The sequence below is a fragment of the Flavobacterium sp. N1736 genome, assembly GCF_025947065.1.
In the GTDB taxonomy this organism is placed as follows: domain Bacteria; phylum Bacteroidota; class Bacteroidia; order Flavobacteriales; family Flavobacteriaceae; genus Flavobacterium.
In genome coordinates, this window is the sequence record NZ_CP109994.1 from 807,399 (window position 1) to 865,069 (window position 57,671).

The 57,671-nt window shown below is 33.4% G+C and carries 51 protein-coding genes (2 of these 51 cut by a window edge); 39 read left to right on the plus strand and 12 right to left on the minus strand.

What is annotated here, in order from left to right; translation table 11 throughout:
* On the plus strand, nt 1–50 hold the end of the coding sequence (locus tag OLM54_RS03440) for a VF530 family protein (RefSeq protein WP_264537202.1). 181 nt of this gene lie to the left of the window's left edge; the window shows 50 of its 231 coding nt (coding positions 182–231); its start codon lies beyond the left edge, outside the window; its stop codon occupies nt 48–50.
* On the opposite strand, the gene OLM54_RS03445 is transcribed toward OLM54_RS03440, so the two are convergent.
* From OLM54_RS03445 to OLM54_RS03455, 3 genes are all read right to left on the minus strand, one after another.
* Complete coding sequence (locus OLM54_RS03445; protein WP_264537203.1) at nt 51–605, minus strand: DUF3575 domain-containing protein; 555 nt, start codon at nt 603–605, stop codon at nt 51–53. It abuts the gene before it with no gap.
* Nucleotides 606–732: 127 nt separating this feature from the next.
* The gene (locus OLM54_RS03450; RefSeq protein ID WP_264537204.1) at nt 733–1,281 is read right to left on the minus strand and encodes a GNAT family N-acetyltransferase; all 549 of its coding nucleotides are present in this window, start codon (nt 1,279–1,281) and stop codon (nt 733–735) included.
* Nucleotides 1,282–1,290: 9 nt separating this feature from the next.
* Complete coding sequence (locus tag OLM54_RS03455) at nt 1,291–2,142, minus strand: aldose 1-epimerase family protein (protein WP_264537205.1); 852 nt, start codon at nt 2,140–2,142, stop codon at nt 1,291–1,293.
* Between the two features lie 187 nt (nt 2,143–2,329).
* Between OLM54_RS03455 and OLM54_RS03460 the strand changes: the two genes are divergently transcribed.
* From OLM54_RS03460 to argH, 12 genes are all read left to right on the plus strand, one after another.
* Nucleotides 2,330–4,597 (plus strand): M1 family metallopeptidase, encoded by a 2,268-nt coding sequence (locus OLM54_RS03460; RefSeq protein WP_264537206.1) that lies wholly within the window; start codon nt 2,330–2,332, stop codon nt 4,595–4,597.
* 590 nt (nt 4,598–5,187) lie between these two features.
* Entirely contained in the window at nt 5,188–5,829 is a 642-nt protein-coding gene (locus tag OLM54_RS03465; protein ID WP_264537207.1) for a GNAT family N-acetyltransferase, read from the plus strand.
* 64 nt (nt 5,830–5,893) lie between these two features.
* A complete protein-coding gene (locus OLM54_RS03470; protein WP_264537208.1) occupies nt 5,894–7,087 on the plus strand; it encodes an argininosuccinate synthase in 1,194 nt (397 codons plus the stop codon).
* Entirely contained in the window at nt 7,080–8,057 is a 978-nt protein-coding gene (gene argC / locus OLM54_RS03475; protein ID WP_264537209.1) for an N-acetyl-gamma-glutamyl-phosphate reductase, read from the plus strand. Before OLM54_RS03470 ends, argC begins: the two co-directional genes overlap by 8 nt.
* 155 nt (nt 8,058–8,212) lie before the next feature.
* On the plus strand, nt 8,213–9,346 hold the full coding sequence (locus OLM54_RS03480; protein ID WP_264537210.1) for an aspartate aminotransferase family protein: 1,134 nt from the start codon (nt 8,213–8,215) through the stop codon (nt 9,344–9,346).
* 89 nt (nt 9,347–9,435) lie between these two features.
* On the plus strand, nt 9,436–10,629 hold the full coding sequence (locus tag OLM54_RS03485) for a glutamate-5-semialdehyde dehydrogenase (RefSeq protein WP_264537211.1): 1,194 nt from the start codon (nt 9,436–9,438) through the stop codon (nt 10,627–10,629).
* Nucleotides 10,630–10,895: 266 nt separating this feature from the next.
* Complete coding sequence (gene proB / locus OLM54_RS03490; protein WP_264537212.1) at nt 10,896–11,657, plus strand: glutamate 5-kinase; 762 nt, start codon at nt 10,896–10,898, stop codon at nt 11,655–11,657.
* A gap of 107 nt (nt 11,658–11,764) precedes the next feature.
* Entirely contained in the window at nt 11,765–12,154 is a 390-nt protein-coding gene (locus tag OLM54_RS03495) for a GxxExxY protein (protein ID WP_264537213.1), read from the plus strand.
* A 100-nt stretch (nt 12,155–12,254) separates the two neighbouring features.
* Nucleotides 12,255–13,202: an N-acetylornithine carbamoyltransferase gene (locus tag OLM54_RS03500; RefSeq protein ID WP_264537214.1), complete on the plus strand. Its 948-nt coding sequence runs from the start codon at nt 12,255–12,257 to the stop codon at nt 13,200–13,202.
* 103 nt (nt 13,203–13,305) lie between these two features.
* On the plus strand, nt 13,306–14,079 hold the full coding sequence (gene argB, locus OLM54_RS03505; RefSeq protein ID WP_264537215.1) for an acetylglutamate kinase: 774 nt from the start codon (nt 13,306–13,308) through the stop codon (nt 14,077–14,079).
* Between the two features lie 206 nt (nt 14,080–14,285).
* A complete protein-coding gene (locus OLM54_RS03510; protein ID WP_264537216.1) occupies nt 14,286–15,356 on the plus strand; it encodes a M20 family metallo-hydrolase in 1,071 nt (356 codons plus the stop codon).
* Nucleotides 15,357–15,561: 205 nt separating this feature from the next.
* Nucleotides 15,562–16,842 carry an argininosuccinate lyase gene (gene argH / locus OLM54_RS03515; RefSeq protein WP_264537217.1) on the plus strand — a complete coding sequence of 427 codons (1,281 nt, stop codon included), beginning with the start codon at nt 15,562–15,564 and terminating at the stop codon, nt 16,840–16,842.
* 75 nt (nt 16,843–16,917) lie between these two features.
* Here argH and OLM54_RS03520 read toward each other — a convergent pair whose 3' ends face one another.
* Nucleotides 16,918–17,973 carry a polysaccharide lyase family 1 protein gene (locus OLM54_RS03520; RefSeq protein ID WP_264537218.1) on the minus strand — a complete coding sequence of 352 codons (1,056 nt, stop codon included), beginning with the start codon at nt 17,971–17,973 and terminating at the stop codon, nt 16,918–16,920.
* Between the two features lie 225 nt (nt 17,974–18,198).
* On the opposite strand from OLM54_RS03520, the gene OLM54_RS03525 reads away from it, so the two are divergent.
* Both OLM54_RS03525 and OLM54_RS03530 read left to right on the plus strand, forming a co-directional pair.
* A complete protein-coding gene (locus tag OLM54_RS03525) occupies nt 18,199–19,197 on the plus strand; it encodes a DUF2157 domain-containing protein (protein ID WP_264537219.1) in 999 nt (332 codons plus the stop codon).
* On the plus strand, nt 19,194–20,360 hold the full coding sequence (locus tag OLM54_RS03530) for a hypothetical protein (protein WP_264537220.1): 1,167 nt from the start codon (nt 19,194–19,196) through the stop codon (nt 20,358–20,360). The genes OLM54_RS03525 and OLM54_RS03530 overlap by 4 nt, the downstream gene beginning before the upstream one ends.
* A 168-nt stretch (nt 20,361–20,528) precedes the next feature.
* Here OLM54_RS03530 and ytxJ read toward each other — a convergent pair whose 3' ends face one another.
* The gene (gene ytxJ, locus OLM54_RS03535; protein WP_264537221.1) at nt 20,529–20,918 is read right to left on the minus strand and encodes a bacillithiol system redox-active protein YtxJ; all 390 of its coding nucleotides are present in this window, start codon (nt 20,916–20,918) and stop codon (nt 20,529–20,531) included.
* A gap of 208 nt (nt 20,919–21,126) precedes the next feature.
* Between ytxJ and clpB the strand changes: the two genes are divergently transcribed.
* The 7 genes from clpB to OLM54_RS03565 all read left to right on the plus strand — a co-directional run bounded on the left by clpB (nt 21,127) and on the right by OLM54_RS03565 (nt 27,303).
* Nucleotides 21,127–23,733, plus strand: coding sequence for an ATP-dependent chaperone ClpB (gene clpB / locus OLM54_RS03540; RefSeq protein ID WP_264537222.1), 2,607 nt, complete (start codon nt 21,127–21,129; stop codon nt 23,731–23,733).
* Nucleotides 23,734–23,888: 155 nt separating this feature from the next.
* Entirely contained in the window at nt 23,889–24,011 is a 123-nt protein-coding gene (locus OLM54_RS03545) for a hypothetical protein (protein ID WP_264537223.1), read from the plus strand.
* Nucleotides 24,012–24,092: 81 nt separating this feature from the next.
* On the plus strand, nt 24,093–24,983 hold the full coding sequence (locus tag OLM54_RS03550; RefSeq protein WP_264537224.1) for a DUF808 domain-containing protein: 891 nt from the start codon (nt 24,093–24,095) through the stop codon (nt 24,981–24,983).
* A gap of 124 nt (nt 24,984–25,107) precedes the next feature.
* The gene (locus OLM54_RS03555) at nt 25,108–25,521 is read left to right on the plus strand and encodes a hypothetical protein (protein WP_264537225.1); all 414 of its coding nucleotides are present in this window, start codon (nt 25,108–25,110) and stop codon (nt 25,519–25,521) included.
* 264 nt (nt 25,522–25,785) lie between these two features.
* Nucleotides 25,786–26,031, plus strand: coding sequence for a hypothetical protein (locus OLM54_RS03560; protein WP_264537226.1), 246 nt, complete (start codon nt 25,786–25,788; stop codon nt 26,029–26,031).
* Between the two features lie 54 nt (nt 26,032–26,085).
* A complete protein-coding gene (locus OLM54_RS21700; protein ID WP_413614472.1) occupies nt 26,086–26,319 on the plus strand; it encodes a type II toxin-antitoxin system RelE/ParE family toxin in 234 nt (77 codons plus the stop codon).
* A 96-nt stretch (nt 26,320–26,415) separates the two neighbouring features.
* On the plus strand, nt 26,416–27,303 hold the full coding sequence (locus OLM54_RS03565) for a carbon-nitrogen hydrolase (RefSeq protein ID WP_264537227.1): 888 nt from the start codon (nt 26,416–26,418) through the stop codon (nt 27,301–27,303).
* A gap of 75 nt (nt 27,304–27,378) precedes the next feature.
* Here the strand turns inward: OLM54_RS03565 and OLM54_RS03570 are convergent, their stop codons facing one another.
* Together OLM54_RS03570 and OLM54_RS03575 are read right to left on the minus strand one after the other, a co-directional pair.
* Nucleotides 27,379–28,644 (minus strand): OmpA family protein, encoded by a 1,266-nt coding sequence (locus OLM54_RS03570; RefSeq protein WP_264537228.1) that lies wholly within the window; start codon nt 28,642–28,644, stop codon nt 27,379–27,381.
* Nucleotides 28,645–28,866: 222 nt separating this feature from the next.
* The gene (locus OLM54_RS03575; protein ID WP_264537229.1) at nt 28,867–30,390 is read right to left on the minus strand and encodes a choice-of-anchor I family protein; all 1,524 of its coding nucleotides are present in this window, start codon (nt 30,388–30,390) and stop codon (nt 28,867–28,869) included.
* Between the two features lie 187 nt (nt 30,391–30,577).
* Between OLM54_RS03575 and OLM54_RS03580 the strand changes: the two genes are divergently transcribed.
* On the plus strand, nt 30,578–31,618 hold the full coding sequence (locus OLM54_RS03580; RefSeq protein WP_264537230.1) for an agmatine/peptidylarginine deiminase: 1,041 nt from the start codon (nt 30,578–30,580) through the stop codon (nt 31,616–31,618).
* A 190-nt stretch (nt 31,619–31,808) separates the two neighbouring features.
* Here OLM54_RS03580 and fahA read toward each other — a convergent pair whose 3' ends face one another.
* Nucleotides 31,809–33,092, minus strand: a complete 1,284-nt coding sequence (gene fahA / locus OLM54_RS03585) for a fumarylacetoacetase (protein ID WP_264537231.1) — start codon at nt 33,090–33,092, stop codon at nt 31,809–31,811.
* Between the two features lie 108 nt (nt 33,093–33,200).
* Here fahA and glyA point away from each other — a divergent pair, with 108 nt between their 5' ends.
* The 5 genes from glyA to OLM54_RS03610 all read left to right on the plus strand — a co-directional run bounded on the left by glyA (nt 33,201) and on the right by OLM54_RS03610 (nt 37,647).
* Entirely contained in the window at nt 33,201–34,475 is a 1,275-nt protein-coding gene (gene glyA / locus OLM54_RS03590; RefSeq protein WP_264538606.1) for a serine hydroxymethyltransferase, read from the plus strand.
* Between the two features lie 131 nt (nt 34,476–34,606).
* Nucleotides 34,607–35,200: a tRNA-(ms[2]io[6]A)-hydroxylase gene (locus tag OLM54_RS03595; protein ID WP_264537232.1), complete on the plus strand. Its 594-nt coding sequence runs from the start codon at nt 34,607–34,609 to the stop codon at nt 35,198–35,200.
* Between the two features lie 310 nt (nt 35,201–35,510).
* A complete protein-coding gene (locus tag OLM54_RS03600) occupies nt 35,511–36,551 on the plus strand; it encodes a GMP reductase (RefSeq protein WP_264537233.1) in 1,041 nt (346 codons plus the stop codon).
* Between the two features lie 21 nt (nt 36,552–36,572).
* Nucleotides 36,573–37,070, plus strand: a complete 498-nt coding sequence (locus OLM54_RS03605; RefSeq protein WP_264537234.1) for a GNAT family N-acetyltransferase — start codon at nt 36,573–36,575, stop codon at nt 37,068–37,070.
* A gap of 55 nt (nt 37,071–37,125) precedes the next feature.
* Entirely contained in the window at nt 37,126–37,647 is a 522-nt protein-coding gene (locus OLM54_RS03610) for a hypothetical protein (RefSeq protein ID WP_264537235.1), read from the plus strand.
* A 164-nt stretch (nt 37,648–37,811) separates the two neighbouring features.
* On the opposite strand, the gene OLM54_RS03615 is transcribed toward OLM54_RS03610, so the two are convergent.
* Nucleotides 37,812–38,390 carry a pentapeptide repeat-containing protein gene (locus OLM54_RS03615; protein WP_264537236.1) on the minus strand — a complete coding sequence of 193 codons (579 nt, stop codon included), beginning with the start codon at nt 38,388–38,390 and terminating at the stop codon, nt 37,812–37,814.
* Between the two features lie 196 nt (nt 38,391–38,586).
* On the opposite strand from OLM54_RS03615, the gene OLM54_RS03620 reads away from it, so the two are divergent.
* The 5 genes from OLM54_RS03620 to OLM54_RS03640 all read left to right on the plus strand — a co-directional run bounded on the left by OLM54_RS03620 (nt 38,587) and on the right by OLM54_RS03640 (nt 43,987).
* Entirely contained in the window at nt 38,587–39,858 is a 1,272-nt protein-coding gene (locus OLM54_RS03620; protein WP_264537237.1) for an outer membrane protein assembly factor, read from the plus strand.
* Nucleotides 39,859–40,111: 253 nt separating this feature from the next.
* Nucleotides 40,112–40,786, plus strand: coding sequence for a response regulator transcription factor (locus tag OLM54_RS03625; RefSeq protein ID WP_264537238.1), 675 nt, complete (start codon nt 40,112–40,114; stop codon nt 40,784–40,786).
* Between the two features lies 1 nt (nt 40,787).
* Complete coding sequence (locus OLM54_RS03630) at nt 40,788–42,191, plus strand: sensor histidine kinase (RefSeq protein ID WP_264537239.1); 1,404 nt, start codon at nt 40,788–40,790, stop codon at nt 42,189–42,191.
* 77 nt (nt 42,192–42,268) lie between these two features.
* Nucleotides 42,269–42,991: a hypothetical protein gene (locus OLM54_RS03635; protein ID WP_264537240.1), complete on the plus strand. Its 723-nt coding sequence runs from the start codon at nt 42,269–42,271 to the stop codon at nt 42,989–42,991.
* Between the two features lie 72 nt (nt 42,992–43,063).
* Nucleotides 43,064–43,987 carry a bestrophin family ion channel gene (locus OLM54_RS03640; protein WP_264537241.1) on the plus strand — a complete coding sequence of 308 codons (924 nt, stop codon included), beginning with the start codon at nt 43,064–43,066 and terminating at the stop codon, nt 43,985–43,987.
* A 173-nt stretch (nt 43,988–44,160) separates the two neighbouring features.
* Here the strand turns inward: OLM54_RS03640 and OLM54_RS03645 are convergent, their stop codons facing one another.
* Nucleotides 44,161–45,579: a PLP-dependent aminotransferase family protein gene (locus OLM54_RS03645; protein ID WP_264537242.1), complete on the minus strand. Its 1,419-nt coding sequence runs from the start codon at nt 45,577–45,579 to the stop codon at nt 44,161–44,163.
* A 103-nt stretch (nt 45,580–45,682) separates the two neighbouring features.
* Between OLM54_RS03645 and OLM54_RS03650 the strand changes: the two genes are divergently transcribed.
* Nucleotides 45,683–46,597, plus strand: coding sequence for an EamA family transporter (locus tag OLM54_RS03650; RefSeq protein ID WP_264537243.1), 915 nt, complete (start codon nt 45,683–45,685; stop codon nt 46,595–46,597).
* A gap of 581 nt (nt 46,598–47,178) precedes the next feature.
* Entirely contained in the window at nt 47,179–49,440 is a 2,262-nt protein-coding gene (locus OLM54_RS03655; RefSeq protein WP_264537244.1) for an acyl-CoA dehydrogenase, read from the plus strand.
* Between the two features lie 260 nt (nt 49,441–49,700).
* Here the strand turns inward: OLM54_RS03655 and OLM54_RS03660 are convergent, their stop codons facing one another.
* Nucleotides 49,701–50,045, minus strand: a complete 345-nt coding sequence (locus OLM54_RS03660) for a 5-carboxymethyl-2-hydroxymuconate Delta-isomerase (protein WP_264537245.1) — start codon at nt 50,043–50,045, stop codon at nt 49,701–49,703.
* A gap of 178 nt (nt 50,046–50,223) precedes the next feature.
* On the opposite strand from OLM54_RS03660, the gene OLM54_RS03665 reads away from it, so the two are divergent.
* The 4 genes from OLM54_RS03665 to OLM54_RS03680 all read left to right on the plus strand — a co-directional run bounded on the left by OLM54_RS03665 (nt 50,224) and on the right by OLM54_RS03680 (nt 56,781).
* Nucleotides 50,224–51,867, plus strand: coding sequence for a DUF6377 domain-containing protein (locus OLM54_RS03665; protein WP_264537246.1), 1,644 nt, complete (start codon nt 50,224–50,226; stop codon nt 51,865–51,867).
* A gap of 405 nt (nt 51,868–52,272) precedes the next feature.
* On the plus strand, nt 52,273–54,489 hold the full coding sequence (locus tag OLM54_RS03670) for a glycoside hydrolase family 3 C-terminal domain-containing protein (RefSeq protein ID WP_264537247.1): 2,217 nt from the start codon (nt 52,273–52,275) through the stop codon (nt 54,487–54,489).
* Between the two features lie 342 nt (nt 54,490–54,831).
* Complete coding sequence (locus OLM54_RS03675; RefSeq protein WP_264537248.1) at nt 54,832–55,482, plus strand: DUF1349 domain-containing protein; 651 nt, start codon at nt 54,832–54,834, stop codon at nt 55,480–55,482.
* A gap of 168 nt (nt 55,483–55,650) precedes the next feature.
* Complete coding sequence (locus OLM54_RS03680; protein ID WP_264537249.1) at nt 55,651–56,781, plus strand: acyltransferase family protein; 1,131 nt, start codon at nt 55,651–55,653, stop codon at nt 56,779–56,781.
* Between the two features lie 295 nt (nt 56,782–57,076).
* Here OLM54_RS03680 and OLM54_RS03685 read toward each other — a convergent pair whose 3' ends face one another.
* Nucleotides 57,077–57,671, minus strand: the 3' portion of a protein-coding gene (locus OLM54_RS03685) for an NADH:flavin oxidoreductase (protein WP_264537250.1). It continues 512 nt past the right edge of the window; the window shows 595 of its 1,107 coding nt (coding positions 513–1,107); its start codon lies off the right edge, out of view; its stop codon occupies nt 57,077–57,079.

Sequence of the window (57,671 nt, forward strand, 5' to 3'; positions counted from 1 at the left end):
AAAAAGTAGAAGATTTGTATATAAAATCTTTGCCTAAATTGGCGAAGTAATTATAATTTATACGAAATCATGACACCGCCACGATACGGAAGCCATTCGCCGCTTTTGTTCCAATTTTGTGCTTTTTCATATCTTCCCGGAGTTCCGTCGTTGTAATATCCATGATAAAACCCTTGATGCCAGCCACCGCCTGCAAAAATATCAATAACAAATTTATCGTTTAGTTTAATATTATAACCAACAGTAACACCTAAACGGTAACCAAAACCGTGCTCGTATTTATTACTATCCCAATAGTTCCATTTTTGTAATTCATAAATATCCGGTCCTGCATTTGCTCCAATATAAAAACCGTTGTATTTTTCTTTAAAATGATAACGAACTTCAGGAGTTAATGTGTAAAATTTCATTGGATTATGTCCATTTACAGATTCCCAAAAAGAAGCCATAACATCAACACTAAAAGTAGTTTTCTCGCCAATACTTGTTTCAATTCCTAGATTTGGTATAGCAACCAAAGCCGTAGCAGCATTAAATTTTATATAAGTTTGACTCTGTGATTGAACTGAAAAGAAAAGAACAAACAAAATGAGTAATTTTTTCATAAAAGAAGTTTTCGTGTACAAAAGAAATAAAGCTTAAATACTTATTTCGCGTGCAAATATAACGTAATACGATTGTTCCTATTGTGAAAAATAGTGTATTTGATTACTTTTTTTTTGCAAAAAGCTCTTACTTGTCTAATAACGAATAAATTACTTTATCTAAAAAACGCCCTTCATAAAATTCTGATTCTTTAAAATGTGCTTCTTTAACAAAACCACATTTTTGCAGTACCTTTTCCGAAGCAAAATTTTCCGGATCGATAACGGCTTCAATAGAATGTAGCTTTAAATCATCAAAACCATATCTGTTTAATCTATTTACGGCTTCAGGAATAATTCCCTTTCCATGAAACTCAGGTAGTAACATATAGCCAATTTCGGCACGGAAATTTTCAGGCTGCATTCTGTAAAAACCAATAATTCCCAATAATTTAGGATTACCTTTTAAAGTAATAGCCCAATTAATTCCCACATTGGTTTCAATTTTTTCGTCAATCATAGCAATATGTTCGAGCGCATCTTCAGTATTTTTCACTAAAGGTCTCGGAATATATTTCATGGTTTCAGGATTTGAACGCAATTCAAAAATTTCGTTTACATCGTCATTTGCAATCCGTCTTAAAAGTAAACGCTCAGTTTCTATAATTGGAAATGGAGAAAAGTTAAATTCCAGCATTTTTTTATTTTATAATATTTGTAGACTAAATTTTGAGTGGAATGTTTGTTGTGCATCCAAAATTAAAATCCCTTCCTTTTCGAATAAATTACCTGAATTTTCTGCCGTGTCTGAGTAACCAAACCACGGCTCAATACACACAAACGGAGCCTGATCTTTTGTCCAGATTCCTAAACTCGGAAAATCTTCAAAATCAACTTTTACATACGGTTTTGAATTCTCAAGAATAGTGATGGAATTAGATTCCAGAGTTTTAAAAACCAAAGCATCATTTTCGAACAATTTATAATGCAGCGGAACCAAATTTTCAGTAGTCGCTAAAGTTTCTGTTTTATTCGAAATCAAATCATTTTCTAAGAGAGAATATTTTAAAACTTCATCTTTCTCAAATTTAAAAGCATAATTTTCAAAATTCTCAGACAAAGCAATCGCAGGATGCGCACCTATAGAAAAAGGCATTTTAGTATCCCCTTTATTAATTACCTTATATTCAATATCCAAAGTAAATTCTTTAAGCGTATAAATAAGCTGTAATTCAAACTCAAAAGGATATTTTTTCAGCGTTTCATTATTCGATTGTAATGAAAAAGTAGCGTTATTTTCAGTTTTATTAATCAATTGAAATTCCATATCGCGCGCAAAACCATGTCTTGGCAAATGATATTCTTTTTCATTAATCGTATAAGTATTGTTTTTTAAAGTTCCCACAATCGGAAAAAGAACAGGAGAATGTTTTCCCCAAAAAACAGGATTCCCTTCCCAGATATGTTCTTTGTTTTGATTGTCTTTTAATGAAAACAATTCAGCTCCGGCATGTTTGATAGAAGCTTTAAGTGTTGAATTTGATATTGTTGTGTTCAAAATTATATAATTGAAAGAAATTAGTTTTTATCCAAATGTAAATATATTTTTTAAAATTTAGTTTTTCTAAGAAAATCGCTTAAATTATTTTTTTGATAAAATTTTGCTAAACTTTAATTTAAGGTTAAATTTTTCTCTGTAAATAGCTTTTTTTTTCATTAATTTGCTACATAAACAGCTAAAAAATATGAAAAAACAATCCTCAAAAGCCTTATTAACCATGGCTTTGTTTGTAGGGATTTCTTCTGTTTGGGCACAGCAAACGCCAGCTACAACAGCAGTAACCCCTGTTAATAATTACAATTATCACGATGCTTTTGCACCACATTTTTACACTAAAAATGGTACAACAACCCGTTCTGCCAGTGGTCAGCCCGGAGTTGAATATTGGCAAAACAGAGCCGATTATCAAATAACGGCAAAATTAAATGCAACATCAAACGAAATTGTTGCTACAGATGAAATCACGTATACTAATAATAGTCCGGATAAATTAGGATTTGTTTGGCTGAATTTAGATCAGAATTTATTCAAAGAAGATTCACGAGGAAACGCCGTTGTGCCTTTAACCGGAAGCCGTAACGGAGCTCAGGGTCAGGTTTTTGACGGTGGAAATAAAATTAAATCTGTAAAAGTAATTTTTGGAAAGAAAAAAACAGAAACAGATGTAAAATACATAGTTACAGATACGAGAATGCAAATTTTCCTTCCCGAAGAATTAGCTTCAAAAGGAGGATCTGTAAAAATTAAAATCGAATTTTCATTCATTGCTCCTTTTGAAGGATCTGACAGAATGGGAGTTTTAGAAACTAAAAACGGAAAAATCTTTACAATTGCACAATGGTATCCGCGTATGTGCGTGTATGATGATGTAAGAGGCTGGAATACAGCGCCGTATTTAGGAGCTTCTGAATTCTATTTAGAATATGGAGATTTTGATGTAAAAATTACAACTCCGGCAAATCATTATGTTGTAGCATCGGGAGAATTATTAAACGGTGCCGAAGTATTGCCTGCAGACCAGTTTAAGCGTTATGCAGAAGCGAAACAAAGTGATAAAACAGTTATAATTCGTTCTGCCGAAGAAGTTGCTGCAACTGCAAATACAAACGCAACCGCTGAAAAAACATGGCATTATCAAATTAAAAATGCACGTGATTTTTCATGGGCATCATCTCCGGCTTTTATCTTAGACGGAGCAAAAATAAACCTGCCAAGTGGCAAAAAAGCATTAGCATTATCTGCTTATCCGGTAGAAAGTAATGGTAATGATGCGTACGGACGTTCAACTGAATATGTAAAATCATCCATAGAAAATTATTCAAAAAGATGGTTTGAATATCCTTATCCGGTAGCGACAAACGTAGCAGGAAATGAAGGCGGAATGGAATATCCGGGAATTGTTTTTTGTGGATGGAAATCTAAAGGAGATGATTTATGGGGTGTTACAGATCACGAATTCGGACACATTTGGTTTCCTATGATTGTAGGTTCAAACGAGCGTTTATTTGCGTGGATGGATGAAGGATTTAATACTTTTATCAACTCAGTAAGTTCGTATGATTTTAATAATGGAGAATACAAACAGCCGGCTTCTAATTTACACGAAGACGCAGAAAGCTTAACCAGCCCAAAATTAGAAACTATTATGAGCTCTCCTGATAATATGAAGGAGGCGAATATTGGTACTTTGTGTTATTTTAAACCAAGTGCAGGTTTAACGATTTTGAGAGAACAAGTGCTTGGAGAAGAGCGTTTTGACAAAGCATTACGCACTTATGTAGAGCGTTGGGCATACAAACATCCAACTCCTGATGATTTTTTCAGAACAATTGAAAATGTTGCGGGAGAAGATTTAAGCTGGTTCTGGAGAAGCTGGTTTGTAAACAACTGGCGTTTTGACCAGGGAATCAATTCTATTAAATATGTAAAAAATGATCCTTCAAAAGGAGTTGTGATTACTGTTGAGAATTTTGATAAAATGCCAATGCCAATTGTTTTGGATGTAAAAACAAAAAGCGGAAGAATAACCAGAGTTAAATTACCTGTAGAAATCTGGCAGCGTAACAATGTTTGGTCTTTCAAACATAATTCAACAGAAGAAATTGAAAGTATTACACTTGATCCTGATCATGCATTCCCTGATTATAAAGAAAGTAATAATGTGTGGAAAGCGGGAAACGGAACAATTGAAAAAGATATTATCCTTGACGGATATTTAGGTAATTATGTTACTGTAAAATCACCTTTAACAGTTGAATTAACGGAGAAAAACAGTGTATTAAGTGCAGAACTTCCAAACTATCCAAAATTCACTTTATCTCCAGTTGCAGGAGAAAAAGATACATTCGAATCTAAAAGAGCAGGATTAAAATTCAAATTTAATGAAGCCAAAACAGGTTTTGACATGATACTTACAGAAAATGGACAAGTAATACCATTTACTAAAAAATAATAATTAAAAAATATAAAATATTTAAAACCCGATAGCTATTTGTAGTTATCGGGTTTTATTTTGGTTTCAAGTTTCAAGTTTCAGGTTTCAAGTTTCAAGTTTCAAGTTTCAAGTTTCAGGTGTGGCTAGTTTAGTTCACGAAAAGAAAACCTTAGAACCTTAGTAACTTAGAACCTTAGCATTTAAAAAAAAATAACATTACATTAAAAAAATGTTAGAATTTTAATTTTTTGTTTTGTAAATTAAAAAATAGTGTACTTTTGCACCGATGAATAAAATAAGTTTACATATAACTTCTTTGTCACGGACAAACTCACCTGTAACTTCTCCCGAAGTACGGATACTATCTCTATAGTATTCACAGAGTTTTTCGCCGCGTATTTATTTATATTCATTTTTCATTTTGAAATCACACAATTTGTCCATTGGACAAACATATCCTGAAAGTATATATTATTTTAATTTTTTCCTGAATCAAGTTTTTGATTTTGAGAAAGTTACTTCTATTTTGTCTATTTTTATTGGATCGGTTTTCAGATTTCAAACTAAACAATACGTTTTAATTTTTAACTCTAACTTCAACTATTGAAATGAAAATCTCTATTGTTGTAACTCAGGAAGAACACTTCAAATTCGCACAGGAAATTTGCGATACGATAGAATCATCTGCTTTGTTAAGAGGTACAGGGATTGCTAAAAGAACTCCTGAATACATTCAGAAAAAAATGTCGAACGGTGATGCGATGATTGCTCTGGCAGATGGAAAATTTGCAGGTTTTTGTTATATCGAAAGTTGGCAGCACGGAAAATTCGTAGCACATTCCGGCCTAATTGTACATCCTGATTATAGAAACTTAGGTTTAGCGAAACAGATAAAATCAAAGGTTTTTGATTATTCGTTAAAGAAATATCCAGACGCAAAAATATTTGGTATTACAACCGGTTTGGCTGTAATGAAAATCAACTCAGATTTAGGATATAAACCAGTACCATTTTCAGAACTTACAACAGATCCTAGTTTTTGGTCAGGCTGTAAAACATGTACCAATTTTGAAATTCTTAAAAGCAAAGAAAACAAAATGTGCTTGTGTACAGGAATGCTTTACGATCCAAAAGATAAACCAAAAGGTCCGCCAAGACATCCTTTTAACGAAGCTGTTTTAAGCAGATTAAAAAAAATAAAACAAGCCTTATTCTTAAATAAACTATTGTCGTTTATTTTTTTAACCTAAGAATAAAACAAAAAAGAAATCTCAAACTTGCTAAATACGAAAGTATTAGCCTAAATTATAAAAAATGAAAAAAGTTGTATTAGCTTATAGTGGAGGATTAGATACCTCGTATTGTTTGAAATATTTAAAAAATGAAAAAGGATACGAAGTTCACACCGTACTTGTAGATACAGGAGGATTTGATGAAGAAGAATTAACAGCGATTGAAAAAAGAGCTTATGAATTAGGAAGCGCACAACACGCAAACCTGACAATCATAGATAAATATTACGATAAAGCTATAAAATATTTGATTTTCGGAAACGTATTAAAAAATAATACCTATCCATTATCAGTAAGTGCAGAGCGTGTTTTTCAGGCAATTGAAGCCATTAAATATGCTAAAAAAGTAGGAGCAAGCGCCATTGCACACGGAAGTACAGGAGCAGGAAATGACCAAATTCGTTTTGATTTGATCTTCCAGACCATTGCTCCGGAAATTGAAATTATCACGCCAATCAGAGATTTAAAACTTTCAAGACAAGAAGAAGTAGATTATTTAGCTAAAAACGGCGTTCACTATTCTTGGGAAAAAGCACAATATTCGATCAATAAAGGACTTTGGGGAACAAGCGTTGGAGGAAAAGAAACTCTAACTTCAAGTCAGCCATTGCCAAGTGAAGCATATCCTTCGCAATTGCAAAAAGAAGGCGAAGAAAAAGTGACCTTACATTTTGAACAAGGAGAATTAGTAGCATTAAATGGTAAAAAAGATGCTCCCGAAAGAAATATTGTAAGACTTGAAAAACTGGCAAGTGCGTATGCAATTGGCAGAGATATTCACGTAGGAGATACCATTATTGGAATCAAAGGAAGAGTTGGTTTTGAGGCTGCAGCTCCATTAATTATCATCAAAGCGCACCATTTATTAGAGAAACATACACTTGGTAAATGGCAGCAATACTGGAAAGAACAATTGGGAAACTGGTACGGAATGTTATTTCACGAAGGTCAGTTTTTAGATCCTGTAATGCGTAACATCGAGACATTTTTGCAGGACACTCAAAAAACAGTAAACGGAACCGTAACGGTTTCATTAAAACCATATCATTTTTCGCTTGACGGAATCGAATCTAAAAATGATTTGATGAATACAGGTTTCGGTCAATACGGAGAAATGAACAACGCCTGGACGTCAGACGATGCAAAAGGATTTATTAAGATTTTAGGAAATGCCCAAAACATATTTTCATCTGTAAACCATTTAAATCATGATTAATGTCGGAATAATTGGTGGTTCGGGTTACACAGCCGGAGAACTTATCAGAATATTAATGTATCATCCCAATGTAAACATCGATTTTGTTTACAGCACAACAAATTCGGGTAAACCGCTTTCTGTGGCACATCACGATTTGCTGGGAGATATTGAAATGAATTTTACTGATACCATCAATCCAAATGTAAATGTTGTTTTCTTGTGTTTAGGTCACGGAAAATCGATTTCATTTCTGCAGGAAAATCAATTCGCAAGTCACACAAAAATTATTGATTTAGGAAACGATTTCAGACTGAATAAAGACGCTCATTTCGAAGGAAAAGATTTTATTTACGGTTTACCCGAACTGAATAAATCGGATATTAAAAAGGCAAATTTTATTGCAAATCCGGGTTGTTTTGCTACAGCAATTCAGTTGGCTTTGTTGCCATTGGCTAAAAATAATCTGCTAAATAATGACGTTCATATTAATGCAACAACCGGAAGTACCGGCGCCGGAGTTGGACTTTCAGACACCTCACATTTTAGTTGGAGAAACAATAATATGTCGCATTACAAGGCTTTTGAACACCAGCATCTAGGAGAAATTTCAGAAAGTTTGGCTCAATTGCAGGATGATTTTGAAAGCGAATTGCTTTTTATTCCAAACAGAGGAGATTTTCCAAGAGGAATTTTTGCAACCTTATACACAACATCAGATGAAAGTCTGGAACAAACTGTTGCTAAATACGAAGATTTCTATAAAAATGAACCGTTTGTAACCGTGACAACGACAAATATCAATATGAAACAAGTCGTGCAAACTAACAAATGTATCATCAGTTTAATGAAAAAAGGAAACCGGATTTTGATTACCTCAATCATTGACAACTTAACCAAAGGTGCTTCAGGACAGGCGATTCAAAACATGAATTTAATGTTTGGATTAGAAGAAACCACCGGTTTACATTTGAAACCAAGCGGATTTTAGGAAAAATTTGTTTCAGGTTTTAAGTTTCAAGTTTCACGTTCTGCACGTAACTTGAAATAAGAAACATGAAGCTTAACAATAGTTTCAAATTCAAGTTTCACGTCCTACAAATAACTTGAAACTTTAAACCTGAAACAAAAAAAACAAAAATAAACATGAATTTATTTAACGTATACCCACTTTATGATATAACGCCTGTAAAAGCGTTAGATTGCACAATTACAGATAATAACGGAGTTGAATATTTAGACTTATATAGCGGACATGGTGTAATTTCGATTGGCCATACGCAGCCTGATTATGTTGAAAAACTAAAAAATCAATTAGATAATTTAGGATTTTATTCGAATGCAATTCAAAATCCATTACAGGTAGAATTAGCTCAGAAATTAGGAAAGCTTTCAGGATTAGAAGATTACGAATTGTTTTTATGCAGTTCTGGTGCTGAAGCCAATGAAAATGCATTGAAATTAGCGTCTTTCCATAACGGAAAATCAAGAGTTGTAGCTTTTGATAATTCTTTTCATGGAAGAACTTCTGCAGCCGTTGCTGTTACTGATAACAAGAAAATTGTTGCGCCAATAAATGCACAACAAGTCGTAACTTTTTTACCGCTGAACCAAATCGAATTAGTTGAAGCAGAACTTGCAAAAGGCGATGTTACAGCAGTAATTATCGAAGGAATTCAGGGAGTTGGAGGTTTAGACCAAGGAACAACAGAATTTTTTCAGGCTTTAGAAAAAGCATGCAAAAAACACGATGTAGTTTTAATTTTAGACGAAGTACAATCCGGATACGGAAGAAGCGGAAAATTCTTTGCTTTTCAACATCACCGAATCAATGCGGATATTATTTCAGTAGCAAAAGGAATGGGGAACGGATTTCCGGTTGGAGCGATTTTGATTTCGCCAAAATTTGAAGCAAGTTTCGGATTATTAGGAACCACTTTCGGCGGAAGCCATTTGTCTTGTGCGGCAGGAATTGCAGTTTTGGATGTAATCGAGAAACTAGATTTACAGAAAAATGTAAATGAAGTTTATAAATATTTCTTAGAAAAAATCAAAGAAGTTCTGGGAATCAAACAAGTAAAAGGAAAAGGTTTGATGTTAGGAATTGAATTTGATTTCGACGTAAGTGCTTTAAGAAAAAAACTAATTATCGAAAAACACATTTTTACAGGAAGCGCCAACAACAAAAATCTGTTAAGAATTTTGCCGCCATTAACGGTGAAAAAATCAGATATAGATACCTTTATTGTAGCTTTAAAAGAAAGTTTAGAAGAGCTATAATTTAATTCGTTTAATCGTTTAACTGGTTAATCGATTAAACGAATTAACGATTACCCAGTTAAACGAATTAACCAATTAAACCAAAAAAAATGAATCCATTATCAATCGAAAAACGCAATCTTGTTTTGCGTTCTATGGCAAAGCTGGTTGAGCAGGAGGGGAGTCAAATAATTCTCACCAATCAAGAGGATTTATTGGCTTACGATGGCTCAGATTTAGCGATGGAAGAACGCTTGAAAGTTGATAATAAAAAAGTCGACGAGATGATTTTATCGTTGAATCAACTGGCTTCGCAAGAAGATCCGGTTGGAGTTGAGCGTTTTCATTTTGTACATGATAATGGAATAAAAGTGGTGAATAAAACAGCCGCTTTTGGAACGATATTAATTATATACGAATCGCGCCCTGATGTTACAATCGAAGCGGGAGGAATTGCTTTTAAATCCGGAAATAAGATTTTATTAAAAGGAGGAAAAGAATCTTTGCGATCAAATTTAAAGATTGTTGATTTATGGCATAAAGCTTTAGAAGAAAACGGAGTTTCGAAAGATTGGGTGGAATATTTAAATTATAATCGCTCAGAAACTCAGGCCTTTTTAGAAAAACCAACTCAAAAAGTCGATTTAATTGTTCCGAGAGGCGGAGAGAAATTAATTGAGTTTGTCAAGCAACATGCGACTTGCCCCGTAATTGTAAGCGGACGCGGAAATAATTTTGTTTACGTTCATGAAAATGCTGATACAGATTTGGCTTTAAAAGTAATTTTGAATGCTAAAACTTCTAAAATCTCGGCCTGCAATGCTTTGGATAAAGTTTTAATCGATTCGAGATTACCAAATTTCGAAGGTTTTACAGCAATGCTAATAGAAGCTTTAGTAGAATCTAAAGTTGAAGTTATTGTAGATAAAACATTAGAAAACTTGGCAAATACAGAAATACTTCAAAACGAAGATATTTGGTATGAAGAGTTTTTAGATTATAAAATTGTCATCGGAACCATTGATTCTGAAGAACATGCAATTGAAAAAATCAATACATATTGTGGCGGACATTCTGCCGCAATAATTACAAAAGACGACAAAGCAGCACAAAAATTCATGGAATCTGTAGATGCTGCAGCCGTTTATCATAATGCCTCAACACGTTTTACAGACGGCGGACAATTTGGTCTTGGCGGAGAATTAGCGATAAGCACAAATAAATTGCATCAGCGCGGACCAATTGGTTTGCAACATTTGGTTACAAATAAATGGTACGTTTACGGAGAAGGACAGATTAGATAATTGAGATAATTTGTCAATTAGATAATTTTAGATTTTAGAGTTCAGATTTTAGATTGAGGATTAACGATTTCAGATTTAAGATTATTGGAATTTGGAATTTAAAAATTTGGAATTTATTTAAAGATTTAGCTTTGCGAACTTAGCCTTTTGTAAGCGCAAACAATATAAAAGAACCTTTGCGCCCTTTGCGGTAAAAAACGTTTACAATATAAAAACTTAGTCCCGAGGCTTCGGGACAGTAACTCAGAACCTTAGCCACTTAAAAAATGAGCAAAAAACGGATTTTATTAAAAATAGGAAGTAACACTTTAACCAAAGAAACCAATCATATTTCGCGGGGAAAGATTGAAGATATCGGAATGCAAATCGCCGCTTTAAACAAAGATTATGAATTCGTAATCGTAAGTTCCGGAGCAATTGCAGCAGCCAAACAATTTGTAAAACTCGAAAGTAAAGGCAAAGAAATTGCATTAAAACAAGCTTTGGCTTCGATTGGGCAACCCCATTTAATGCGGATTTTTCATGAAAATTTTAGTGATTTAGGATTATTGACTTCCCAATGTTTATTGTCTTATTCTGATTTTGAAAAAGACCAATCTAAAATAAATATTGTCAATACAATAAACGTTTTGGTAGAGAACAATTACATTCCGATTATTAATGAAAATGATACCGTTGCTACAGATGAGATTAGGTTTGGAGATAATGATAAATTAGCGGCTTTAACGGCGGTGCTGCTAAATGTAGATATTCTGATTATTGCGACTAATACAAACGGAATTTATACGAAAGATTCTATTCATGATGAAAATCCGGAAACGATTAAATTAGTTCAGGATTTAAAAGTATTAGAAAAAGAAATCGGCGAATCAAAATCATCACACGGAACAGGCGGAATGCAATCAAAAATTGAAGCAGCTGGAATCGCAAAAGCTGCCAACATTGAAACCTGGATCGTCAACGGATTAAATGATAATTTTATTTTGAAGGCTTTAAAGAATGAGATTGCGTTTACTAAAATAGTTTAATAGAACGCGGATGATACGGATTCGCTATCGCGAAGACGCGGATAAAAACGGATTTTTATTATTTGTCTTTAATTTTAATGTAGTATATTTCATTCAAAATTGATGAAATGGAATTATTGCATGAGGAATTGACGGATGTTATTATTAAAACTTTTTATGAAGTTTATAATGAATTAGGATATGGATTTTTAGAGAGAGTTTATCAAAATTCATTATACTTAGAATTAAAAAATAAGGGCTTTAAAGTTGAAGCTCAAAAGAAGATAGAAGTTTATTATAAAGGAATCGAAGTCGGAGAATATTATGCCGATTTGATTGTGGAAGATTTAATAATATTAGAATTAAAAGCAGCAAATTGTATAGTTAAAGAGTTTGAAAATCAGATTTTAAATTATTTAAAAGGAACAAATTGCGAAGTAGGTTTACTTTTAAATTTTGGAATAAAACCAGAATTCAAACGGAAAGTTTTCGAAAACAGTAGAAAAATAAGGAAATAGAAAGAAAAGAAAAAGAAAAATCAGTTTTTATCCGCGTCTTCGCGATAGCGAATCAGTATAATCCGCGTCTAAAAATCGGCAACAATAAAAACAAGAAAGTATGAATTATATTTCAATAAAAGATATTGACTCATTATCAAAATGGGTAAAAAGTGCGATTAAAATCAAAAAAGATCCGCTTAAAAATAAAAAGTCAGGAAAAAATAAAACCTTAGGAATGTTATTCTTCAACCCAAGTTTAAGAACGCGTTTGAGCACTCAAAAAGCAGCTATAAACTTAGGAATGAACGTTATGGTAATGAATTTTACCAACGAAGGCTGGACATTAGAGTTCGAAGACGGAGCGATTATGAATTCCGGCGCATCAGAACACATAAAAGAAGCTGCCGAAGTAGTATCTCAATACTGCGATATTATCGCAATCCGTGCTTTTGCAGGTTTAGTCGATAAAGAAAAAGATTATGCCGAAACGGTAATTTCAGGATTTTTGAAACACGCAACTGTGCCAATTGTTAATATGGAAAGCGCTGTTCGTCATCCAATGCAATCTTTGGCAGATGCGATAACGATGGAAGAATACAAAACAAAGCACAAACCAAAAGTAGTTTTGTCATGGGCGCCACATCCAAAAGCGTTGCCTCAGGCAGTTGCAAATTCATTCGTAGAAATGATGCAAATGCAAAAAGACATGGATTTTGTAATCACACATCCTGAAGGTTATGAATTAAGCACTGAAATTACAAAAGACTGCAAAATAGAATACGATCAAAATAAAGCGTTCGAAAATGCCGATTTTGTTTACGTAAAAAACTGGAGTAATTTTAACGATTACGGAAAAGTAACCAACATCGATCCAAGCTGGACCGTTACAGCCGAAAAAATGGCATTAACCAATAACGGAAAATTCATGCACTGTTTACCAGTTCGTCGTAATGTAATTGTAAGTGACGAAGTTATTGATAGCGAGAATTCAATCGTAATTCAGCAAGCGAATAACAGAACGTATTCGGCACAATTAGTTTTGCAGAAGATTTTAAAAAAGTTATAATTTGAGGTGCAAAGGCACAAAGCGACAAAGGTTCAAAGGTTTTTAAAACCGTTACAAAAACCTTTGTTCCTCTAAACCTCTGAACCTTTGAACCTTGAAAGAAATGAACGTTAAAGTAATAAAAATAGGCGGAAACATAATCGATAATCCAGCAGAATTAGAACAATTCTTAACTGATTTTTCTAAAATAGAAGGATATAAAGTTTTAGTTCACGGCGGAGGAAAATCGGCTACGAAAATGGCTCAAAGTATTGGCTTGGTTCCGCAAATGATTGATGGACGCCGAATTACTGATGCTCCAATGCTTGATGTTGTGGTTATGATTTATGCCGGACAAATCAATAAAGATATTGTAGCGCAATTGCAGGCAAAAAATAACAATGCAATGGGATTTTCAGGAGCTGACGGAAATTTAATTCAATCCACAAAACGAAACCATCCAACGATCGATTATGGTTTTGTAGGCGATGTAAAAAAAGTCAATACATCTTTATTAAAAACGTTACTTGAAAACGGAATCGTTCCTGTTTTTTGCGCGATTACACACGATAAAAACGGACAATTGTTAAATACAAATGCAGATACTATTGCAAGCGAATTATCAATTGCTTTGTCAGAGGTTTTTGATGTTACGCTAACATATTGCTTTGAAAAACAAGGAGTTTTGCAAGATTCAGAAGATGATTCATCTGTAATTACAGCAATAAACGAAGAACTTTATAATAAACTAAAATCCGAAAAAGTAATCCATTCCGGAATGATTCCAAAACTGGATAATTGTTTCAATAGTTTATCAAGAGGCGTTCAGAAAATCAAAATTGGGCATCATAAAATGCTACAAAATCCAGACGTTTTACATACAACGATTACATTATAAAAGAAATAGCCACAGATTAATGGATTAAAAAGGATTAAAAATCTGTGAAAATTCTTTTAATCTGTGGCAAAAAAATAGCATTGCGCAAGGCATTTTAAATATTAATTTTAGAAATTTGCGCAAATTAAAATCGTCACAAAATTGATTTATAAAATCAATAAAAAATTTGTGACTTTGAGCCTTCGTGGCAGAGAACCTACACACCTATGAAAAATATAGAAACGCTTACCCAAGAAGCAATTGCATTATTAAAAAACCTAATTGAAACGCCTTCATTTTCAAGTGAAGAAGATCAAACGGCACTTTTAATCGAAAATTGGTTCAATCAAAACGAAATTCCTTTTAAAAGAGAAAACAATAATGTGTGGGCTTTCAATAAGTATTTCGACGAAAACAAACCAACGCTTTTACTAAATTCCCATCACGACACCGTAAAACCAAATCAGGCTTATACAAACGATCCGTTTAAAGCAATTGAAAAAGACGGCAAATTATTCGGATTGGGAAGTAATGATGCCGGAGGATGTTTGGTATCGTTATTGGCGACTTTTGTTCACTTTTATGAAAATCAAAATTTACCTCATAATATTGTAATCGTAGCTTCTGCAGAAGAAGAAAGCAGTGGAAAAAATGGCTTAAACAGCGTTTTGCAGCATTTACCAGAGTTGGATTGCGCCATTGTAGGCGAACCTACTTTAATGCAATTGGCTGTAGCTGAGAAAGGTTTGCTTGTTCTTGATGTAAAAGTAAAAGGTACTGCAAGTCACGCGGCACATCAAAACGATGATAATTCATTATACAAATCAATTCCGGTAATGGAATGGTTTAAAAACTATAAATTCGATAAAATATCTGAGGTTTTAGGTCCCGTAAAAATGACCGTTACACAGATAAGCGCAGGAAAACAACATAATGTTGTGCCGTCAGAATGTGATTTAGTGGTTGATATTCGCGTAACGGATCGTTATTCGAATACCGAAATTCTTGAAGTCGTAAAAGCCAATGTAAATGCCGAAGTAACGCCAAGATCCATGCATTTAAATGCATCGTCTATTCCAATTGCGCATGGTTTGGTACAAGCCGGAATCGCTTTAGGAAGAACAACTTACGGATCGCCAACACTTTCAGATCAATCTGTTTTGAGTTGTCAGTCTTTAAAACTGGGACCAGGAGAAACATTGCGGTCACATTCTGCAGACGAATTTATTTTTATCAACGAAATCGAAGAAGGAATCGACTTGTATATTAAAATACTAACCGATTTCTTTAAATTATAATATAATTAGGAGTTAATCCCGCTATCCGTTCCAATCTTTTCCTGGCTAAAGAAGCCAGAAAAAGGATTTCCACTGCTATCGGGGCTAAAAACACCACCAGTATAAACAATGACATTAGGATAAATTAGAAAATATAAACTTATAAGATCCAAAAATCTAAGAAGTCTAACAATCTAACAATCTAAGAAGTCTAAAAATCTAAGTTATGAAACTTTGGGAAAAAGGAATTGCAACAGATAAACAAATCGAACATTTCACTGTTGGAAACGATCGTGAACTCGATTTGGTTCTCGCAAAATATGATGCTTTAGGTTCAATCGCACACGCCAAAATGCTTGGACAAATTGGTTTGTTAACTTCAGAAGAAACCAATTCTTTAGTTGATGCTTTAAACGAAATTATTGCAGATATTGTAGTTGGAAATTTCGAAATCGAAGACAGTTTTGAAGACGTACATTCTAAAATAGAATATTTATTGACGGTAAAACTAGGCGATGCCGGAAAGAAAATCCACACCGCACGTTCTCGTAACGATCAGGTTTTAGTAGATGTTCATTTGTATTTAAAAGATGAATTGAAAGCAATAAAAGAACAAGTTAAAACATTATTTGATTTGTTAATGGAATCGGCAGAGAAACATCAAAATGTTTTATTGCCGGGATATACACATTTACAAATCGCAATGCCATCATCGTTCGGAATGTGGTTTTCTGCTTATGCCGAAAGTTTTATTGATGATGTAACAATGTTAAACGCAGCTTTAAAAATTGTAGATCAAAACCCGTTAGGATCTGCGGCAGGTTACGGAAGTTCTTTTCCAATCAACAGAACATTTACAACGCAGGAATTAGGTTTTGAAACTTTAAAATTTAATGCCGTTGCAGCTCAAATGAGCCGTGGAAAAGCAGAGAAAACTGTAGCATTTGCCATGAGCAGTGTTGCCGCAACTTTGTCAAAATTTGCAATGGATGTTTGTTTGTACATGAGCCAAAACTTTGATTTTATCAGTTTGCCGGCACACCTTACAACAGGTTCAAGCATTATGCCACACAAAAAAAATCCTGATGTTTTTGAATTAATCAGAGGAAAATGCAACAAAATTCAGGCGCTTCCATACGAAATCACGTTGATTACAAATAATTTGCCAAGCGGTTATCACAGAGATTTACAGCTTTTAAAAGAAGGTTTGTTTCCTGCGATTCAAAACCTGAAAGCATGTTTGGATATTGCGATTTTCTCCGTAAAAGATATTACCGTAAAAGACAATATTTTAAAAGATAAAAAATACGATTATTTGTTTACAGTAGATACTTTAAACGAAATGGTAGTTGCCGGAATGCCGTTTAGAGATGCTTACAAAGCTGTTGCAGAACAATTGGAAGCAGGAACTTATCAATCTCCAAAAGAAACAAAACATACGCACGAAGGCAGTATTAATAATTTATGCTTAAATGCAATTAAAGATAAAATGAAAGCAGCACTTTAAAACATTTTTCACTTATAAAAAAAGCCGATTTGTAGTAAATACAAATCGGCTTTTTTTATGCAATTTAAGCTCTAATTAGCTTTTACAACCTGAAGATATAATTCCGGCAGAATTCACCTCAAGCGTAGCTCCGGCGCCACATGATTTATTGGCAACATATTCTTCAACTTTTCCTAAAGGAATTGTTGTGTACGAATAGGTAGGTTTGTTTACTGTTGTACCAAAATCTGACGGACCTTTGCGGCAATGATCGAATACAATTCCAACCGTTCCTCCATCTGTGCTGATATATTCTTTAAAAACTTTCTCGACTTTTGCAAAATCAGAACCTTCAACATAACAAGTTGAATTTTTAATTCCTCCGCCTAAACCAATAGCTAAAGTGCCGGATTCTGATGTGTTATAATAGCAATTTAAAATATGAATTTCGGCATTTCTGGCGCGAGGCATTCTTTGTTTACAGCCATTTGCCCAATAACAATTTTTAAATGTAATGCTATAATGTCCATCGGCAGGGAAATCATTTTTGCCGGAACCGATTAAGTTACTGAAACTATGATCATCAGCTCCTCCTGAACCTCCGGATTTTGGTGCTTTCAAATACGTAAATTTACACCATGAAATAGTAACATTGTCTGTTTTTCCTTTATTGTCAAAATTTCCGTCCTGACCATCCTGAAATTCACAATGATCGACCCATAAATTTGTGCAATCTGCTGTTAAATTATCCTGACCGTCAATATCATAAGAACCCGGACCAATAAAAACCAGATTTCGTATAATTACATTATTAGAACCCGATTTTAAATATAAAATACCGGCTCCGGGATTAGATTGGTTTTCATTTACAAGTTTTGAGCCCGGTAAACCAATGATAGTTTTATTGGTTACGACTTCCTGAATTGGTTTTCCACTTGGAATCGTTATTATTCCGGATACCAAAATTACAGCTGGAGTATTTGATTTAATTTGTGCCGCTAAATCATCGTAAGAAGTAACAGTTACAGGAGCAGAAGTTCCGCCTCCGGTAGTTGCAGCACCAAATCCTTCGGGAGAATTCATATAATAATTTTGTGCAGAAAGATTGGTTATGCTCAATAACAGAAAGAGCAGAAGAATGTTTTTTTTCATTTTAAAACAGTTTTTTTGTGGTTTTTTGTTTAGATAGTTTTTTTATGTAATCGATTGCACGAATTTAAATTAATATAGTTTACAATCTATAATTTTAGCAAAATATTTATAATAGTTCTTAAATAATAACAGATTTGCGAATGAGTTTAGTAAGTATTTTTTTATTTGATAAAATTTTATTCAATCAAAAAGACTATTTTTGATTTGTACGTTTAAATGTAAATTATGAATAAATTTGACGATCAGTCTACAAAATCCCTTTTAGAGAGAAATCTAATAACTGGGAATCAGTACCAGGAAATTACTTCGTATCGCAATCTCAATATTTTCTCGCTAAATGCAGAATTAAAATTATTCCTTTATTTATCAGTCTTATTATTTACGTCAGGAATCGGAATTTTAATTTACAAAAATATAGACACTATTGGTCATATCGCCATTCTATCTATATTGCTCGCAGTTATTGCGGTTTGCTTTTATTATTGTTTTAAAAATTCAAAAGGTTTTCAAAAATCAGAAACTACTTTTGAGCATCCTGTTTTAGAATATTTGGTCTTATTGGCGAATATTCTAACGTGTATTTTTATTGGTTATTTACAATTTCAATACAAGCCTTTTGGAACTCATTATGGTTTGGCAACTTTAATTCCAACTTTGGTCAGTTTCTTTTGTGCATATTATTTTGATAACAAAAGTGTTTTAACAATTGCTGTAACTGGTTTAGCAGCCTATGTAGGGCTTTCTGTAACGCCTCAGGATTTGCTAAATAATAATAATTTTTATGCAGATCAAAGCCTCAGTTATTCAGCCATAATGTTAGGAGGTTTACTTATTTTATGGACGATTTATAGCACAAAAATTCAGCTAAAAACACATTTTAATATTATCTATCTAACATTTGCATTGCATATCATCAGCATTGCAGCCATAAGTAATTTAATTAGTGATTATACCGGCACCTGGCCAGTTTTTCTGGGTATTCTCGCAGGATCTTCTTACTACTTTTATAAAATTAGTCATCAATTGAGAGCAATTTCATTGTACGTTTTTATGATTTTGTATGCGTATATAGGTTTTAATATTGTTATGTTTCGACTTTTTGAATCAGTTGACTTTTCAGATATCTGGATGTTATTTGTTTTAATGATGCCGGCTTATTTTATTGGCTCCATAATATTATTTATTAAACTGATTAAAAATTTCAATAAAGAAACAGCGGAATGATTATACATGATAAAAAAATATTAAAAGACATCGCTTTACTTGAAGAAGCTAATTCTTTGCAAAAGGCAGGTTTTATTAGTAAAGAACAAAGAGATTTAATTAAAAAAGAGTTGTCTGATTTTAAAACTCAAAACAATATTTTAATTCGTTTAGGCTTCTTTTTGTTAGGATCGTTTTTGTATTCCTCCATTTGCGGTACTGTTTCCTTAATAGGATTGAGTGGTATATCAGAGAGTTATTTCCAAATTTTCTTTTACATTTTTGGAGCAATAGGTTTTGCCGGGTCAGAAGTTTTAGCCAATCAAAAATATCATAATCATGGTCTTGATGATGCTTTTATTTTGGGCGTTATTTTAAATATTGGTATTGCCGTAGCGATTACAACTGACGGGTACGAATTAATAATTGCCGCTTTTGTTGCAGTTGTTTCCTTTTTAATGTACAGGAGATATTTACACTTGCCTTCAATGCTGGTTTTTTGTCTGGCATCTTCGGCATTTTTATTTTACGGAATGTTTGAATTTGGCACTATCGGAAAGACAATTTTGCCTTTTACAGCGATGTTATTTGCAGCAGGTTTTTATTTTTTTACTAAAAACAGCATCCAAAAATTAACCGAAAGCTATTATTATAATGGTCTTTTGTTGGCAAATAGTTTCTGTTTGATCTTATTTTATCTGTCTTGTAATTATTTAATAGTAAGAGAACTTTCTGCAGCACTTTTAGGAAACGAGGTTCTTCCTGGACAAGATATTCCGTTTGCTGTTTTCTTCTATGCTTTCACATTAATTGTTCCGGTTATTTATTTGTTACAGGCTTTAAGAACAAAAGACAGAATCATGCTTTGGATAAGTTTTTTAGCGGTTGCCTTTTCAATTTATACAATACGATTTTATTATTCTGTTTTACCAATAGAAATAGCGCTGACTTTAGGCGGATTAGTTTTGTTTGCAATAGCTTATTTTTCGATTAAAAAAATAAAAGACAAAGAAACCGGATTGACTTTTAAACCGGATAGAATCAATAATTCGAACACTATTTTAAATGCAGAAGCTTTAATTGTGGCCTCAGCTTTTGGTTTAAAACCAGAAGTAAAAGCAGAATCTCCAATGGATTTTGGAGGAGGAGGTTTTAGCGGAGGAGGTTCAGAAGGAACTTTCTAGTTTTGTAAAAAGTAAGGTGAGATGTAAAAAAGTAAAAGGTGAGATGTAAAAAAGTAAAAAGTGAGATGTAGTTCTATTTAATCTACATCTCACCTTTTACAAAAATCATTTTACACAAAATCATTTTACAAAAAGTCATTTTACAAAAAGTCATTTTACAAGGAAAAACTAAACTTTATCCTTCAAAGCAATTGCATCAATATCGCTGTGCGAAACATTGTAAACTGCTTTTCCGTTTTTGATTAAAATTAATTGTGGAGATTCGTGATATACATTGAATCTTTGAGCAATTTCATTTGAAATATCTCTGTGTTCGATTAAATCTAAGAAATAGGCATCAACAGTTTCATTTAAATCATATTCACGCTCAAATTGCTTCAAAGCCATACGGCTAATACTGCATCTTGTACTATGTTTGAAAATTACAACTGGTTTTTCATTTGATATTGCTTCAATTTCCTGCAACTGTAATATATCTGTTAATTCTGTCCAATTTATATTGCTTTTAGGAGAATCTGTATTCTCTGAACTTCCGAAGATTGAATTTAAAAAACTCATATTTGACTTGTTTTATGACTTTTTGACGTTAAAAATTAGCTAAAAAGCTGTTTTAAACGCCATTTTGTCTGTAATTTTAATGTGGAATATATTTTGAAATATGGAAGCAAAGTTAGCGTATTTAAAGTGAAAATTTAATGCAATAAATTCTAATTTTAATGTTATCGAATATTTTAAAAATAAAAATCAATCCTAAATCGTACAAAATATGAACATAAATAAATTTACAACTAAATCGCAGGAAGCCATTCAGCTATCACAGCAATTGGCACAACGCAACGGACAGCAGCAAATAGAAAACGAGCACATTTTTAAGGCTATTTTTGAAGTTGATGAAAATGTAGCGCCATTTATTTTGAAAAAAATGAACGTAAATGTTCCGTTGTTTTTACAAATATTAGACAGCACAATTCAGAGTTTTCCAAAAGTATCAGGAGGCGATATCGTACTTTCCAGAGATGCAAATAAAGCGTTGAATGAAGCGGAGATTATTGCTCAAAAAATGAACGACGAATATGTTTCGATCGAACATTTAATTTTGGCAATTTTTGATTCAAAAAGTAAAGTTGCCCAAATTTTAAAAGATCAAGGCGTTACCGGAAAAGGTTTAAAAGCCACAATCGAAGAACTTAGAAAAGGCGAAAGAGTAACTTCCGCTTCGGCAGAAGAAACCTATAACGCATTAAATAAATACGCCAAAAACCTAAACGAATTAGCAAGAACAGGAAAACTGGATCCGGTTATTGGGCGTGATGAAGAAATTCGCCGTGTATTGCAAATCCTGACACGCCGAACTAAAAATAACCCAATGTTAGTGGGTGAGCCCGGAGTTGGTAAAACAGCAATTGCCGAAGGTTTGGCGCACAGAATTGTAGATGGTGATGTGCCGGAAAACTTAAAAGATAAAATTGTTTTCTCGCTGGATATGGGAGCACTGATTGCTGGAGCAAAATATAAAGGAGAATTCGAAGAACGTTTGAAATCGGTTGTAAAAGAAGTTACCGCTGCCGAAGGTGATATCGTATTATTTATTGATGAAATTCACACACTTGTTGGCGCAGGCGGAGGTGAAGGCGCAATGGATGCGGCAAATATTTTGAAACCGGCTTTGGCTCGTGGAGAATTACGAGCTATTGGCGCAACAACTTTAGATGAATATCAAAAATATTTTGAAAAAGATAAAGCGTTAGAACGTCGTTTTCAAAAGGTGATGGTTGATGAACCGGATACTGAAAGTGCTATTTCGATTTTACGAGGAATCAAGGAAAAATACGAAACACATCATAAAGTTCAAATAAAAGATGAAGCGATTATTGCTGCTGTAGAACTTTCTCAGCGTTATATTACAAATCGTTTTCTACCGGATAAAGCGATTGATTTGATGGATGAAGCGGCTTCTAAATTACGTATGGAAATCAATTCAAAACCAGAAGAATTAGATGTTTTAGATCGTAAAATCATGCAGCTTGAAATTGAAATTGAAGCCATTAAACGTGAAAAAGAAGAGAGCAAACTCAAAATCTTACACATGGATTTGGCTAATTTGAAGGAAGAACGCAACGAAATCTACACTAAATGGAAATCGGAAAAAGACGTTGTCGACGGAATTCAGGCTGTAAAATTAGAAATTGAAGATTTTAAATACGAAGCAGAACGCGCAGAACGTGATGGTGATTACGGAAAAGTAGCAGAGATTCGTTACGGAAAAATAAAAGAAGCACAGGAACGTCTTGATGTTTTACAAAAACAATTACAAGAATATCAATCAGGAACTTCCTTAATTAAAGAAGAAGTTACCCGCGAAGATATTGCAGAAGTTGTGGCAAAATGGACAGGAATTCCGGTTATGAAAATGCTTCAGACTGAGAGAGAAAAACTGCTTCATCTGGAAGAAGAATTGCATAGAAGAGTAGTAGGTCAGGAAGAAGCAATTGAAGCCGTGAGTGATGCCGTTCGCAGAAGCCGCGCCGGTTTGCAGGATATGAAAAAACCGGTTGGAACATTCTTATTTTTAGGAACAACCGGAGTTGGTAAAACAGAACTTGCAAAAGCATTGGCGGAATATCTTTTTGATGATGAAAATGCGATGACACGTATCGATATGAGTGAATATCAGGAACGCCACAGTGTGAGCCGTTTAGTTGGTGCGCCTCCGGGATATGTGGGTTATGATGAAGGCGGACAATTGACGGAAGCTGTGCGAAGAAAACCGTATTCTGTTATTTTGTTAGACGAGATCGAAAAAGCGCATCCGGATACTTTTAATATTTTATTGCAGGTTTTGGATGAAGGACGATTGACAGATAATAAAGGTCGTTTAGCCGATTTTAAAAACACAATTATCATCATGACTTCTAATATGGGAAGTCAGATTATACAAGAGAAATTTGAAAATTTAAAAGGAGGAATCGAAGCCGCAACAGAAGCTGCCAAAGTAGAAGTTTTAGGATTATTGAAACAAACCGTTCGTCCGGAATTTATAAATCGTATTGACGAAATCGTAATGTTTACGCCATTAACAGTCGATAATATTTCGCGAATTGTAAGCTTACAGCTTAAAAGTGTCAGCAAAATGCTTGCTTTACAAGGTATTACATTAGATGCAACTCCTGAGGGAATCAAATATCTTTCAGATAAAGGGTATGATCCTGAGTTTGGTGCAAGACCTGTAAAACGTGTTATACAGCGTGAGGTTTTAAATCAATTGTCTAAAGAAATTTTGGCAGGAAAGATAGCAACAGACAGTATTATCTTAATTGATGCCTTTGATGGAAATCTGGTTTTTAGAAATCAAACACCAGAATTAGCAAAATAATTTGTTATATTTCAATGTTAATAAAACACCGGCAGCAATGTTGGTGTTTTTTTGAATAAAATTCAAACCGTGAATAATGAAACTTTTTTTAAAATTCATATAAATAAAATCTCTTTTTGAATTGTGATATTTACAATAACTTAAAACAAAATATTATGAACAACTTATTTAGAGGATTATTGGCAGGTTATGGTGCAAAAAAATTAGGAGGCGGATGCTTTGGAACAATTTTAGTTTTTATTATTATTTGGGTGCTTTTAGGTCAGTGCAGCCGTTAATTTGTAGGAATTAATTAAATAAAAAAGTGTTAGATTCGCATAACCAAATTTTTTGGGAATAATACTAAAATTTAAATTATAATGGCATCAGGTTTTTTCGTACTATTAGACGATATAGCAGCAATTATGGATGATGTTGCGGTGATGAGCAAAATTGCAGCAAAAAAAACAGCAGGTATTTTAGGCGATGATTTAGCCGTAAATGCAGAAAAAGCTTCAGGATTTGCCTCATCCAGAGAACTTCCTGTATTGTGGGCAATTAGTAAAGGTTCGCTTCTTAACAAAATAATTATTTTGCCGATCGCCTTTTTATTAAGTGCATTTTTTCCTGTTGCAATCATTGTAATTTTAGTTCTGGGCGGACTTTTCTTAGCGTACGAAGGAGCAGAGAAAATCTACGAATTTATATTTCCCCATAACCACGAAGAATCAGAAGGAATAACTGATGAAGTTTTAACAGAAGAACAAATTCTTGAAGTTGAAAAAGGAAAAGTAAAATCAGCCATCGTAACCGATTTTATCTTATCAGTTGAAATAGTAATTATCGCATTAGGAACCGTAATTGGAAAACCAATTTTACAGCAAATTGTTGTTGTATCGATAATTGCCGTAATTGCAACTGTAGGTGTTTATGGTATCGTAGCGCTTATTGTACGAATGGATGAAGCTGGTTTTAAGCTTATTCAAATTAGTAAAAAAGAAAAAAGTATATCAAAGTTTATTGGTAATATACTTGTAAAAGCCCTTCCGTTAGTGATAAAAGCTTTAACCGTAATTGGTACGATCGCTTTACTTTTAGTTGCCGGAGGTATATTTGTACACTATATTCCATTTTTTCATCATTTAGTACCCCAAATCAATCTTCCTTTGATTATAAAAGAATTCGTAATAGGTTTGGTTTTAGGGTTTCTAGTTTTAGGAGTTATAAATCTTTTTAAAATAATTTTCAAAAAGAGAGAAGTGGCAAAATAGTTGATAATCTAAAGTGTTGATTATTGGTGTTTTATTGTTAAAATTTAAATTTTTAACAATTTTTTCAGGCAACCAAAACAACTTATTACTATCTATGTAAAAAATAAGAACAAATAAAATACCTATGAAAAGATTCAAATTACAATCAATTGCGTTAATAGTTTTCTTTGTAACTATATTAAGCTCATGCAGCAGTGATAACGATAATCCGGAAGCTCCAACTGTTGTATATAAAAGCGCTTTCGCCACTGAGGTAACCGGTCCTACAACTGGAAAAGTGGGTCAGGAACTTACTTATTCTATAGGATTTACAGTAGAAAATGGTTGTGGAGAATTTAATAGATTTACTGATGTAGAATTCAATAAACTATCAGGTTTTCAAATCGAAGCAAAATATCCTGTAGCAACTTGTACACGACTTGAACCACAGACTATCCGAACGTTATATAAAATTAAACCAACAACAAAAGGTACTTTCTATTTAAGAATTGCAAAGTCAGAGACTGAATATATTTCTACAACAGTTGTTATTGACTAGTTTTTTAGATCAATAAACAACTTTTTATACATTTTAAACCGTTCTGTAAATTATTTACAGAACGGTTTTTTATTTTTTAGAAGCAGAAGATCCGGTTTTTATAGAACATCAGTCCCGCTATCCGCTAAATCTTTTCCTTGTTAAAGAAACAAGAAAAAGGATATCGCTGCTATCGGGGCTAGAGGAGAGGTTTAGTTTTTATAAGATTAAAAAAAATATTTAAAAGCAAATAAGTATCTTTGAAAGAATAAAATAAGTATAATTATGGGAGCTTTAGAATTAAGAGAGAGTGTTTTAGAATATATAAATGTTGCAGATGAACGCCTTTTAAAAGTTGTAAAGGCTGTAATTGAAAGTTATCAGGAAGAAGAAATAGTTGCTTTTTCAGTCGATGGAAAACCAATTACAAGAGCTGTTTATAAAGAGGAATTGGCAAAGGCAGAATTAGATATTAAAAACGGCAATGTGATTTCGCAGGAAGATTTAGAAAGAGAATCTGAGAATTGGTAATGAGTGAAGCTAAAAAGATAATTTGGACAAGTTTAGCGAAAGATCAGTTAAAGTATTTTTAACTATTATAAAGAAAAATCAATTCAGGGAGCGCACAATTTTAAAAACGATATTTTAGAAGTTACTGCCAAAATACAATTTAATGAACAGTATCAAAAAGATGAAATTGAATCGGAGTATAGAAGAATTATTGTTAGAAATTATAAAATTTTATATAGAGAAGAAGATCTGATTATTTATATTATTAAAATAATTTCTGTTAAACGAGATTCTAGGACACAATTATAAAAGGAGCCAATTAGGCTCTTTTTTCATTTTAATCTCAAAACAGATTTATTGTCATTCCTCTAAAAATTACTATTTTTGCACTCTAAATTTTAAGTCATGCCGAAAAGAAAATATAAAATAGCAGTCGTTCAGTTAAACCTTAACGATGTAGCCGAAAATAATCTTAAAAAATGTATCAGCTGGGTAAGAGACGCTGCCAATAAAGGAGCAGAGGTAATCTTGCTGCCTGAATTATATAGCAGCCATTATTTTTGCCAAAGTGAAGATGTAGATAATTTTGCATTGGCAGAACCACTTTACAGTACTTCATTTATTGCTTTTAGTGAATTGGCAAAAGAATTAGGAGTTGTAATTATTGTTCCTTTCTTCGAAAAAAGAATGGCAGGAATTTATCATAACAGCGCCTACATTATCGATACAGATGGAACAGAAGCCGGATTGTATCGTAAAATGCATATTCCGGACGATCCGCACTTCTACGAAAAATTCTATTTTACTCCTGGTGATTTAGGTTTTAAGGCGATCGAAACTAAAAAAGGAAAAATTGGTACACTTATTTGTTGGGATCAATGGTATCCGGAAGCAGCTCGTATTACAGCCTTAAAAGGTGCCGAAGTTTTATTTTATCCAACAGCAATTGGATGGCATCCAAAAGAAAAAGAACAATACGGAGAAAATCAATATGGCGCGTGGATGAATGTTATGAAAGGTCACGCGGTTGCAAATGGAGTTTTCGTAGCTGCTGCAAACCGAATTGGTTTAGAACAATATATTGAAGGAACTGATGGAATTCAGTTTTGGGGAGCTTCATTTATAGCAGGTCCGCAAGGTGAAATTTTAGCTCAGGCATCTCACGATAAAGAAGAAATTCTAATTGCCGAAGTAGATTTGGATTTACAAGAAAATGTACGTCAGAACTGGCCATTTTTCAGAGACAGAAGAATCGATGCATTTGGAGATATTACAAAAAGAGCAATTGACTAATTTTAGTAGATTTATATAAAACAAAAAGGCTGTTTCAAATATTTGAAACAGCCTTTTTTATATTGTGATCAATATTTATTTCACTTTAAAAGTAACTCTTCTCACGATTTGACGGGCTTCTTTAGAATTCTTATTCACAGAAGTATCTTCACCGTTAGCAATTACATTCAATCTTGAAGCATCAATTCCGGCATTTATAGCAACAGATTTTACAGCTTCAGCTCTTTTTCTTGATAATTCAGTGTTATAGTTTGAAGTTCCAATTTCATCAGAATATCCAATAATATCTGCAGATTTACCCGGATTGTTTTTCAAATATTTCACTAAGAAATCAACACCTGATAAAGAAGCATTTGTTGGTTTTGATGAATTGAAATCAAAGTAAACATTTACATATCCACCATTAATTAATTCTTCAACAGTACTGTTTGTAGCAGTTTGGCTGCCTTTTTGAACATAAGTTTTCTCTAAATAGCTTTCTAATTCATCAGGAACACCATTTTGATTATTATCAATAGATTGTCCTTTTGTATTAACAGCAACACCAGAAACAGTATTTGGTTCTAAATCATACAAATCGGCAACACCATCTTTATCAGTATCAATAAGATTAGTTTCGATAGTTGTAACTCTGTCTTCTAATTTATTTAATCTTTCATTTTCTTCAGAATACCAGTCAGCATGTTTTGTATTTTTACCTAAGTAAAAAGTCAAACCAACAGAAGCATTTAATAAAACACCATCTAATGAGCCAGTAGTTGTTGTTGCCTGACCATCAAAGTTGTGGTTTTGTCTTCCGTTAACAATACCGGTAAGATCTCCGGTTAAAGCAATTCTGTTGCTTAATCTAACTTGTCCTGTTAAACCCGCGATTCCGTGTGCCATGTAATCTTTTCCATCAAAACCTTCATCAGAACTTAATTGAGAAACACCAAATCCACCATGTGCTAATAAACCAAAAGTATTTGTCCAGGTTTCAAAGTTTAAAGCTCTTCCAAGATTAATAACCCCTTGTAAACTTGCTCTGTAATATTTACTGTCGAACTCCGGAGTATCATTTCGTTCCTGAAATTGATCGTATCCAACATCCAGTTTCAAACCAAATTTAGGATTAAACATATATCTTACACCTAAATCTGCGTGAAAAGGACTAACTGATTCAGTAGAATACCCAGGAGTAATTGCTCTAAGTGGTTTGTTAACACCACCATTTAGTTCGATAGACCATTTATTATAATCAGGTTTGTCAACAGAAGGTTGAGTAGATGTGGTTGCCATATTTTGTGCATTTGCAGCAAATGCAAGTAACAAAAGTGATACGGACGCTAATTTCTTTTTCATGATATCTTATTATTTAAATTTGATTTTGTAAGTTTTTAAACTTAGAACAAACTTAAAACTAATGATATCCAATCGGGTTCCATAGATTAACTGTAGATATTATATAATTTCCATCTTTTGGCTGATTTTTATGAGAATAAGTTAAAAAAATCTAAAATTGTAAGAAAAACAAAAAAAGGGACAATATTACTTGTCCCTTTTTTGATATTTTGAAAATGAAAATTACTTCAAATCCGGTTGGTAAATTTTAATACTTCCATCACCTTCGCTGCTTACAACAAGTAAGCTTCTTTTCGTTGGACTTTTTGAAGCAGGAATAAATAAAACTCCTTCCGGCGCATCACCTGTTTTTACAGTTTGTAAATATTGAGGTGCAGCAGGATTTGTTACATCATAAGTCATAAAAGCATCAGATCTTTCTAAACCAACAAACAATATATTTTGATTTCCCATTTTAACAACAACAACAGCTTCTGGCTCAGAACCTTTGTCATCGCTGCGTTTGTCATCATAAGTTCCCAATTCATTGGTTTTCTTGTCAGCATCATTTTTACTGTCATAAACAATTTTTCCAGTGTTTCCATTCCATATTGTAAAAGAACGAGCTCCAAAAGAAACCATTTCATCTAAATCTCCGTCTCCGTCAGTATCACCCATATCATTAACAAGATTTAATCTTCCTAAATTTGTTTCTAATTTTAAAGTTGCAGCATCAGGAAAAACAGTAGCGTCCAGCTTCATATCTTTCATTCTTGTAAAATCAGTATAAGCGGTATATTCTCTCGTGTCACCTTCATTTGCAGTAACAAAATAAGGAACATTATTTGCAGAAAAATGACTAATCGCATCCGGCATAAACATACCTTTTACTTTCCACGGATTAAAAGCAACTTTATCATCCTTATCGCTTACGTCAATTGCATTATCAGCAGTATTATAATCTTTAAAACCTAAAGGATAAATAGCCGTAATCGTTTTTGACGTTAAATCTACTTTTGCAACACCGTTATTTTCCTGCAAAGTAACCCAAGCCGTTTTAGAATCGTCAGAAATAGTTACATATTCCGGCTCAATATCCTGAGCAAAACTTTTTGCAAATTTCGAAACTCTGAAACCATCTTTTTGCAAAGTCGTTGCCTGATTGCTAAAAGAAGCAAAATCTAAAGTTGTAACCGTATAGTTATTAGCTACATCTATAATAGAAATTGTTCCGTTTGGATCTTGCAAATAATCAGTACTTGGCTCCCCTTCATTAGCCGTCATGATATATTTTCCGTCAGGCGAAAAAGTAATCATATCAGGCAAAGCGCCTACAGTAACTTGTTTAATTAAGCTATAATCAGAAGTATTAAAGACAACAACCTTTCCGTTTCCTTGTTTGTTAACAGTTGATTCTAAAGCAACAGCCAATTTTCCGTCAAAAACAGAAACACTGTTTGAAGCACCTTCGTAAGGCGTTAAATCTATTTTACCAATTTTAGTTGGTTTTGTCGGATCAGAAATATCAATTACATCAATTTGATTTGTTCCGCTATTGTTTACAGTAAATAATCTTTTAGTTTTTTCATCATAAGCCGAAATTTCTGCCGCTGCTTCTCCGCCAATAGTTATAGAACCAATTTCTTTAAAAGTAGCAGGATTTTCATTTACAACAACTTCCGGTTCTTCGTTGTTAGTATTATCGTCATTATTACAACTTGCAAAAATTGTCATTAATGCTAATAATGAAAGACTTAATTTTTTCATATTATTTTAGTTTTTAGTTTTGCCAAAAGTAATTAGCGATAATGGAGTGTATATTAAGGCTTCATTATTTAATCTTTAACTTAATTTTTAGAAGATATTTCTACAAATAAAGATTTGAAGCCTTTTATAGTATTTTATAATCCTTGCGAATGTTTATCTTTGTACACTTTAATTTAGAAACTTTTTTATGACCACAAATAATAGAAGATTTCCGGCAGAATGGGAGAAGCAACAAGGAATTGTATTGTGTTTTCCGCATAACGGAAACGATTGGCCGGGAAAATACGAAGCAATTCAATGGGCTTTTGTAGAATTTATTAAAAAAGTAGCCACTTTTGAAACTGTTTTTTTGGTCGTAGCCGATGAAAAACTAAAAGAAAAAGTAGCAGGAATGCTTGAAAGTGCTCGTGTAAATAGTGCAAATATCTCTTATATCATTCATAAAACAAACAGAAGCTGGATGCGCGATTCAGGACCAATTATTGTAAAAAATGGTTCAAAAAGAGAAGCATTAAACTTTAATTTTAATGGATGGGCAAAATATAAAAACTATCAATTAGACAAATTTGTACCTTCAAAAGTAGCTGATTTTATTGATGTTCCGCTTACGCAGGTAATGTATAAAGGAAAACCGGTAATTGTAGAAGGCGGTGCAATTGATGTAAACGGAAAAGGAACATTATTAACATCTGAAGAATGTTTGATGCATCCAACAATTCAGGTTAGAAATTCAGGTTTTACAAAAGAAGATTACGAAGCTGTTTTTAAAGAATATCTTGGAGTTACCAATGTAATTTGGCTTGGAGACGGAATTGAAGGTGATGATACTCACGGACATATCGACGATTTATGCCGATTTATAAATGAAGATACAATCGTAACAATTGTAGAAACAGACAAAAATGATTCAAATTACAAACCATTGCAGGATAATTTGAAACGTTTACAAAACGCAAAATTAGAAGACGGAAAATCGCCAACAATTGTAGCGTTGCCAATGCCAAAACGTGTAGATTTTGAAGATTTAAGATTGCCGGCAAGTTATGCTAATTTCTTAATTCTTAATAATTGTGTTTTGGTACCAACATTCAATGACAGCAACGATCGAGTAGCATTAAATATACTTTCAGAATGTTTCCCGGACAGAGAAGTAATCGGAATAAGCTGTATCGATTTCATCTGGGGATTTGGAACATTACATTGTTTGAGTCAACAGATTCCGGCTTAATCGACTATTTGTCATTTCGACGGAGGAGAAATCGCACTAGAAATTCCGCAAAGTATGTCGCCAATCTTTGTAGAGTTACGTGTGCGATTTCTCCTTACGTCGAAATGACAATAAAAAAAAGCTTGTTAGTACGAAACTAACAAGCTTTTTTTATTTATATAGATTAACAATTAACCTATTTTTTTTCTCTTCACGGTCTGATAAAAGGAGGTAATAATTGGCTGGCAACTTCACCAAAACCAATACGTACTTCATTGCTTTCGCAGAAACCTCTTATAATTACAGTATCATTATCTTCAATAAATTTACGTTCACTTCCGTCTTTTAATTTTAAAGGATTTTGTCCGCCCCAGGTTAATTCTAACATAGAACCAAAACTATCCGGAGTTGGACCGGAAATAGTTCCTGAACCCATCATATCGCCAGAATTTATGCGACATCCGTTTGAAGTATGGTGCGCTAATTGCTGCGCCATTGACCAGTATAAATATTTGAAATTCGATTTAGAAACAATAGTTTCTTCTTGATTTTCAGGTTGTATCGAAACTTCTAAATGAATATCAAACGCTTTTTTACCTTTAGTCTGTAAATACGGAAGCGGTGACGGATCTTGTTTAGGACCTTTAGTTCTAAAAGGTTCCAAAGCATCCATAGTTACAATCCACGGTGAAATTGAAGTTGCAAAGTTTTTCGCTAAGAATGGTCCAAGAGGCACATATTCCCATTTTTGAATATCGCGTGCGCTCCAGTCATTCAATAAAACCATTCCGAAAATATAATCCTCAGCTTCGTAAGTTGGTATATTTTCTCCCATTATATTAACATCAGTTGTAATAAAGGCGGTCTCCAATTCAAAATCTACTAAACGGGACGGTCCAAATACAGGATATTTTTCTCCCGCCGGCAAAGTTTGTCCCATTGGTCTGTGAACCGGAATCCCTGACGGAACAATAGTAGAGCTTCTTCCGTGATATCCAACCGGAATATGTAACCAGTTTGGTAATAAAGCATTTTCAGGATCGCGAAACATCTTTCCTACGTTAGTTGCATGCTCTTTGCTGGAGTAAAAATCAGTATAATCACCAATTAAAACAGGCAATTGCATCTCAACATCATCGATTTTAAAAATAACAATATCTCTGTCTTTTGTTGAATCTCTAAGTTTTGGGTTGGTTTCGTCGAAAATCTCAGCGATACGATTTCGCACTAAACGCCATGTTTTTTTCCCATCAGAAATAAAATCATTAAGCGTGTCCTGCATGAACATATCATCGGTTAAATCTATTCCTTCAAAATAGTTTAATTGTTGTAAAGCCCCTAAATCTATGGCGTAATCGCCAATTCGTGTTCCTACGGTAACGACATTTTCTTTAGTAAGAAAAACACCGAAAGGAATATTCTGAATAGGGAAGTCACTATTTTCTGGTACTTCTAACCATGATTTTCTTTTAGTATCGTTGGCGGTTATTGGCATGTGAATGTTAATTATTTGTTGAAAAATTACTTGTCAAATATATCATAATCTAACTGTATGACAAACGTTTTTTTGTATTTTTGCAGGAAATTAACGAAAAACGAAAAAATGCAACGCGACGAACAAATTTTTGACCTTATACTAGAGGAACAAGACAGACAGATTCACGGATTAGAACTTATCGCATCTGAGAATTTTGTAAGTGATGAAGTAATGGAAGCAGCCGGTTCTGTTTTAACTAATAAATATGCTGAAGGATATCCAGGCAAAAGATACTACGGCGGTTGCGAAGTAGTTGACGTAATTGAGCAAATTGCAATAGACAGAGCCAAAGAATTATTTGGTGCTGAATATGCAAACGTACAGCCACACTCAGGTTCTCAGGCAAACACAGCAGTTTATCACGCTTGTTTAAATCCTGGTGATACTATTTTAGGTTTCGACTTATCTCACGGTGGGCATTTAACTCACGGTTCTCCGGTAAACTTTTCAGGTCGTTTATACCGTCCTGTTTTTTACGGTGTAGATGCAGAAACCGGTCGTTTAGATTATGATAAAATTCAGGAAATTGCAACAAAAGAGCAGCCAAAATTAATCATCGCAGGAGCTTCGGCTTATTCTCGTGATATGGATTTTGAGCGTTTCAGACAAATCGCTGACAGCGTAGGAGCAATCTTGTTTGCAGATATTTCTCACCCGGCAGGTTTAATTGCAAAAGGATTAATGAATGATCCAATTCCACATTGTCATATCGTTTCTACAACAACACACAAAACGTTGCGTGGACCACGTGGAGGTTTGATTTTGATGGGGAAAGATTTCGAAAATCCACAAGGATTAAAAACTCCAAAAGGAGAAATCAGAATGATGTCATCTTTATTGGATCTTGCTGTTTTTCCGGGAAATCAAGGCGGACCTTTAATGCACATTATTGCTGCTAAAGCAGTAGCTTTTGGTGAAGCGCTTAAAGATGAGTTCTTTACTTATGCAATGCAATTACAAAAAAATGCAAATGCAATGGCAGATGCTTTTGTAAAAAGAGGATATAAAATTATTTCTGGAGGAACTGATAACCATATGATGCTTATTGACCTAAGAAACAAAAATATTTCTGGTAAAGAAGCAGAAAATGCATTAGTAAAAGCAGAAATTACAGTAAATAAAAACATGGTTCCGTTTGATGATAAATCACCATTTATCACCTCAGGAATTCGTGTAGGAACAGCTGCAATCACAACTCGTGGTTTAGTTGAAGAAGATATGGAAACTATCGTAGCTTTAATCGATAAAGTACTTGCTGATCACACAAATGAAGCAATTATCGAAGAAGTAGCAAACGAAGTGAACGAAATGATGAGCGAAAGACCTATTTTCGTATACTAAATATTAGTCATAAAGTCTTAAAGTCGAAGGTCGAAAGTCTTGGAATGGAATGTGAAATTCTATTTTAGTTTTGATCTTCGACTTTTTTTGACTTTACAACTTTCGACTTTACAACTTTAAGACTTATAAGAATGGGCGTACTAAGATTACAATTACCAACAGATCCAAGATGGGTAAATATTGTAGAAAAAAATATTGAAGAAATCCTGACAGATCACGCTTGGTGCGAGCAAAAAGCAGCAACAAACGCGATAACGATTATCACCAATAACTCAGAACATCAGGATTTGGTCAAAGATTTATTGGCTTTAGCCAAAGAAGAAATCGACCATTTTGAGCAAGTTCACAATATCATTATCAAAAGAGGATTAAAATTAGGACGCGAACGCAAAGACGATTACGTAAACGAACTTTATCTTTATATGAAGAAAAGCGGCGACGGAAGCCGTGTTTCAGGTCTTGTCGAAAGATTATTATTCTCAGCCATGATCGAAGCCAGAAGCTGTGAACGTTTCAAAGTTTTATCAGAAAATATTCAGGACGAAGAATTGGCAGTTTTCTACAGAGAATTAATGGAAAGCGAAGCCGGACATTATGTTACTTTTATTACTTACGCCAGAAAATACGGAGTAGGAATCGACGTCGAAAAACGCTGGAGAGAATGGCTAGCCTACGAAGAATCGATAATCACAAACTACGGAAAAGGAGAGACGATTCACGGGTAGTTTTTTAGTTTTCAGTCTCGGTTTTCAGTTTTCAGTTTCAGTCTCAGTTCAGTAACAGTTTTCAGTCTCAGTAACAGTTTTCAGTCTCAGTTTTGTCACGTTGAGCGGAGTCGAAACGCGCTCCAATTAGAAAGTTATTTGTTTTCAGTCTAATCAAAAAAAAATCCGTTTAAAATCCGCGTTTTCGCGATAGCGAATCAGCCTCATCCGCGTTCAAAATAACCTCAAAGTTTTAACAATCTAAAATCTAAAATCAGCAATCTAAAATTTAAAATTCCTTATATTTGAGAGTAACGAAAAACTTAAAATAATGAGAATAGAAACTGATCTGAAATTAGGATTTAAAGATGTAATGATTCGCCCAAAAAGATCAACATTAAAAAGTAGATCTGAAGTCTCCTTAGAACGAAATTTTAAATTTTTACACAGCACTACAAATTGGACAGGAATTCCGATTATGGCTGCAAATATGGATACTGTCGGGACTTTTGAAATGGCAGAAGTTCTCGCCAAAGAAAAACTTTTTACAGCCATTCATAAACATTATTCACCACAAGAATGGAAAACTTTTTTAGATAAAGTTACACCGGATTTTTACAATTATATTGCGATTAGCACAGGAACAGGAAAAGAAGATTTCGCAAAAATAGGTCAAATAATTACAGAAAATCCATTACTTAAATTCATTTGTATAGATGTCGCCAATGGATATTCAGAGCATTTTGTACAGTTCTTAAAACAAACCCGAAAGCAATATCCTGATAAAGTTATTATTGCAGGAAATGTTGTTACTGGTGAAATGGTCGAAGAATTATTATTGGCTGGAGCCGATATTGTAAAAGTAGGAATTGGACCGGGTTCAGTTTGTACAACACGTGTAAAAACCGGAGTTGGATATCCGCAGCTTTCTGCAATTATAGAATGTGCCGATGCCGCTCACGGTTTAGGCGGACACATTATAAGCGACGGTGGCTGTAGTACGCCAGGCGATGTAGCCAAAGCTTTTGGCGCAGGATCAGATTTTGTAATGTTAGGTGGAATGTTAGCCGGACATACTGAAAGCGGAGGAGAATTGATCGAAATTAACGGCGAAAAATTCAAACAATTTTACGGTATGAGCTCCACAACAGCAATGGACAAACATGTTGGTGGCGTTGCAGAATACAGAGCGAGCGAAGGTAAAACGGTAAAAGTTCTTTTTAGAGGAAATGTTATCAATACAGTATTAGATATTCTGGGCGGTTTAAGAAGTACTTGCACTTATGTGGGCGCTTCTCGATTAAAAGAACTAACCAAACGCACCACTTTTATAAGAGTAAGCGAGCAGGAAAATCAAATTTTTACCAATTAATAAAAGCATTTTAAAATAAAAATGATTACAATTTCAGAAGCAACAATAAACGATATTAAGCTAATTCAGAATATAGTACATATAACATGGCCAATTACGTACGGTGAAATTCTGTCAAAAGAGCAATTGGATTATATGTTAGATCTTTTTTATTCTGATGAAGCTTTAACCGATCAATACAATAAAAAAGAACAATTGTTTTATATGATTTATGAAGATAAAACTAACATTGGGTTTATCGGAATCGAACATAATTATAAAGAAGAAAATACAACCAAAATTCATAAAATATATCTTTTACCGGAAACACAAGGAAAAGGAATCGGGAAAAAAGTAATTAATGCTATTGCAAAAATGGCTTTAGAAAACAATTCAAAAGTTTTATCCTTAAACGTAAACCGATTTAATTCGGCTTTAAGCTTCTATAAAAAAATAGGTTTTGAAGTTGTCGATGAAGTAAATATCGAAATCGGGAACGGTTATTTAATGGAAGATTATGTTATGGAGAAGAAAATTTAAAGTAAATTTTTACTTGTTAAATTTTTAATTATCTTTGTTGGATAAGCAATTAAAAATGGCAGAAATATTCTTTGGAACCATAATAAGTATTTTTACAGGAATAATTTCATCCTATTTATTTTTGATGTATTTCCTGAATCGAAAAAGAGTAAAAATAGAAATATCTTCACATATAAGTAAAGTTACTTTTGAAGGGCAAACCAATTACTTTTTTAAATTTATAAATAAAACTAATTCTGAAATATTTGATATAAGAATTGAACCTACTTTTTATAAACAGGTTGGCGGTGTTGGCGGGATGAATATTCAGGGAAAAGACATTGAATTAAAAGAGAATTTCATTTCATATATTCCATACAAAAAAAAGAATGATACAAATAGCCTTCACGCTATGCGAGTACGTACAATTGAAGATATAGAATTAAATTGGAGCGATGCGTCATCTTATATTCGATTAACAGTAATTGCAAAACATTCACTATCTGGTTTTACAGATGTATTTGTAAAAGATTTTTATTCGAAAGATGTTATTACGACAAAAAAGTTCAAGTCAGGAGACAACCTGGATGTTGCATAAGTTTTAACACATTAAACTTGCTTATGGCTTAAATATTCAATAATATTGTTCTATAATTAATTTAAAATTATTTATCATGAAAAGAGACGTTATAGTAGGATAAATTCCCAAACAAAAAATATAATAACACAAAAGCCAGTTTTAAACTGGCTTTTTTTATTTTTCTAAGTCACAACAACATCATGCTTAAATAGCAACCCTTTTACTTCTTTCAAAGCAAAAACAGCCTTTTTAAGTTTAGTTTTAGATGGATCGATTGTATAATTATAACTCGTTTTAAAATCGGCTTTGTTGGCGATGGCTTTGTCGAATTCTGAGCGGTACAAATCGCAATTGTCAAAAAGCACACTTGTAAGATCTGTAGCCATAAAATCGACAGCAACTAAACTACAAGTATTAAAAGTTGTCCCTTTGATTTTTAAAGTATAAAACTTCGAAAAATCAAGAATGCAATCGTAAAAATGAACTTCAAAAATTAATTTGTCGCACATGGCAAAATTGACTTCTTTAATTTCACATCGATTAAAAGTAGCCGTTCTAAAAGCCACGTAATTAATTTTTGCTTCATTAAAAATGCAGTCATTAAAAACGCAATCAATAAAAGTGACTGCGAGAAAAGTGCAGGCAGAAAAATTACAATTATTAAAAATACAACATTCAAAATCCTTAAAATTAAGATCATCTCTGCCATAAGTTTTGGTAGTGTATTCTTTATCAAGGAAATATTCAGACTCTTTTTTCAATGTTATTTTTAATCTTTATTTGAGAGCGAAAAGGTAATAATTAAGCAAGATAGTTTAAGACTTTTTACACATCTATTTTTTGGAATTTAAATGAATTGAAAATATATTTTATAAATTTATTAATGTAAAATACTGAAAATTAGCTATATATTTACATTAGGATTGATTATTATTCCAAAAAAATAAGACTTTAAAAATGGTAAATTTTTTAAAAAATAATGTCTTTCAAAAAAAATATAAAATCTTTGGGTTGCTGTTTTTTATTTCCTTTGCCATGATTGCCCAAAATGATTCCATTTCTTCAGAAATTTGCCCGCCCAAAACAATATTAGAAATCTTTAAAAAGAAAGATTCTGTTTATGTCGTTAAACCTATTAAAAACAGCTTCTTTCTAATTATTCCCGCAATTGGTACGCAACCGGCGACAGGCTTTTTCTTTGGTGCTGTTGCCCAATATACTTTCAAAGGAAAACAAAAAGCAGATAAGTATTCGATAGCTAATCTGGGTATAACCTATACCGTAAAAAATCAATGGCTGGTAAACGTCAAAAACAATATTTTATTAAAAAACAATAGAATATTTCTAAGCGGAGATTATCGATTGTATATTTTTTCGCAGCCAAATTACGGACTTGGAACTAATATTATTCCGCGTAAGCGAAATCAGGATCCGGGATTTAGCCTTGATTCTCTCGCACAGCCAATGGATTATAATTATTTTAAATTTCATCAAACCGCTTCTTTCGAAGTAAAAAAGAACTTTTATGTTGGCGGTGGTGTAAATATCGATTGGTATTCTAAAATTTTTGATAAAGAACTTGATGTTGAAAATCAAAAGTTTACCTACCATTACGATTACAGTCAAAAATACGGATTTGATAATCTCGAATATTTTTTAACGGGGATGAGCCTTAATTTAGTATACGATTCCAGAGACAATCAGGTAAATGCAACTCATGGCTGGTTTGCCAATATAAATTATCGTTTTAATCCTGTATTGTTTAATAATCAGCGTTATAGCAATGTTTTATATACAGAATATCGTAATTTTATTCCGCTTTCTCAAAAAAATGAACGTTATATTTTAGCGATTTGGACTTATGGACAATTTGTAACCAGAGGAAAAGTGCCTTATTTAAACCTGCCAGCAATTGGCTGGGATCAGCGCAGCAGGAGCGGAGAAGGATATACGCAGGGATTATTTAGAGGAACAAATTTGGTTTATCTGGCGACAGAATTTAGGTTCCCGATAACCTGTAATCAAATGTTAAGCGGAACTGTTTTTACCAATTTTGTAACGACAAGTAATCCGGAAACGAATACAAAACTATTCAGTTCAATTCAGCCCGCAGCAGGTATTGGTTTGCGAATTTTAATCGACAAAAATACAAGAACAAATCTAATTGCAGATTATGCCTGGGGAAATCAGTCAAAAGGTTTTTATTTAAATGCCGGAGAAACATTCTAAAAAGCGATTACTTTAAACGTTAGGTTATTTGTTTTAACACATAGAAACATAGCATTGCTGAACTTAGTAAAGGCATTTCACTTGTTTTAATAAACATAGCTATGTGTGAGAAACGAATTTTTACTAACTTTAATGGAGTAAGTTCATTTTTTATATGTGAAAAATGTTTTCTTCATAATAAATTCATAATTCTAAATTATGATGATTTATATTTTAAACTCAATCGCTATTTTTGTTAACAATACATTTTAAAATGAAATTACTTATAGTCGAAGACGAACCAAATCTCTTATCTATTTTACGTAAAGGTTTTGCTGAAAACAACAACGATGTCAGCGTTGCGCTTGATGGTAAAACGGCATTGGAAATGATTCAGAATTATACTTTTGATGTAGTAATTTTAGATGTAATGCTGCCGGATATTAACGGAATCGAAATTTGCAGAAGATTACGTGACGATAAAAATTTTGTTCCCATTTTGCTTTTAACCGCTCTTGGAACTTCAGAAAATATTGTAACAGGACTTAACGCCGGTGCCGATGATTATTTGGTTAAACCCTTTAAATTTGGAGAACTTGACGCACGGGTAAATGCGCTAAACCGCAGAGCCAATCAGGAAACCGAAAAAGTAGATACAATAGTAATTGGCGATTTAGAAATAAACAGCAAAGGCAAAACGGTAAAACGGGATGGAGAATCGATTGTTTTAACCGCCAAAGAGTTTAAACTTTTGTATTATTTAGCCAAAAATACAGGCAGAATTGTATCCAGAGACCAGATTTTAGACAATGTCTGGGACATTAATTTTGATATGAACACCAATGTTGTGGATGTTTACATCAATTATTTAAGAAAAAAAATAGACAAACCATTTACAACCAAACTTATTCATACCATGAAAGGTTTAGGTTACGTTATACAGCCATAAAATGGATATAAGAAAAAAAATTACTTTTACTTATGTTGCTCTTTCTACGTTTAGTACGCTGTTATTGTGTATTATAGTATTTGTATTGTTTCGTGAAAACAACAGGTATCATTTCTTAAAACGATTAGAAGACAGGGCAAAAATTGTAGCTTCTATTCACTTTCAGGAAGATCCGGAAAAAATAAAATACTACAGTAATCTTAAAAAAAACGGACTGGAGGAACTGATTGAAGAAGAAGAATATGTTCTTAAAATAAACAGCGCCAATAGTTTTGATTACAATACCAATTTAAATTTGCCCAATTCATTTTATTCTAATATTCTTGAAACAGGAAAAGACTATTTTGAAATTAACAGCAAATATTATTTAGGTCAGGTTTTTACCGAAAACAATCAGAAATACATTGTAATTGTTGGCGCACGAGATCGCCGTGGAAAAACAACAACAGTTTATATTGTCAAAATTTTATTTTTTGGAGGAATAGGATTTATACTTCTCGCATTCTTTTTAGGTCGTTTTCTGGCAAAGCGCGTTATTAATCCGGTAGCGAGAATTACAAAAGAAGTAAATAGAATTAGTGCTTCAAACCTGCATAACAGATTACCGGAAGTAAAAAACTCAGATGAAATTTCAGATCTTACACATACATTTAATGATATGCTGGATCGATTAGAAACTTCATTTGAAATTCAGGCAAACTTTATTAATAATGCTTCTCACGAATTAAAAACGCCAATTACAACTATTATTGCCGAGTCTGAAATTATGCTTTTGAAAGAAAGACAAATTCCGGAATACATCGAATCATTACAGAATATTTATGGTCAGGCTTCAAGATTAGGAAATTTAACCGAAAGCTTGCTGAAATTAACCCAAACGGGTTACGACGGTAAAAAACAAGTTTTGGATATTGCCAGAATCGACGAGTTATTAATGGAAGTAAAATCAGATTTGGATAAAATTTATCCTGATAACCGCGTGAGTATCAAAATGAATTTTGCCCCAAAAGATTCTAATTTATTTTTAATTCCGTGCAATAAACCACTTTTAGAATTAGCCATTAATAATATCATTACAAACGGCGTAAAATACTCAGATAATAACGAGGTTTTTGTAACACTTTCGGCTACTAATGAATGGATTAAAATCTCCATTAACGATATCGGAATTGGAATTCCGCCAGAGGATATTCCGCATTTATATGAACCTTTCTTTAGAGGGAAAATTGCCGCTAAATATAATGGTTACGGTTTAGGACTTCCTTTAGCTTCTAAAATTATCCGAATGCATGATGGTGAAATACAAGTACAATCAGAACAAAATAAAGGAACAATTGTAACCATTGTTTTTAAGAAAAATAATTCTAAAAAAGCCAACATTAAAAATTCTAATGTTGAATCTTAGGAAATTCTAATTTTAGATTAAGATCCTTCTAATTTACGCAGCGTTATTTTGTATGTATAAACTAAACGATTATACATATGAAAAATTTTCTGATACCCACCACTTTAGAACAAGATACAATCAGCGCTGTAAAATCGGCAATTAATCAGGCAAAAAACACCAATTGCGAGATTATATTAATGTTGGTTTCTGATACACCCGATACATTTTCGGCTTCACAATTTTTACGTGAAATGAAAGTAAGCCTAACAGCAAGTCAGGAAGAAATTCTTGAAACCTGCCGATACATTATTGAACATACTCCAAACTGTAAAATAAAAGTTCACAATCAATACGGAGTTTCTGCCCCAATTTTTAAAGGAATTATTGAAGCTTTTGATGTAAAACTGATCATTCTGACGCAGTCGTACAAACAGGAAACAAAACGAATTCATCAATATTTAGTAAAATTAACAACCAATCAAAAAGGACCAATTTTACATTTAGGAACTGAATTAAGTAAAGACGATTTTAATAAAGCACTTTACATTGAAAATGCAAAAGCAAATATGCATGTAAAAGATGTTCAGCAGTTTTTGAGTCAAAACTTCTCGTATGAAATTGTGAGCCAAACAGCCAATTTTGATGATAACTACGAAGAATTTGCACCTTATTTATCAGAAGCAATTTCAAAATATGATATTGATTTATTGGTAGAAACCCGTAAAGGCGAAAAAATCAAATTCAAAAAAACAAAAAAAGAAAACAGCAGCGATAAATTGGGACTTCCTGTTTTATCACTTTACGAAGAATTGGCATAAAACTAATTCCTTCAAAAATAAAATAAGTTTAAATTTAAAATTAAAAATATGTTATTAAAGAAAAGAATTCCAATGAGGTACGTTCTCGGAAAAATTAAAGTGGAATTAGGTCTTGTAATGGCTTACACCATATTATTTGAAATTTTTCACCATTATTTCATCAATATTTCAGTAGATATTCCAATTGCTATTCCCACAATGGTAGGAACAATTATATCTCTATTACTTGCCTTCAAATCAAATCAGGCTTATGACAGATGGTGGGAAGCAAGAATTATTTGGGGATCAATTGTAAATGAATCCAGAACGCTGATTAGACAAGTATTAACGTTTTATAAAGACCCTAATTTTTCGGTAGAAGCAAATGATTTCAAAGAAAATTTCACCAAAAGACAAATCGCTTGGTGTTACAGTTTAGGGCAGGCTTTGCGAAATAAAGATGCCATAAAACCAATTAAAAATTTTATTAGCGAAGAAGAACTGAATTTTGTAAAAAACCATCAGAATATTCCAAATGCGATACTTTTATTGCACGCCAGAGATTTAAGAAACGCCAAAAAAGACAAGCGTTTTAATACGTATCAACAAGTAGAAATTGATAATACTTTGACCAGATTATGTGATGCAATGGGAAAATGTGAGCGTATTAAAAACACCATTTTTCCAACAACATACAGTATGTATATCAGAATGACATTGTGTTTGTTTATTATTTTATTGCCTTTTGGATTAATCGATTTATTAAGCTGGTTTGCAATTCCGTTAATTACAATTATTGGAGGAACCTTCTTTTTGATCGAAAAAATGGCAATCCACTTGCAGGATCCTTTCGAAAACAGACCAACAGATACGCCTGTTACCACAATTGCAAACGCAATTGAAAAGAATTTAATGCAAATGCTAAACGAATTTCAGGTTGAGTTTGATATCATCAAAGAATTTGACCTAAAACCGGAAGCTAAAACACTTACCGGAAAAGAGTACTTTGTTCTTTAATTAGTTTTGGTCTTTTTAATTGTCAGCCAGACAATGCCTTTATTGGTGTTGTCTGGTTTTTTTTGTCCTTGCGAGGAACGAAGCAATCTCATTTGCTAAATCGACAAAAGTTTATACATAGTGTGGTTGCTTCGTTCCTCGCAATGACAATCGGCGTGTAAAAAAAAATAACGCTACGTTTTAAGCAATTTCCCCAACGTTTGTATCGAATGCCGCAATTCATTAGACCACGGCAAACCAAAACTCAGTCGCATGCAATTTGAAAACTGATCCTGAAAAGAGAAAATTCTTCCCGGCGCAAAACTGATATTATGTTTCATCGCCAAATGATAAAAAGCCGCCGTATCGATATTTTTATCTAATTCAATCCAAAGAAAAAAACCGCCTTGAGGCTGACTCACTTTTGTTCCTTCCGGAAACGATTCTAAAACCGTATTAATATAATTATTACAATTTTGATTCAGGATTTGGCGTATTTTTCGAAGATGATTTTCATAACGTCCGTTTTTCAAAAAATCGCCCACAACTTCGTGAGTAATAGTAGGCGAGGAGAGCGTATGATAAATTTTATTTCGAAGGATTTGTTTTTTGAATTTCCCCGGAGAAACCCAGCCAACGCGATAACCCGGCGCCAAAGTTTTAGAGACAGAACTGCAGCAAAGCACAATCCCGCTTTCATCATACGTTTTGCAGTTAGTTGGTCGGCTTGAGCCAAAGTACAAATCGCCGTGAATATCATCTTCGATTAACGGAATATCGTAAAATTCCATCAGTTTCACCACCTCTTTTTTATGTTCAACAGGCATCATGCTTCCAGACGGATTACTAAAATTACTCATTAGCAAACAAAGCTTTACCTTTTTTGTAGCAAGCGCCTTTTTTAAAGCATCAAGTTCAATTCCCGTAGTCATATTTGTGGGTAATTCCATAATATACAAGCCCAGTGATTTTGCCAATTGCAAGATTCCAAAATACGCCGGACTTTCTGTAATAATAGTATCTCCCGGTTTCGTTAACGTCATCAAACAATGCGAAATAGCGCTTGTACAACCCGGAGTTGTAATAATATCATTTTCCGTCAGCGAACCGCCCCAGGTAAAAGACCAGCGCGCAATTTCTCTCCTTAAATTAAGATTTCCCTGCACTTCCTCATAACTCGTTCCGCTATTTGGTAATTGACGCGTCGCCTGAATAATTCCCTTATTTAATTTCGCAATGGGCAAAAGCTCATTCGCCGGAAAACCCAAAGAAAGCATCGTAATATTTTTATCCGTCATATTACGATACACCTGATCAATTAAATCCTCGCGATCAATATTTAAGGATTTTAATGCAGGACTGCTCGGCGAAGGTTCTGTTATAATTCTTGCCGACGTATTGCTCACATAATAACCAGATTGCGGTCTCGATTCAATCAAAGATCTGCTCTCGACTTCATAATACGCCTTGCTTACCGTGCTCATGCTGTAGCCCGTTTCGGCACAAACCTCACGAATAGACGGCAATTTATCACCAACAGATAAAACGCCGGATTTAATTTGCTTTTCGATACGGTCAGCAAATTGCAGATACAAGTAATTTGAATTTCTCATAAAAAAAACTGTTATGGTGCAATTTACAAAAACTGTATCTGTATTGCTTATTTATTTTATAGAAATTTGCTTTGATAAGAAAAACTAAACAAAAACAACATTCGTGAAAACAACAAAATACTACATAGCTGCCATTACCTGTTTTGTAATCTGGGGATTTTTTAGTTTGGTTTTAAAACCAATACATGAATATCCTTCCTTGGATATTTTATTCTTTCGTGTTTTTAGCTGTAGTATTTTAATGTTACTGATTGCTTTTGCATTTAAAAGAAAAAAGCTAAAAGAAACAGTTCAAATATTTAAAGCTTTACCAACAGCCGAAAAACGAAAAGCCATTTTATTAAACATTGGCGGAAGCGTTTTTTTAATGGCAAACTGGTTTACATTTATATACGTAATGAACCATATTAGCGTAAAAGCAACATCGCTTGCCTATTTGGTTTGCCCAATTTTAACCACATTACTGGCTTATTTTATCCTGCACGAAAAACTAAGCAAAACCCAATGGATCGCAGTCGGATTAAGTATTTCTGGCTGTTTGCTTTTATCGTATGCCGATATTATGGATATGGTTTTCAGCATTATAATTGGGTCTACATACGCCTGTTATTTAGTAAGTCAGCGCGTGAATAAAGGTTTTGATAAATTTATAATCCTAACATTTCATATCACATTGGCGGCGCTGATTTTATTGCCTTTTTATCCGGCATACAGCGGTCCGGTTCCAACAGCGTTTAAGTTCTATTTCTGTATCGAAACCATTGCCATTTTGTTTACCATATTCCCGTTGTTTCTTAATTTATATGCACTTTCCGGCATCAATTCATCAACAGTTGGCATGTTATTGAACATAAACCCAATGATCGCCTTTGGATTAGCGACTTTTGTTTATCACGAAAATATAACCGTATTACAAATCACAGCTTACGGCATCATTTTTATGGCTGTTATAGTATTTAACTCGCACCATATTTTTGCATTAAAACAGCGATATACACCAGTTTCAAAAAACATTTAAACTTTTTGCCACAAATTCACGAACCTGAAAACTCCAAATTGACATAGTCAAATTTCATGAATAATGACATTTGATGAACATTCGGGAAGTTGTGGCTAATTTTTTTGTTTGCCACGAATTACACAGATTTAAAAGATTATTAAAATTGTTGCCTGTAATTGTTTTTTTAACACATAGAAACATAGAATTATTGGACTTAAAAAAGGCGTTTCACTTGCATTAACAAACATAGCTATGTGTGAGAAACTAGTTTCTTTTTAATTTACTTTTTTATAAACACATGAAATCTATGTTTCTATGTGTTTAATTAAATTTTTATTACATTTTAAAAATCATTTAAATAGGTGCAATCTGTGGGAACCTCTTCTTCTAAAACATTCATAAAATTACCAGAATCTTAACAGCATATTTAAACAGGAATGAGTATTTTTCATTTCTGTTTTTTTATGCGATAATGCATTTAAAAAAGTTGCCACAGATTGCACAGATTAAAGGATTTTTTTTTAATTACTTAATTTAATAATCTTTATAATCTGTACAATCTGTGGAAAACAAAAAACAAATAACCAGATTCAAATCTTATGAAAAATACCAAATTACAAGCCTTCATTCCGTTATTTTATTTAGTATGGTCAGACGATCTTTTAACCCAAAAAGAATTCACGACCATTCAGGAATTTATAAATACATTAACCTGGCTTTCGCCCGAAGAAAAACAACAGCTGCTTTCTAAATTAGATATTTCAAATCCGCCTGCGAGAAATGAACTTTCACAATGGAAATTGGATATTGAAAAAAGCATCAAAGATAAATCATCCATAAAATCGATTTTTGATATTGCAGAAGCACTTTCAGAAAAAGACGTAGATATTTCGAACCTAAAACCGGAATTTTTAAAACTCGAAAATGATCTGGGCGTTTTAGGCGAAGAAGTAATTGAGAACTTTAAAACAAAAGCCGATTCTTTTACCGCCAATTCTCAAACAACAAGTAATTTTGATATTCAAAAAATAACAGAACTTCTTGACGGTAAGCAAGCTCCGATTATCAAAAAAGTAAAAGCGGTTATTTCTAAACCCGAATTTGCTTATGAAACTTCAACAGATATTAATGTATATCGCCAAACCGTTTATAACTGGTGTAAAATTCTCGCCGAAGAAAATCTCGGAAATATGGCATATCCAAAACAATATGGCGGCGGCGAAAATATAGCCGATTATTTTGCGATTATGGAAACCCTGAGTTATCACGATTTAAGTTTGGTGATAAAATTTGGCGTTCAGTTTGGATTGTGGGGAATGAGCGTACAATCGTTAGGAACAGAAAAACATTATGCTAAATATTTAAAAGATATAGGTTCGCTAAAATTACCCGGATGTTTCGCCATGACAGAGACACATCACGGATCGAACGTAAAAGGTTTAGAAACTACGGCAACTTACAATCATAACGATCAAACGTTTACGATTCATACACCAAATAAAAACGCCCAAAAAGAATATATTGGTAATGCGGCCGTTCACGGACAAATGGCGACCGTTTTTGCTAAATTAATTATTAACGATCACGATTATGGCGTAAATGCTTTTGTGGTTCCGTTACGAGATACAAACGGAAATACCGTAAATGGCGTTACCATTGGCGATTGCGGTCATAAAATGGGCTTAAATGGTGTTGATAACGGAACTATTTCATTTGATAATGTTGTGATTCCGAAAGAAAATATGTTGGATCGTTTTGCTTCTGTAAATGATAAAGGCGAATTTGAAAGCCCGATTCCGAGTGATAACAGACGTTTTTTCACAATGTTAGGTACTTTGGTTGGTGGTCGAATCGGGATTCCGCGTTCAGCATTGGCAGCAGCAAAATCAGGATTAACAATTGCCATTCGATACAGTGATCAACGTAGACAATTTGGTCCTGAAGGCGGATCTGAAGTTCCAATTTTGAATTACAGAATGCACCAACGCAGATTGCTTCCGCATTTAGCGAAAACCTATGCCGTTCACTTTGCATTACAATATCTTACGAATCGTTTTCTAAACAAAACCGAAGCCGAAATGCAGGAAATTGAAGCCCTTGCAGCCGGAATGAAATCATATTCGACCTGGAGTACACGAGATATTTTACAGGAATGCCGCGAAGCTTGTGGCGGAAAAGGATATTTATCTGAAAACAGAATCGATGCGTTAAAAAACGACACCGAAATTTATACCACTTTTGAAGGCGATAATACCGTTTTGATGCAATTGGTTGCTAAAAACCGTTTATCAGAATTTAGAAAAGCATTTGGTGAAATGGGTTCTTTGGGAATCATTAATTATGTATATGAAAATGCAAAAGTGGCTATTTCTGAGAAAAACCCAATTGCAACCCGAAGAACAGATGACGAACATTTATTAGATTCTGAATTTCATTTGCAGGCTTTTATTCACAGAGAAAAAACAATTTTGGCATCGGCAGCGCGACGTATTAAAAAATTGGTTGATGGCGGTTTAGAAGCTTACGATGCTTTTAATGTTGTTCAGCATCAAATGATTGATGTCGCTCAGGCGTATTTAGAAAGAGTCGTTTTAGAACAATTTCTGGAAGCTATAAAAACAGTTGAAGACGAGAATTCAAAAGAAATTTTGACAAAATTATATCAATTATACGCACTTTCGCAGATCGAAAAAAACAAAGCTTGGTATCTTGAAGATGGTTATATGGAAGCTGTAAAAACAAAAGCAATCCGTAAAATCGTAAATCAGCTTTGTTGGGATATTCGTCCCGATGCAGTTGCATTGGTAAATGCTTTTGATATTCCGGAGAGTTGTTTGGCTGCGCCAATTGCTGTTAATTAAGAATATAGAATATAGAGTAAAGAAAATAGACTTTTTTTAAGGGCTTTGTCAAAGTTTTAAACTTTGACAAAGCTTTTCTCATTTTTTGTCATTCCAAGGAACGAGGAATCTCCACAAGTAGCTCGACAATCTACATACACGTTACGTCGGTTTCTTACGGAGATCCCTCGTGTCTCGGAATGACAATATTCGGGCTATTTTTTATAGCAAAACTATACTGTCATAATTTTATTTATATCACTAAAACCACAAACAGATTTTTAAACCATAGTTTTATTAAAATAACTGGCTTTTTCAAAATCCTTGATATTGATAGAAATCACAGGAACTTCGGGAAGAATTTCATTTAATTTTGTAACAATAGCTTTTGATAATTTCGCTTTTTGATCCGTATTTCGACCTTCCATAATGTAACTGAAAACATGAATAAAATCGTCTAACGTATTTCCGTTATTATAATAGGAAAAAGGATTAATTCTAACTTTAACTTCAGAAGCAATAAAAAGATCCGTAGATAAAGCAGCATCAAAAACAACCTGCATAATTTCATCTGCAGATTTTAATCGGATTACATTTTCAGAACAATCAATAACAAAATGTGGCATTGGATATCGTTTAGATTAGAGAATTTAGTATCATCAAATTTACAAAAACTATATTTCTATGCGTTTCAATTTTTTTATTTGTTTTACTGTTACGAAATCCAAATTCTGCGACTTATAAATAATTCCTATTTATAGCATCACTTTACTATATTTGTAAGTCACTTTATCCTTATTTAGTTTGAAAAATTATTGGCTGTTTTTTGTTTTGAATCTTCTAAGTTGCCCAATTTACGCATCAGATAGTACAGATACTATTTTGAAGAAGCTAAACGATGCACTAAGAAATAAGCAGCGATATGTAGAACTGAAAGAAGAACGCATTTTGAATTTCAAAAAAATAAAATCGGCAGATTTAACAAAAGAACAGGAATACAATTACAACAAAACCTTATATACAGAATATCAAAAATTCAATTCAGATTCGGCAATTTTTTATGTGAAAAAGAACCTTAAAATTGCCAATGAACTTCAAAATAAAGATTTTTTAGATTTAGCCAATCTTCAATTGGTAACGCTTTATTCTTCTTCGGGAAAATATCGCGAATCTGAAGCCATTTTAAAAAGCATCAACAAAAAAGCATTATCAAAAACACTGCTTCCGACTTATTATGTTGCCTATCGCGAATTTTTTGAACATTATGCGGCGAATAGTTACGATATAAAATACATACAGCAAATACGAAAATACCGTGATTCGCTTTTGATGGTTTTAGATCCGAATACTTTAAACTATCAAATCAATAAAATTCAGCAGAAAATGTCTCAGAAAAAGTTAGATATTTCTCAAAAAGAATTGCTTGATTTATTGAAAAACACCAAAGAAGATAATCCGCAATATGCGATGATTACCTATCTTTTAGGAAGTATTTACGAGCGAACACATCAATTAGAATTACGAAAAAAATATTACGCACTTTCTGCTACTTCAGATATAAAAAATGCAACCAAAGACAATGCTTCACTCCAGGAACTGGCATTGGTTTTTTATGAAATTGGCGATGTCGATATGGCATACAAACTCACACAATCGGCAATTGAAGATGCTTTGTATTGCAATGTACAATTTCGTACCCTTTTAATGTCAGAAGTATATTCGATTATCAATACCGTTTATTTAGAACGGGAAGCCAAACGAAAAACAGAACTTCAATTGTATCTTTTATGCATTAGTTTGTTATCGGTATTTTTAATTGTAGCCGTAATTTACGTTTACAAACAAATGAAAAAAGTGTCAAGAATTCGTGGAGAATTATATGAAACCAGCCAAAAATTAGCAGAATTAAACAAAGATATTACCGAGACCAATAATCAGTTGCAGGAACGTAATTCGCAATTATCAGAATCCAATCACGTTAAGGAAGAATATATTGCTCATTTTTTCAATCTCTGTTCAGCTTACATCAATAAATTAGAAAACTATCGCATTATTTTAAATAAAAAAGCGACAGCGAAACAGTTTGATGAAATTTATAAAATGCTCAAATCAACAACTTTGGTTGATAACGAATTGGAAGAATTGTATAAAAACTTCGATATTATATTTCTGAATTTATATCCAACATTTGTAAAAGACTTTAATGATTTGCTTATAAAAGAGGAACAAATCGTGTTGAAACAAGGCGAATTATTAAATACGGAGCTTCGTATTTTTGCTTTAATTAGACTGGGAATTACCGACAGCGTAAAAATTGCAGCTTTTCTTCGTTACTCGTTAAGCACTATTTACAACTATAGAACAAGAGCTCGAAATAAAGCCGCAGTTTCGAGAAATGATTTTGAAGAAATGGTCATGAAAATTGGTTTAATTTCCTTGAAAGTATAACGATTTATTTTAAAATCACTACTTTTTTTAAGCTACATTTTTTATTAAAATATTGATAGTCAATATTTTGATTTTTTAATTCACTACTTTTTTTCGTTTAAAATTCTACAGCATACTATAACGTTTTAGCTTTACAATATTATTATAAGGTATCCGTTGGGTGTAAATTGATAATTTTATTTAACACATAGAAACATAGATTAAAATTTAAATACAAAAGCTGTTTGAAGAAAATCTAGATTTTCAACACCTAGCTCTATGCATTTAAACAAGTGAAACGCCTTTTTTGAGTATGCAAAAATTTATGTTTCTATGTGTTAAAATAATTACGTCCAATGAGTTAAAATGTAGTTTTTAACTTCAAGTACTTTGATATAAACTTAAATGCTAAATAAATTAATAGTTATGTTTAAAAACGTTAAAACAATTGTTGTTTTACTATTGTTGACTTCAATTGGGATGAATGCCCAAAACAAAGTTCCGGTTTATCTTGATGATAAAAAACCAATTGACGAACGTGTAGAAGATGCACTTTCGAAAATGACTACTGAGGAAAAAATCGCCATAATCCATGCGCAATCTAAATTTAGTTCTCCCGGTGTAAAACGCCTGGGAATTCCTGAAAACTGGATGACTGATGGTCCACACGGAATTCGTACCGAAGTTTTGTGGGACGAATGGGATCAGGCGGGCTGGACAAATGATTCTTGTATTGCTTTTCCTGCACTTACCGCACTTTCTGCAACCTGGAACAAAGAATTAGCATCATTATATGGAAAATCAATTGGCGAAGAAGCGCGTTATCGTAATAAAAATGTATTATTAGGACCGGGAGTTAATATCTACAGAACGCCATTAAACGGTCGTAATTTCGAATATATGGGCGAAGATCCTTTTCTGACTTCAAAAATGGTTGTTCCTTATATTAAAGGAGTTCAGTCGAATGGAGTTGCTGCCTGTGTAAAACATTTTGCCTTAAACAATCAGGAAACTAATCGTAACGCTGTAAACGTAATTGTTGATGATCGTGCTTTGTACGAGATTTATCTTCCGGCGTTTAAAGCTGCTGTGCAAGAAGGTGATGCGTGGGCAATTATGGGTTCTTACAATAAATATAAAGGACAGCATTGTTGTCACAATGAATATTTACTAAACGATATTCTTCGTGGAGAATGGGGTTTTAAAGGTGTTGTAGTTTCAGATTGGGGCGGAGTTCATGATACAAAACAAGCGATTCATAATGGTTTGGATATGGAATTTGGTTCCTGGACAAACGGACTTTCATGGGGAACAAGTAATGCGTATGACAACTATTATTTGGCAAAACCATATTCTGAAATGATTAAAAAAGGAGAAGTTGGCACAAAAGAGTTAGATGGAAAAGTACGTCGTGTTTTACGTTTGTCTTTTTTAACAACGATGAATAAAAACAGACCTTTTGGATCTTTTGGAACTGAAGAACACGCAAAAGCAGGTTTAAAAATTGCCGAAGAAGGAATTGTGTTGCTTCAAAATAACAATAATATTTTACCAATAGATCTTTCTAAAACTAAAAAAATCGCTGTTATTGGTGAAAATGCCATTAAAATGATGACAGTTGGTGGCGGAAGTTCTTCACTAAAAGCAAGATATGAAATTACACCGCTTGAAGGATTAAAGAAAAGAATTGGCAATCAGGCTCAAATTGTTTACGCCCGCGGTTATGTAGGCGATCCTACAAGTAATTATAACGGCGTTGTGGCAAAAGTTAGTTTAGAAGAAAAACGTTCTCCGGCTGAATTAACTGCCGAAGCTTTAAAAGTGGCCAAAGATGCTGATATTGTTATTTTTATTGGCGGTTTAAATAAAGCTCCAAATCAGGATGATGAAGGACACGATCGTAAAGGATTAGAACTTTCATACGGTCAGGATAAATTAATTTCTGAATTGGCGAAAGTAAACAAAAATATAGTATTTGTAAATATCTCAGGAAACGCTGTGGCTATGCCGTGGGTAAAAGAAGTTCCGGGAATTGTACAAGGCTGGTTTCTAGGTACAGAAGCCGGAAATGCTTTGGCAGCGGTTTTGGTTGGAGACGTGAATCCATCAGGAAAACTGACTTTTACTTTCCCTGTAAAATTATCAGATAATGGCGCGCATGCTTTAGGAGAATTTCCGGGCGGAGACGAAGTTACTTATAAAGAAAGCATTTTTGTAGGATATCGTTATGCAGATAAACAAAAAGCAAAACCATTATTTTCTTTCGGTCACGGATTAAGTTACACGACTTTTGAATACGGAAAAGTAACGGCTGATAAAAAACAAATGGCTGCCGGAGATCAAATTACATTTTCTGTAAAAGTAAAAAATACAGGAAACAGAGAAGGTTCAGAGATTGCTCAATTATATATCAGCGATTTAAAATCGTCATTGCCACGTCCGATAAAAGAATTAAAAGGATTTGAGAAAGTTTCGCTTAAAGCGGGAGAAGAAAAAACAGTGACTTTTACAATTGATAAAACAGCATTAAGCTTTTTTGATGATAAAAAACACGACTGGGTTGCAGAACCGGGCGCTTTTGAAGCAATCGTTGGTGCATCTTCAACAGATATAAAATCTAAAGTGGGATTCTCACTTCAATAATTTCATTATTTCTAAATTGGTTGGTTGTAAAGCTGCAATTGTAAAGTTGCAGCTTTGCTTTTTGTTGAAAAAATTTAGATGTAAAATGTTAGATGTAAAATGTAGAAGTTTTAATCTAAAAAAATTTTACCATTAAGAGATTAAGAAAAATTAAGCGTTGAATAGAAAAAGAAACTTATTTCTTTCACATAGCTGCTATGTTTGTTTAAATAAGTGAAACGCCTTTTGTAAGAGTACAAAAACTATGTATCTATGTGTTAAATAATTAACCTCAAACAGCGTAAAAACTTAATTTTTCTTAATCTCTTAATGGTTTAAAAAAAATCAAAAAAAATAAATGACATGAAACAAATTGTATTAAGCATAATGGTTTTATTTTTAGCGCAAAACCTTTCGGCGCAAAGCCTTAACAAAATGCAATGGTTTAATGAACCTGAAAAATGGGAAATTAAAAACAATGCTTTAATCATGAATGTAACGGCAAATAGTGATTATTGGCGTATTTCGCATTACGGATTCACCGTAGATGACGCTCCGTTTTATTACGCAACTTATGGCGGAGAATTTGAAGCCAAAGTAAAATTAACCGGAAATTATATTGCACGTTTTGACCAAATGGGATTAATGCTTCGTATTGATGAGAAAAACTACATCAAAACCGGAGTTGAATTTGTTGACGGAAAATTCAATATCAGCACGGTTGTAACGCATGATAAAAGCGATTGGAGCGTGACAACTTTAGAAAAAGCACCGCCATTTGTATGGATAAAAGTGGTGAGAAGATTAGATGCCGTAGAAGTATTTTATTCTTTTGATGATAAAAATTATATTCTGACGAGAAATGCGCCTTTACAGGATAACACGCCGGTAATGGTTGGTTTAATGGCCGCTTCACCGGACGGAAAAGGTTTTGAAGCTAAATTCGAAAACTTTAAAGTAACCCATTTACCAGATCAACGCAGGTTAGAATGGCTGAAAAATCATCAGGAGTAATTTAATTAGAAAATTAGATAATTAGAAAATTTAGACAATTAGATAGCTATGCTTGTTTAAACAAGTGAAACGCCTTTTTTTAGCGTTACAAAACTATGTCTCTATGTGTTAAAATTAAAATTCCAAACAATCTAAAATCAAAAATCTGCAATCTAAAATAAACAATTTATGAGTTCTATTTCTACAGATATTCAACCAAAAAAGCATTATGAAATTCTGGACGGTTTACGTGGAGTTGCGGCAATATTAGTCGTTACATTTCACATTTTTGAAGCTTTTAGTGGCGGAAACCGTTTTGCACAAATTATCAATCACGGTTATCTCGCCGTTGATTTCTTCTTTCTTTTATCGGGATTTGTTGTGGCTTATGCTTACGACGATCGCTGGACGAAAATGTCGCAATGGGAATTTTACAAACGACGTTTAATTCGTTTACAGCCCATGGTTATTATGGGAATGATTATTGGAGCCATTTTTTATTATTTTCAGGCTTCGGATATTTTGTTTCCGATGATTGCCGGAATGGAAGTTTGGAAAGTAATTCTAACCATGATTATTGGTTTTACTTTACTACCAATTCCGCCATCATTAGAAATAAGAGGCTGGGGCGAAATGCATCCTTTAAATGGTCCGGCGTGGTCACTATTTTTCGAATATATTGCTAATATTTTGTACGCCTTGTTTTTTCGTAAATTCTCGAATAAGGTACTGTCAGTTTTTGTGCTGATATTTGCCGGACTATTAATTAATTACACCGTTTTTGGTCCAAAAGGCGATGTTATTGGCGGCTGGTCATTAAATTTGGAACAAATGAATGTTGGTTTTACACGTTTATTATATCCGTTTTTTGCAGGAGTTTTACTTTGTCGATTAGGAAAACTAATTCATATAAAAGGCGCTTTTTGGGTTTGCAGTCTTTTAATCACGATTGTACTGGCATTGCCAAGATTTGGCGGAGAAAACACTTTATGGATGAATGGTTTATACGAATCTTTCTGCATTATTTTAGTTTTCCCTCTTATAGTTGCCATTGGCGCTGGCGGAGAAATTAAAAGTGCATTTTCGGCTAAAATATGCAAACTTTTAGGCGATATTTCATATCCAATTTATATCACACATTATCCCTTAATTTATTGGTACACAGCATGGGTTGTAGATAATAAAGTAACTCTTGCCAATGGTTATTTATTAGGAATTGGCGTTTTAATTGCCAGCATCGTAATGGCTTATTTATGTTTGAAATTATACGATGAACCGGTTCGTAAATGGCTTCTTAATAGGTTCAGAGGTTCAAAGTAGCAAAGGTTTAAAAAAGGTTCACAGGTTCAAAGAGTAAATAGGTTCAAAGGAACAAAGGCTCAAAGGTTCAAAGGCTCAAAGGCAAAACTTTGCCCCTTTGAACCTTTACAACTCTGAACCTAATAAAAATAATTGTTATCCCTTTTTTCTATTTTTTAAAACCTCTGTCCCTCTGAACCTTTGCAACTTTGAACCTAATAAAAAAAGGGATAAACATAAATTGTTTATCCCTTTTTTCTATTTTTAAAACCTCTGTCCCTTTGAACCTTTGCAACTTTGAACCTTTAAAAAAAACTTATTCCAAAACCAATGCTCCTAAAGCTTCTTTGCTAAAACCTTTTAATTGATCTGTTTTTCCGGCTTTGATTTTTGCAACCCAATTTGGATCAGATAAAAGAGGTCTTCCTACGGCAACTAAATCAAAATCACCTCGGTCGAAACGTCTGTTTAATTCATCTAAAGAAGTTGGCTGAGAACTTTCTCCTGCAAAAGCACCGAAGAAATCTCCTGAAAGTCCAACAGAACCTACCGTAATCGTTGATGCTCCCGTAACTTTTTTAGCCCAGCCTGCAAAATTCAGGTCAGAATCTTCAAATTCAGGATCCCAGAATCTGCGTTGCGAGCAGTGTAAAATATCAACACCCGCATCAACAAGAGGCGTAAGCCACGCTTCTAATTCTTGTGGATTTTTTGCCAGTTTATAATTGTAATCTGAAGGTTTAAATTGAGAAAAACGCATGATAACCGCAAAGTCATTACCAACTTGTTTTCTAATTTCTTTTATAACTTCAATCGCAAAACGGTTACGTTCCGGCAATGTTTTTCCACCATAAATATCAGTACGTAAATTAGTTTCAGCTCTAAAAAACTGATCGATTAAATAACCGTGT

What these genes read in the sequence shown, in the direction of transcription:
- OLM54_RS03525 (WP_264537219.1), top strand. Translation starts at nt 18,199, where the DNA reads ATGAATAAATTTGACGATCAGTCTACAAAATCCCTTTTAGAGAGAAAT.
- OLM54_RS03480 (WP_264537210.1), top strand. Translation starts at nt 8,213, where the DNA reads ATGAATTTATTTAACGTATACCCACTTTATGATATAACGCCTGTAAAA.
- OLM54_RS03570 (WP_264537228.1), bottom strand. Translation starts at nt 28,644, where the DNA reads ATGAAAAAGAAATTAGCGTCCGTATCACTTTTGTTACTTGCATTTGCT.
- OLM54_RS03675 (WP_264537248.1), top strand. Translation starts at nt 54,832, where the DNA reads ATGAAACAAATTGTATTAAGCATAATGGTTTTATTTTTAGCGCAAAAC.
- OLM54_RS03450 (WP_264537204.1), bottom strand. Translation starts at nt 1,281, where the DNA reads ATGCTGGAATTTAACTTTTCTCCATTTCCAATTATAGAAACTGAGCGT.
- OLM54_RS03670 (WP_264537247.1), top strand. Translation starts at nt 52,273, where the DNA reads ATGTTTAAAAACGTTAAAACAATTGTTGTTTTACTATTGTTGACTTCA.
- OLM54_RS03530 (WP_264537220.1), top strand. Translation starts at nt 19,194, where the DNA reads ATGATTATACATGATAAAAAAATATTAAAAGACATCGCTTTACTTGAA.
- OLM54_RS03500 (WP_264537214.1), top strand. Translation starts at nt 12,255, where the DNA reads ATGAATTATATTTCAATAAAAGATATTGACTCATTATCAAAATGGGTA.
- OLM54_RS03565 (WP_264537227.1), top strand. Translation starts at nt 26,416, where the DNA reads ATGCCGAAAAGAAAATATAAAATAGCAGTCGTTCAGTTAAACCTTAAC.
- OLM54_RS03465 (WP_264537207.1), top strand. Translation starts at nt 5,188, where the DNA reads ATGAAAATCTCTATTGTTGTAACTCAGGAAGAACACTTCAAATTCGCA.
- OLM54_RS03485 (WP_264537211.1), top strand. Translation starts at nt 9,436, where the DNA reads ATGAATCCATTATCAATCGAAAAACGCAATCTTGTTTTGCGTTCTATG.
- OLM54_RS03635 (WP_264537240.1), top strand. Translation starts at nt 42,269, where the DNA reads ATGAAAAATTTTCTGATACCCACCACTTTAGAACAAGATACAATCAGC.
- OLM54_RS03610 (WP_264537235.1), top strand. Translation starts at nt 37,126, where the DNA reads ATGGCAGAAATATTCTTTGGAACCATAATAAGTATTTTTACAGGAATA.
- argH (WP_264537217.1), top strand. Translation starts at nt 15,562, where the DNA reads ATGAAACTTTGGGAAAAAGGAATTGCAACAGATAAACAAATCGAACAT.
- OLM54_RS03600 (WP_264537233.1), top strand. Translation starts at nt 35,511, where the DNA reads ATGAGAATAGAAACTGATCTGAAATTAGGATTTAAAGATGTAATGATT.
- fahA (WP_264537231.1), bottom strand. Translation starts at nt 33,092, where the DNA reads ATGCCAATAACCGCCAACGATACTAAAAGAAAATCATGGTTAGAAGTA.
- OLM54_RS03595 (WP_264537232.1), top strand. Translation starts at nt 34,607, where the DNA reads ATGGGCGTACTAAGATTACAATTACCAACAGATCCAAGATGGGTAAAT.
- OLM54_RS03495 (WP_264537213.1), top strand. Translation starts at nt 11,765, where the DNA reads ATGGAATTATTGCATGAGGAATTGACGGATGTTATTATTAAAACTTTT.
- glyA (WP_264538606.1), top strand. Translation starts at nt 33,201, where the DNA reads ATGCAACGCGACGAACAAATTTTTGACCTTATACTAGAGGAACAAGAC.
- OLM54_RS03460 (WP_264537206.1), top strand. Translation starts at nt 2,330, where the DNA reads ATGAAAAAACAATCCTCAAAAGCCTTATTAACCATGGCTTTGTTTGTA.
- OLM54_RS03520 (WP_264537218.1), bottom strand. Translation starts at nt 17,973, where the DNA reads ATGAAAAAAAACATTCTTCTGCTCTTTCTGTTATTGAGCATAACCAAT.
- OLM54_RS03620 (WP_264537237.1), top strand. Translation starts at nt 38,587, where the DNA reads ATGGTAAATTTTTTAAAAAATAATGTCTTTCAAAAAAAATATAAAATC.
- OLM54_RS03560 (WP_264537226.1), top strand. Translation starts at nt 25,786, where the DNA reads ATGGGAGCTTTAGAATTAAGAGAGAGTGTTTTAGAATATATAAATGTT.
- OLM54_RS03630 (WP_264537239.1), top strand. Translation starts at nt 40,788, where the DNA reads ATGGATATAAGAAAAAAAATTACTTTTACTTATGTTGCTCTTTCTACG.
- OLM54_RS03655 (WP_264537244.1), top strand. Translation starts at nt 47,179, where the DNA reads ATGAAAAATACCAAATTACAAGCCTTCATTCCGTTATTTTATTTAGTA.
- OLM54_RS03470 (WP_264537208.1), top strand. Translation starts at nt 5,894, where the DNA reads ATGAAAAAAGTTGTATTAGCTTATAGTGGAGGATTAGATACCTCGTAT.
- OLM54_RS03580 (WP_264537230.1), top strand. Translation starts at nt 30,578, where the DNA reads ATGACCACAAATAATAGAAGATTTCCGGCAGAATGGGAGAAGCAACAA.
- argB (WP_264537215.1), top strand. Translation starts at nt 13,306, where the DNA reads ATGAACGTTAAAGTAATAAAAATAGGCGGAAACATAATCGATAATCCA.
- OLM54_RS03555 (WP_264537225.1), top strand. Translation starts at nt 25,108, where the DNA reads ATGAAAAGATTCAAATTACAATCAATTGCGTTAATAGTTTTCTTTGTA.
- OLM54_RS03625 (WP_264537238.1), top strand. Translation starts at nt 40,112, where the DNA reads ATGAAATTACTTATAGTCGAAGACGAACCAAATCTCTTATCTATTTTA.
- OLM54_RS03550 (WP_264537224.1), top strand. Translation starts at nt 24,093, where the DNA reads ATGGCATCAGGTTTTTTCGTACTATTAGACGATATAGCAGCAATTATG.
- ytxJ (WP_264537221.1), bottom strand. Translation starts at nt 20,918, where the DNA reads ATGAGTTTTTTAAATTCAATCTTCGGAAGTTCAGAGAATACAGATTCT.
- argC (WP_264537209.1), top strand. Translation starts at nt 7,080, where the DNA reads ATGATTAATGTCGGAATAATTGGTGGTTCGGGTTACACAGCCGGAGAA.
- OLM54_RS03510 (WP_264537216.1), top strand. Translation starts at nt 14,286, where the DNA reads ATGAAAAATATAGAAACGCTTACCCAAGAAGCAATTGCATTATTAAAA.
- OLM54_RS03575 (WP_264537229.1), bottom strand. Translation starts at nt 30,390, where the DNA reads ATGAAAAAATTAAGTCTTTCATTATTAGCATTAATGACAATTTTTGCA.
- OLM54_RS03605 (WP_264537234.1), top strand. Translation starts at nt 36,573, where the DNA reads ATGATTACAATTTCAGAAGCAACAATAAACGATATTAAGCTAATTCAG.
- OLM54_RS03680 (WP_264537249.1), top strand. Translation starts at nt 55,651, where the DNA reads ATGAGTTCTATTTCTACAGATATTCAACCAAAAAAGCATTATGAAATT.
- proB (WP_264537212.1), top strand. Translation starts at nt 10,896, where the DNA reads ATGAGCAAAAAACGGATTTTATTAAAAATAGGAAGTAACACTTTAACC.
- OLM54_RS03545 (WP_264537223.1), top strand. Translation starts at nt 23,889, where the DNA reads ATGAACAACTTATTTAGAGGATTATTGGCAGGTTATGGTGCAAAAAAA.
- OLM54_RS03660 (WP_264537245.1), bottom strand. Translation starts at nt 50,045, where the DNA reads ATGCCACATTTTGTTATTGATTGTTCTGAAAATGTAATCCGATTAAAA.
- OLM54_RS03445 (WP_264537203.1), bottom strand. Translation starts at nt 605, where the DNA reads ATGAAAAAATTACTCATTTTGTTTGTTCTTTTCTTTTCAGTTCAATCA.
- OLM54_RS03640 (WP_264537241.1), top strand. Translation starts at nt 43,064, where the DNA reads ATGAGGTACGTTCTCGGAAAAATTAAAGTGGAATTAGGTCTTGTAATG.
- OLM54_RS03645 (WP_264537242.1), bottom strand. Translation starts at nt 45,579, where the DNA reads ATGAGAAATTCAAATTACTTGTATCTGCAATTTGCTGACCGTATCGAA.
- clpB (WP_264537222.1), top strand. Translation starts at nt 21,127, where the DNA reads ATGAACATAAATAAATTTACAACTAAATCGCAGGAAGCCATTCAGCTA.